Origin of the sequence: Variovorax sp. UMC13, from assembly GCF_014170375.1 — a bacterium.
Taxonomy (GTDB): domain Bacteria; phylum Pseudomonadota; class Gammaproteobacteria; order Burkholderiales; family Burkholderiaceae_C; genus Variovorax.
In genome coordinates this window covers 1-54905 of record NZ_LZZW01000018.1, presented here as the reverse complement: position 1 = coordinate 54905, position 54905 = coordinate 1, and the positions used below count along the sequence as shown (strand labels likewise).

At 67.8% G+C, this 54905-nt stretch carries 58 protein-coding genes, 1 tRNA gene, 2 pseudogenes and 1 riboswitch (1 of these 62 running past the window's edge); of the genes and pseudogenes, 34 read left to right on the top strand and 27 right to left on the bottom strand.

Going from position 1 to position 54905, the window contains the following annotated elements; genetic code table 11:
* The 11 genes from A9977_RS15025 to A9977_RS14975 form a co-directional block, all read right to left on the bottom strand.
* Window positions 1-206, bottom strand: partial view of a ClpP-like prohead protease/major capsid protein fusion protein gene (locus A9977_RS15025; RefSeq protein WP_183025665.1) — the 5' end (the start) only. It extends 1885 nt beyond the left edge of the window; the window shows 206 of its 2091 coding nt (coding positions 1-206); the start codon lies at window positions 204-206; its stop codon lies off the left edge, out of view.
* 71 nt (window positions 207-277) lie between these two features.
* On the bottom strand, window positions 278-1801 hold the full coding sequence (locus tag A9977_RS15020) for a phage portal protein (protein ID WP_183025664.1): 1524 nt from the start codon (window positions 1799-1801) through the stop codon (window positions 278-280).
* A gap of 2 nt (window positions 1802-1803) precedes the next feature.
* Window positions 1804-2031 carry a hypothetical protein gene (locus A9977_RS15015; RefSeq protein WP_183025663.1) on the bottom strand — a complete coding sequence of 76 codons (228 nt, stop codon included), beginning with the start codon at window positions 2029-2031 and terminating at the stop codon, window positions 1804-1806.
* A gap of 30 nt (window positions 2032-2061) precedes the next feature.
* Window positions 2062-2430 (bottom strand): Mor transcription activator family protein, encoded by a 369-nt coding sequence (locus A9977_RS15010; protein WP_286549299.1) that lies wholly within the window; start codon window positions 2428-2430, stop codon window positions 2062-2064.
* A complete protein-coding gene (locus A9977_RS15005) occupies window positions 2427-4517 on the bottom strand; it encodes a phage terminase large subunit family protein (protein WP_183025662.1) in 2091 nt (696 codons plus the stop codon). The genes A9977_RS15010 and A9977_RS15005 overlap by 4 nt, the downstream gene beginning before the upstream one ends.
* 59 nt (window positions 4518-4576) lie before the next feature.
* Window positions 4577-5083 (bottom strand): terminase small subunit, encoded by a 507-nt coding sequence (locus A9977_RS15000; RefSeq protein ID WP_183025661.1) that lies wholly within the window; start codon window positions 5081-5083, stop codon window positions 4577-4579.
* A gap of 403 nt (window positions 5084-5486) precedes the next feature.
* Window positions 5487-6281, bottom strand: coding sequence for a hypothetical protein (locus A9977_RS14995; RefSeq protein WP_183025660.1), 795 nt, complete (start codon window positions 6279-6281; stop codon window positions 5487-5489).
* Window positions 6271-6582 carry a hypothetical protein gene (locus A9977_RS14990; RefSeq protein ID WP_183025659.1) on the bottom strand — a complete coding sequence of 104 codons (312 nt, stop codon included), beginning with the start codon at window positions 6580-6582 and terminating at the stop codon, window positions 6271-6273. The genes A9977_RS14995 and A9977_RS14990 overlap by 11 nt, the downstream gene beginning before the upstream one ends.
* A 361-nt stretch (window positions 6583-6943) precedes the next feature.
* Entirely contained in the window at window positions 6944-9331 is a 2388-nt protein-coding gene (locus A9977_RS14985; protein WP_183025658.1) for a VapE domain-containing protein, read from the bottom strand.
* 70 nt (window positions 9332-9401) lie between these two features.
* Window positions 9402-9881, bottom strand: a complete 480-nt coding sequence (locus A9977_RS14980) for a phage regulatory CII family protein (RefSeq protein ID WP_183025657.1) — start codon at window positions 9879-9881, stop codon at window positions 9402-9404.
* Window positions 9882-9956: 75 nt separating this feature from the next.
* Window positions 9957-10172: a helix-turn-helix transcriptional regulator gene (locus A9977_RS14975; protein ID WP_183025656.1), complete on the bottom strand. Its 216-nt coding sequence runs from the start codon at window positions 10170-10172 to the stop codon at window positions 9957-9959.
* Between the two features lie 83 nt (window positions 10173-10255).
* Between A9977_RS14975 and A9977_RS14970 the strand changes: the two genes are divergently transcribed.
* The 16 genes from A9977_RS14970 (at window position 10256) to A9977_RS14895 (ending at window position 19653) form a co-directional block, all read left to right on the top strand.
* The gene (locus A9977_RS14970) at window positions 10256-10798 is read left to right on the top strand and encodes a hypothetical protein (protein ID WP_183025655.1); all 543 of its coding nucleotides are present in this window, start codon (window positions 10256-10258) and stop codon (window positions 10796-10798) included.
* 276 nt (window positions 10799-11074) lie between these two features.
* Window positions 11075-11548, top strand: a complete 474-nt coding sequence (locus A9977_RS14965; protein ID WP_183025654.1) for a hypothetical protein — start codon at window positions 11075-11077, stop codon at window positions 11546-11548.
* 162 nt (window positions 11549-11710) lie between these two features.
* On the top strand, window positions 11711-11905 hold the full coding sequence (locus A9977_RS14960) for a hypothetical protein (protein ID WP_183025653.1): 195 nt from the start codon (window positions 11711-11713) through the stop codon (window positions 11903-11905).
* A complete protein-coding gene (locus tag A9977_RS14955; RefSeq protein WP_183025652.1) occupies window positions 11902-12117 on the top strand; it encodes a hypothetical protein in 216 nt (71 codons plus the stop codon). Before A9977_RS14960 ends, A9977_RS14955 begins: the two co-directional genes overlap by 4 nt.
* Entirely contained in the window at window positions 12114-12362 is a 249-nt protein-coding gene (locus tag A9977_RS14950) for a hypothetical protein (RefSeq protein WP_183025651.1), read from the top strand. Before A9977_RS14955 ends, A9977_RS14950 begins: the two co-directional genes overlap by 4 nt.
* 41 nt (window positions 12363-12403) lie before the next feature.
* Complete coding sequence (locus tag A9977_RS14945) at window positions 12404-12751, top strand: hypothetical protein (protein ID WP_183025650.1); 348 nt, start codon at window positions 12404-12406, stop codon at window positions 12749-12751.
* An 8-nt stretch (window positions 12752-12759) separates the two neighbouring features.
* Entirely contained in the window at window positions 12760-13227 is a 468-nt protein-coding gene (locus A9977_RS14940; RefSeq protein ID WP_183025649.1) for a hypothetical protein, read from the top strand.
* Complete coding sequence (locus A9977_RS14935; protein WP_183025648.1) at window positions 13224-13607, top strand: hypothetical protein; 384 nt, start codon at window positions 13224-13226, stop codon at window positions 13605-13607. Before A9977_RS14940 ends, A9977_RS14935 begins: the two co-directional genes overlap by 4 nt.
* Window positions 13604-14362, top strand: coding sequence for a hypothetical protein (locus A9977_RS14930; protein WP_183025647.1), 759 nt, complete (start codon window positions 13604-13606; stop codon window positions 14360-14362). Before A9977_RS14935 ends, A9977_RS14930 begins: the two co-directional genes overlap by 4 nt.
* 15 nt (window positions 14363-14377) lie before the next feature.
* Window positions 14378-16483: a ParB/RepB/Spo0J family partition protein gene (locus A9977_RS14925; protein ID WP_183025646.1), complete on the top strand. Its 2106-nt coding sequence runs from the start codon at window positions 14378-14380 to the stop codon at window positions 16481-16483.
* Window positions 16480-16989 (top strand): hypothetical protein, encoded by a 510-nt coding sequence (locus A9977_RS14920; protein WP_183025645.1) that lies wholly within the window; start codon window positions 16480-16482, stop codon window positions 16987-16989. Before A9977_RS14925 ends, A9977_RS14920 begins: the two co-directional genes overlap by 4 nt.
* Complete coding sequence (locus tag A9977_RS14915) at window positions 16986-17582, top strand: hypothetical protein (protein WP_183025644.1); 597 nt, start codon at window positions 16986-16988, stop codon at window positions 17580-17582. Before A9977_RS14920 ends, A9977_RS14915 begins: the two co-directional genes overlap by 4 nt.
* Window positions 17579-18343 carry a hypothetical protein gene (locus A9977_RS14910; RefSeq protein WP_183025643.1) on the top strand — a complete coding sequence of 255 codons (765 nt, stop codon included), beginning with the start codon at window positions 17579-17581 and terminating at the stop codon, window positions 18341-18343. Before A9977_RS14915 ends, A9977_RS14910 begins: the two co-directional genes overlap by 4 nt.
* Window positions 18336-18866 (top strand): class I SAM-dependent methyltransferase, encoded by a 531-nt coding sequence (locus A9977_RS14905; RefSeq protein ID WP_183025642.1) that lies wholly within the window; start codon window positions 18336-18338, stop codon window positions 18864-18866. Before A9977_RS14910 ends, A9977_RS14905 begins: the two co-directional genes overlap by 8 nt.
* On the top strand, window positions 18863-19156 hold the full coding sequence (locus A9977_RS14900; protein WP_183025641.1) for a hypothetical protein: 294 nt from the start codon (window positions 18863-18865) through the stop codon (window positions 19154-19156). Before A9977_RS14905 ends, A9977_RS14900 begins: the two co-directional genes overlap by 4 nt.
* Window positions 19157-19203: 47 nt before the next feature.
* On the top strand, window positions 19204-19653 hold the full coding sequence (locus A9977_RS14895) for a hypothetical protein (RefSeq protein WP_183025640.1): 450 nt from the start codon (window positions 19204-19206) through the stop codon (window positions 19651-19653).
* Window positions 19654-19800: 147 nt separating this feature from the next.
* Here A9977_RS14895 and A9977_RS14890 read toward each other — a convergent pair whose 3' ends face one another.
* The 7 genes from A9977_RS14890 to cysS form a co-directional block, all read right to left on the bottom strand.
* Entirely contained in the window at window positions 19801-20967 is a 1167-nt protein-coding gene (locus A9977_RS14890) for an integrase arm-type DNA-binding domain-containing protein (RefSeq protein WP_183025639.1), read from the bottom strand.
* A 163-nt stretch (window positions 20968-21130) separates the two neighbouring features.
* Window positions 21131-21223 (bottom strand) — tRNA-Ser (locus tag A9977_RS14885).
* A 37-nt stretch (window positions 21224-21260) separates the two neighbouring features.
* Complete coding sequence (locus tag A9977_RS14880) at window positions 21261-22529, bottom strand: aspartate kinase (protein WP_183025638.1); 1269 nt, start codon at window positions 22527-22529, stop codon at window positions 21261-21263.
* Window positions 22530-22605: 76 nt separating this feature from the next.
* Complete coding sequence (gene tilS, locus A9977_RS14875; RefSeq protein ID WP_183025637.1) at window positions 22606-23577, bottom strand: tRNA lysidine(34) synthetase TilS; 972 nt, start codon at window positions 23575-23577, stop codon at window positions 22606-22608.
* A 35-nt stretch (window positions 23578-23612) separates the two neighbouring features.
* Window positions 23613-24593, bottom strand: a complete 981-nt coding sequence (locus A9977_RS14870; RefSeq protein ID WP_183025636.1) for an acetyl-CoA carboxylase carboxyltransferase subunit alpha — start codon at window positions 24591-24593, stop codon at window positions 23613-23615.
* Between the two features lie 137 nt (window positions 24594-24730).
* Window positions 24731-25381, bottom strand: a complete 651-nt coding sequence (locus A9977_RS14865; protein ID WP_183025635.1) for a DNA-3-methyladenine glycosylase — start codon at window positions 25379-25381, stop codon at window positions 24731-24733.
* A 14-nt stretch (window positions 25382-25395) separates the two neighbouring features.
* Entirely contained in the window at window positions 25396-26772 is a 1377-nt protein-coding gene (cysS, locus tag A9977_RS14860) for a cysteine--tRNA ligase (RefSeq protein ID WP_183025634.1), read from the bottom strand.
* A 209-nt stretch (window positions 26773-26981) separates the two neighbouring features.
* On the opposite strand from cysS, the gene A9977_RS14855 reads away from it, so the two are divergent.
* From A9977_RS14855 to A9977_RS14835, 5 genes are all read left to right on the top strand, one after another.
* Window positions 26982-27593 (top strand): tetratricopeptide repeat protein, encoded by a 612-nt coding sequence (locus tag A9977_RS14855; protein ID WP_183025633.1) that lies wholly within the window; start codon window positions 26982-26984, stop codon window positions 27591-27593.
* Window positions 27594-27680: 87 nt separating this feature from the next.
* Complete coding sequence (locus A9977_RS14850; protein WP_183025632.1) at window positions 27681-28241, top strand: peptidylprolyl isomerase; 561 nt, start codon at window positions 27681-27683, stop codon at window positions 28239-28241.
* Window positions 28242-28261: 20 nt separating this feature from the next.
* Window positions 28262-28774 carry a peptidylprolyl isomerase gene (locus A9977_RS14845; protein ID WP_183025631.1) on the top strand — a complete coding sequence of 171 codons (513 nt, stop codon included), beginning with the start codon at window positions 28262-28264 and terminating at the stop codon, window positions 28772-28774.
* A 19-nt stretch (window positions 28775-28793) separates the two neighbouring features.
* Entirely contained in the window at window positions 28794-29564 is a 771-nt protein-coding gene (locus A9977_RS14840; RefSeq protein WP_183025630.1) for a UDP-2,3-diacylglucosamine diphosphatase, read from the top strand.
* Between the two features lie 9 nt (window positions 29565-29573).
* Window positions 29574-30365 (top strand): zinc-dependent peptidase, encoded by a 792-nt coding sequence (locus A9977_RS14835; protein WP_183025629.1) that lies wholly within the window; start codon window positions 29574-29576, stop codon window positions 30363-30365.
* A gap of 69 nt (window positions 30366-30434) precedes the next feature.
* Here the strand turns inward: A9977_RS14835 and A9977_RS14830 are convergent, their stop codons facing one another.
* Window positions 30435-33293: a DUF349 domain-containing protein gene (locus A9977_RS14830; RefSeq protein WP_183025628.1), complete on the bottom strand. Its 2859-nt coding sequence runs from the start codon at window positions 33291-33293 to the stop codon at window positions 30435-30437.
* Between the two features lie 94 nt (window positions 33294-33387).
* Complete coding sequence (locus A9977_RS14825) at window positions 33388-37116, bottom strand: DUF748 domain-containing protein (protein ID WP_220811806.1); 3729 nt, start codon at window positions 37114-37116, stop codon at window positions 33388-33390.
* 670 nt (window positions 37117-37786) lie between these two features.
* Here A9977_RS14825 and A9977_RS14820 point away from each other — a divergent pair.
* From A9977_RS14820 to nrdR, 3 genes are all read left to right on the top strand, one after another.
* Entirely contained in the window at window positions 37787-38626 is an 840-nt protein-coding gene (locus A9977_RS14820) for a lytic transglycosylase domain-containing protein (RefSeq protein ID WP_183025627.1), read from the top strand.
* Between the two features lie 42 nt (window positions 38627-38668).
* Window positions 38669-38794, top strand: a riboswitch (ZMP/ZTP riboswitch).
* Between the two features lie 52 nt (window positions 38795-38846).
* Window positions 38847-40091 (top strand): serine hydroxymethyltransferase, encoded by a 1245-nt coding sequence (glyA, locus tag A9977_RS14815; protein ID WP_183025626.1) that lies wholly within the window; start codon window positions 38847-38849, stop codon window positions 40089-40091.
* A 26-nt stretch (window positions 40092-40117) separates the two neighbouring features.
* Window positions 40118-40561, top strand: a complete 444-nt coding sequence (gene nrdR, locus A9977_RS14810) for a transcriptional regulator NrdR (RefSeq protein ID WP_183025625.1) — start codon at window positions 40118-40120, stop codon at window positions 40559-40561.
* Between the two features lie 10 nt (window positions 40562-40571).
* Here nrdR and A9977_RS14805 read toward each other — a convergent pair whose 3' ends face one another.
* Genes A9977_RS14805 through pilV form a run of 6 tightly spaced genes read right to left on the bottom strand, consistent with a single transcriptional unit; the run spans window position 40572 to window position 47609 of the window.
* Window positions 40572-41105, bottom strand: coding sequence for a GspH/FimT family protein (locus tag A9977_RS14805; protein WP_183025624.1), 534 nt, complete (start codon window positions 41103-41105; stop codon window positions 40572-40574).
* Entirely contained in the window at window positions 41102-41530 is a 429-nt protein-coding gene (locus A9977_RS14800; RefSeq protein WP_183025623.1) for a type IV pilin protein, read from the bottom strand. Before A9977_RS14800 ends, A9977_RS14805 begins: the two co-directional genes overlap by 4 nt.
* Window positions 41527-45471: a pilus assembly protein gene (locus A9977_RS14795; RefSeq protein ID WP_183025622.1), complete on the bottom strand. Its 3945-nt coding sequence runs from the start codon at window positions 45469-45471 to the stop codon at window positions 41527-41529. Before A9977_RS14795 ends, A9977_RS14800 begins: the two co-directional genes overlap by 4 nt.
* A gap of 14 nt (window positions 45472-45485) precedes the next feature.
* Window positions 45486-46118 (bottom strand): pilus assembly protein, encoded by a 633-nt coding sequence (locus tag A9977_RS14790; protein ID WP_183025621.1) that lies wholly within the window; start codon window positions 46116-46118, stop codon window positions 45486-45488.
* Window positions 46115-47044, bottom strand: coding sequence for a PilW family protein (locus A9977_RS14785; protein ID WP_183025620.1), 930 nt, complete (start codon window positions 47042-47044; stop codon window positions 46115-46117). The genes A9977_RS14790 and A9977_RS14785 overlap by 4 nt, the downstream gene beginning before the upstream one ends.
* Window positions 47025-47609 (bottom strand): type IV pilus modification protein PilV, encoded by a 585-nt coding sequence (gene pilV, locus A9977_RS14780; RefSeq protein WP_183025619.1) that lies wholly within the window; start codon window positions 47607-47609, stop codon window positions 47025-47027. The genes A9977_RS14785 and pilV overlap by 20 nt, the downstream gene beginning before the upstream one ends.
* A 171-nt stretch (window positions 47610-47780) precedes the next feature.
* On the opposite strand from pilV, the gene ribD reads away from it, so the two are divergent.
* The 10 genes and pseudogenes from ribD to A9977_RS14730 form a co-directional block, all read left to right on the top strand.
* Window positions 47781-48911 carry a bifunctional diaminohydroxyphosphoribosylaminopyrimidine deaminase/5-amino-6-(5-phosphoribosylamino)uracil reductase RibD gene (gene ribD / locus A9977_RS14775; protein WP_183025618.1) on the top strand — a complete coding sequence of 377 codons (1131 nt, stop codon included), beginning with the start codon at window positions 47781-47783 and terminating at the stop codon, window positions 48909-48911.
* A gap of 64 nt (window positions 48912-48975) precedes the next feature.
* Complete coding sequence (locus A9977_RS14770) at window positions 48976-49617, top strand: riboflavin synthase (RefSeq protein WP_183025617.1); 642 nt, start codon at window positions 48976-48978, stop codon at window positions 49615-49617.
* 12 nt (window positions 49618-49629) lie between these two features.
* Window positions 49630-50784 carry a bifunctional 3,4-dihydroxy-2-butanone-4-phosphate synthase/GTP cyclohydrolase II gene (gene ribBA, locus A9977_RS14765; RefSeq protein ID WP_183025616.1) on the top strand — a complete coding sequence of 385 codons (1155 nt, stop codon included), beginning with the start codon at window positions 49630-49632 and terminating at the stop codon, window positions 50782-50784.
* Window positions 50785-50787: 3 nt separating this feature from the next.
* Window positions 50788-51255 (top strand): 6,7-dimethyl-8-ribityllumazine synthase, encoded by a 468-nt coding sequence (ribH, locus tag A9977_RS14760; protein WP_183025615.1) that lies wholly within the window; start codon window positions 50788-50790, stop codon window positions 51253-51255.
* Entirely contained in the window at window positions 51252-51788 is a 537-nt protein-coding gene (gene nusB, locus A9977_RS14755; RefSeq protein ID WP_183025614.1) for a transcription antitermination factor NusB, read from the top strand. Before ribH ends, nusB begins: the two co-directional genes overlap by 4 nt.
* Entirely contained in the window at window positions 51785-52969 is a 1185-nt protein-coding gene (locus tag A9977_RS14750) for a pyridoxal phosphate-dependent aminotransferase (RefSeq protein WP_183025613.1), read from the top strand. The genes nusB and A9977_RS14750 overlap by 4 nt, the downstream gene beginning before the upstream one ends.
* On the top strand, window positions 52966-53403 hold the full coding sequence (gene ybgC / locus A9977_RS14745; RefSeq protein WP_183025612.1) for a tol-pal system-associated acyl-CoA thioesterase: 438 nt from the start codon (window positions 52966-52968) through the stop codon (window positions 53401-53403). The genes A9977_RS14750 and ybgC overlap by 4 nt, the downstream gene beginning before the upstream one ends.
* Window positions 53400-54101: a protein TolQ gene (tolQ, locus tag A9977_RS14740; RefSeq protein ID WP_183025611.1), complete on the top strand. Its 702-nt coding sequence runs from the start codon at window positions 53400-53402 to the stop codon at window positions 54099-54101. Before ybgC ends, tolQ begins: the two co-directional genes overlap by 4 nt.
* A 27-nt stretch (window positions 54102-54128) precedes the next feature.
* Entirely contained in the window at window positions 54129-54566 is a 438-nt protein-coding gene (locus A9977_RS14735) for a biopolymer transporter ExbD (RefSeq protein WP_183025610.1), read from the top strand.
* A 3-nt stretch (window positions 54567-54569) separates the two neighbouring features.
* A pseudogene (locus tag A9977_RS14730) lies at window positions 54570-54755 on the top strand (protein TolA); the annotation flags it as partial.
* Window positions 54756-54803: 48 nt separating this feature from the next.
* Here the strand turns inward: A9977_RS14730 and A9977_RS34280 are convergent.
* Window positions 54804-54905, bottom strand: a pseudogene (locus A9977_RS34280) (protein TolR); the annotation flags it as partial.

Here is a 54905-nt window from a genome sequence, read left to right as displayed (position 1 = left end):
CCGCCCATGCTGTTCACCCGGATCGTGATCGCCTCGACGTCGAGTTCCTGCAGCTCGCGAACGAAGGTGGCGGCCGAGGTCGTCTCTTCGTACCAGCTCTCGCCGATGTCACCGTAGATGTAGATCTCGGCTGCAGCGAGCGCGCCCACCACGGCGGCCGCCATTGCTGTCTTGCGGCGGATGGCGTACCAGGTTGATTGCTTCATGAACTGAGGTCCTCGATTGAGAGGCCTCAGTGTCTGGAAAAGGTTGTCCCGTTTCTAGGGAAGAAATGGGACTATTTCGAAGCGTCCTCGTCAACGTCAGCGGGGATTGGCGCCCCTGCGATCGGTGCGCCGGGCACGTTCGCTGCGTTGCTGGAAAACACCAGGCCGCGCTTCGCCGCATCGTCGCGGAAAGTCTCGACCTGGTCGAGCACGTCGCGCGGGTTCCCGCCGCGTTTGCGGATCACCTCGGTCTCGCTTGCAAAGCCGGCCTTAACAAGGGACTCCCACGCATTGGCCTCCTTCACCGGGTCAATCCACGGCATGCTCTGGCCGATGTAGAGCGCGTCGTCGGCCGTGCCGGGCATCACGTCGCTGGGTGTCGGCACCACGCCGCTCAGGTGCGCAACTTGAACGAACGTTTCATAGTCGGGCTGCACGAACATGCCGACGAACTCGTCAGCCAGCACCGCGTAGTGCACCCACTGCTCGACCAGCTCTTGCCGCTGCGCGCTGTACGTCCCGTCGTAGTCGCGGCTGACGCTCGAGTAGCTCGCTCCGATGCCGGCAGCGAACGCCTTGAGCTGGCCCTGGCGCCAGGTGACGAGATTCGGATTCGGGCGGTTGCTGTCGATCATCCCGATCTCCTCATTCACCTCGAGCGAGTCGATGATCATTCCCGGCTGCATCCGAAGGTCTCGCGGGATTGGCCGGCCTGTCGCATCGACGTTTGGCGAGTAGCCGGCCTCCTTGTCAACACGCTTCACGTAGGCCGTGAGCGATGCGGCGATCTTGGCGGCGATGCGCTCGCTCTCTTCGTAGTCTTTGAGATCCTCGAGGCGCGTGAGAACGCTCGCGAATTCCGACACGCCACGACGCTGATGCAGGCGATCGAGCGTGGCCATGTGGAGCATGCGATTCGCCGGGATCATCTTGAGGTTCGACGAGTCAGCGAAGTTGAGCATCTCGCGCGGATCGGTCTTGTGCACCCAGTAGCCTGTCGCCTTCCCCCATGAGTTGGCCTGAATGCCCTGCCGGATCCCCTTCGAAAGGTCGTCATAGTCCATCGGTACGAAGTCGGGCTCGAAGATCTCCAGCGAATAGGGCACCGCCGAGCCATGCTCCAAGAATGGCACCGGGCCGATCAGCTGCTGGGCAAAGCACTCGCCATCGCGTAGCCAGGTGTATGCCATCAGCCGCTGGGCAAGCGGTCCGCGGTACCGGCCGGTGACCTCGGGCGCCTTCTGCCTGGCCTTATAGGCCGCACGAAGCGCGGTTGCGTACTCGGTATGGATGGTGCCGTCGAGCCGACGCGGTATCGGCTCGACGCCGATGCCGGCAGCGCCGACGATGTTGTTGACCATGACACGAAGCGCGCCACGGGAGATGTCGTGGTTCCGTTCCAGGAAACGCGCATGAGCGCGCAACTGCGCCGCGCTCGCACCGACGAGAGTGTTCGCGCTGCTGTTGTCAGTGCGACGCATTCGCTGCTTCGTCGGCTTCGCGCCTTCGTAGAAGGCCAGTGCCTGGCGGTGCTGTGCGCGCTTCAAGCCGCGCACTGGATCGAGCTGGGCTACGAGTCGGTCGATGATGTTCATGTTCAGCCCCGCTCGCCGTCGAATCGGGCCACCGAGTAAGACAGACCGCCGATGCCACAGCCCACGCCGCTTTCGCTGGCTACACGGCTCTCCCATTCCTTTCGACCCTTGCGGATCTCACTGAGGTCCTCGTTTGTGAGCGTCCGCCCGTTGAAAGAGATGGACCTACCGCTGAGAACGGCTACCTCGGCTTCGAGGTATTTGGTGAGCATGATTTGGGCGTTGGTCATGGCTGGAAGCTACGCACGGTCGCGTCCCATTCAAAGGGGTGAAATGGGACTTTTTGCAGACCCCATACCGATGCGCACCGACTGCGGGTCGCGCCGGCCGGTGACGCGATAGACCGTGCTGCGGCTGACGTTATGCGTTCGCATCACATCGGCGAGGTTGCTGCCATCGAACAGCCGACGGATCGCGGCGTCGCGCTCGGAGCGGTCAGGCGCTGGCACGTAGATGTCCTGGCCACCGAGCTTGCGGCGCAGACCGCGCACCAGGGCTTGCGCGAACATCGCGGCCATGCCCTCGTGCATCCCGATCTCCTCCCGGACGATGCTCGTGAACTCGTTCTCAAGCTGCACTGCAGCGTCCTCGGTCTGCCCGAGGGTCATGTTGTTTTGGGGCTTGTTCACAGGCGGTCACTCCAATCGTCGGAGGCAAAAGAACTAGGAGCGCGCGGCACAGCGTGCGGGCGCGCGAGAGGGGTTGGCCGCACTGGCACTTGCGACGCCGGAGGCTGGGATGGCGGGGAAGGCTGCTGAGAAGGGGCTGCGGCCGGCTGGTCTGCTGATGTGCCGGACGTCGTGCTCGGAGGGCTGTAGACCCCATCATCGCCCTCTTCCAACAGCGGCGCCTGGCGGACCTGGCTCTCTGCCATGTCCCACTGGGCAGGCTTGCGTAGATGAAGCCGAAGAGCCCGAGAGAGCCACACGGCGTAGACGGTGCAATCGAGCGCCTCGTTGCGGCGATCGGTGCGCGGCTTCCATTCGCGCACGTTCTTGTTCACGCGGCCAGGGATCTTGATTTCGCTGAGGAGCTGCTCGTAGAAGTCGTCCCGCACACCTTCATACCAATGCATGCGCGCCGGGCCCTCGCCCTCGAGGCGGACCCGACCTGCCTGTTCAGACCAGCCCAGGATCAGGTCCTTCGCCTTGGCTGTACCGATGATGCTGATGCTGATACCGGCGCGGGCCGCTTTCGTCGAGCGGACGTTCGGATCGATCTTCTTCGGCGGCGACCAGATCTCGACGCGGCCGACCGCGTCAGGGGCGCCCTTGATCGCGTAGACGTGGCGGTTGCTGCGGTCATGCTTGCGCACGAACGCGTACACAGCATCGCTCGTCTGACCATCCGAGCTGTCGATCGCTACGGCAGTCATCGGCAGACCCGCGCCCGTCGAGTGCCGCACACGCCTGGCCATGTACTGCTCGAGCTCAATCCACGCGCCATCGTGCGCCACCACCGTTTTGCCGAAGAGCTCGCCCCAGTAGGCAAGCCACATCTCTTCGCCGCGGCCGACAACCCAGACGGTGACGGCCAGGCGGTCATGCTGCACGTCGACCGTCATCAATGGCACCAGGCCGCCGACGGGGCACGACCATTCGGCGTATTTCATGGCGCGCGCGCGCAGGGTCTCTTCCTCGGGCAGCTCGCCCCGGTACTCCCAAGTCAATCCCAGCGTGCTGTTGGTGAAGGCGATCATGTCGCCCGCATCGCCCTTGTCGAGGTTCGCTTTCGCCTCGAGATACTTGCGGGCCAGGACCGGCACGCGCGAGCCGTCGAAAGTGCTGAGCAGCTCGTTCAGGTAGTAGCCCGGCGTCTCGCTCGCCTGCGTTGCGACCCACCCGCCACCATCGCGCTCGGCTCTCCGGATGTTGGCGATCCGCTGTTCCTCTGACCAGAGCTCCCCGCAATGCGGGCATGCGTAGAAGGCTCGGGCGTGCTGATGGCGACCATAGACTTCGTGCAATGGAGCGTCGAGGTCCTCGGGAATGGTGACGTTCTCCCAGGCGGGCACATGGCTATCGCCGCACCCGTGGCAGGGGACATGGAAGTACCGCTTGTCGGTCTTCCGCATCTCGTCCTCGACTACGCTCGCGTCTTTCGCGGTGGGCGTTCCGCCGATCAGGATCAGGTGATCGGGATAGGTCTTGGCGCGCTCCTCGAGCAGCTTGACCGAGCTGCCCTGCCCGCGCACATCAGACGCCGCGTCGTCAGGCTCCTCGACGATGACCAGGCGCGCGCTGGTGGACTTCACGTCGCTCGGGCTGTTGGTGCCGACCAGCTTGATCAGGCCGCCCGCGAACCGCTTGCGCAGCGTGCTGTTGCCTTGGGACCGGCTCTTGATCATGATCCGTCGGCTCAGCACCTTGGTGCTCAGAATCATGGGGTCGAGCTTCTCGGCGGCGAAGTCCTTGGCCGCCATGGTGCGCGGGAACGCGGCAACGATGACGCTCGGCCGATAGTGGATGTGGTAGCCGATGATGTTGCAGACGATGCCTGCGGTGTAGCCGACCTGCGCGCTCTTCTGCACAACGATCTTTCGCACCGATGGCTGGGTGGCCATCGCAGCGATCTCGCGAAGCGCGGGCGAAACGGCCCAACTGAAGCGGCCTTTGAGCGCCGACTCTTCGTTGCTCAGCACGCGGTACTTGGTCGACCACTGCGCGCCATCGATGCGGGGCGGCGGCTTGAGCCTGCGCCACACGCGCGCGAACATCGCGCGCAGCGCCTGCCCTGCCCAAGCGTCGGGGTTGTGGGGCAACGATGGGCCGTATCTCACGAGCCTTCATCCTCTTCGTCGCCGCGATCTGCTTCGGGGTCGTCATCGTCGTCATCGCCTGGTGCGCGCCAGTCAGACAGCCGCTTCAGGCAATCATCAAAGGTTGCGCGCAGCAGCTGTTCGACCGCAGGCTTGTCGAGTCCTATCGACAGGGACGCCAGCCGCGGCGGCTCGCCGCGGAGGAACTCGCGAGCGGCCAGCACCGCGCTCGCCCACAGCGGTTCGATCTGATCCGCAGGGATGAGCAAGCCACGCTCGCGCAGCATCTCTTGTTCGATTTTGTCGCCCTGTAGCCGCAACACCCGGTCCTTCGGCGATTCCGCGCGCACCTTGCGCACTTCGCGATCCACGAGCCAGGCGATGCACGACGGCGCGTCGTACTCGCTCGCGACGCCGGGCCCGCCCTGGACCGCCACGGGAAAGCCGATCACTTGCCACTCCGTGATGGTCTTGGGCGACACGCCGAAGAGCGCCGCGATCTGTTCCTGACCCTTGATCGACATGCTTACTTACCCTATGCAAAGTGGGTGAACTAGAAAATGAACGCGCCCCGAATTACCCGTATCGAGGCCTTGCCGGGAGGACCCTTGACAGGGGGGTCGAAATCGCACCAAAACGGTGCAAGGCGGCAGAAACGTCGCTTTGACGCAACAAAACAGGCGTTTTGCCGCCGATGCCACCCCCCAGGAGCGTCCGACAGGGCGACGAAGGGACGGGCGCGTCATCGAGCGGTCCCTGACCGCTGCATCAGGCGGGCTTTGAGCGCGATACCGTAGGGCGCGTCGAGGGTATGCCCGCACTTGGCGCAGACGCACCGCACACTGCCCGGCGAGACCCTTCTGATGTCCTCGATGTAGCAGTGATGGGCGCATGCCCAGCGCTTGAGCTGTGTCCACAAGCGAGCCATCAAGCGGCCCCCCTGACCGGCTTGGCCGTGGCCAAAGCCTTCGCCATCTCTCGATCGAAGTGCCCCGGGAACACGCGCGCGATGGTGCGTTGGGAGATTTCCTCAAAGGGCAGACGCTTGCTGTAGGCCGCCCGGTCGACGAACAGCAGCACCGGCAGCACTGCAGACGACATCGCACCGAACGAGATGCGCGACCAAATGCCGCGCGCCAGGTGCTGCTTCATGCGCCCTCGCTTCCAAGAGCGGCGGCCGTAGGGATGGGTGCCAGGCCCGGTGCTGAAGAAGAAGGCCTCGCGCTTCCGCTTGGAAACGCTGCGCTTGCTGTTCGTCGCGTTGGCGTCGAAGCCAGCCATGTTGAAGGCCTGCAGCTGGCTGAGGATCTTGGTGATCTGGCTGCGTGCCATGTTGCCGTGGCTGTCGATGATGGCGCCCGCACCAGGCACAGCGCGCTCACCCGCGCGCATCACGCCACGCTGCACGAGCAGCTGCTCGAAGCGCTTTTGCTGTCGGGCACCGCCCATGATCTGAGGCAGCAGATAGTGACTGGGCCGCTCGCTGTCCTTCACCCAGACGCGCGCCGTCAGGTCCTCCCTCGTCGCCGGCTTGAGGAACAGGGAGTTCAGCGTGAACGCCGTCGGCCGATCGAAGCGGGTCTGCATGCCAACCTTCACTTCTGCACGCACGTCAGAGCCGGTGCGCGTGAGGGCTACCGCCGTGGCGAAGCGTGCCTGTTTGCCATTCGCGCGCATTGCGGCCTGCGCTGCGGGAAAGTTGTCGCGCACGTCAATTCGCATGGCCGCCCCCTTGTGCAGACGTCTGCACTGGCACCGGCTCCCGCATGAATGCGGCGAAGGTGCACGCATGCAGCACGGCATAGCGCTGCAGCTCTGCGACCTCGTGGTCGGCTGCGAACGGCGTGCCGGCGACGTGGCCACGCTCGATGGCATAGAAATGCCCGGGCTCTTTGTCAACGGTAGCCCGGCGCAGGCAGTCGTCCACGTGGGCCTTGCCCCACTCGAGGCGACGCGCATCGATCCACTGCGCCGTATCAGGCATGCGCTCACGCATGCCGGGCTGCTTTGCTGGCTGATTCATCGGATCGGTCCTTTCGATTGGGCCTGCTGGACGGAGGGTGGACGGCTGAAACCCGCATGGCTGTTGAGTTGGTCCAGCCGTCCAACCCGACCAACAGGTGTGGGTGAGCTGCGCCCGCGAGCGCGCGCGGACACGCGCCCGCCTGTCTGCGCACGCACCTACGTGTGAAGGAAATCGAGGCGGAGGGTGGACGGCTGGACCGATTGCAAATAACGCAATGGAATCAACGGCTTGCGCCGTCCACCCCCCCATGGACGGAGGGTGGACGAGGGTGGACGGCGGTGGCGTCAGGACCGTGCGCGCAGACGCATGCACGGGGCGAGACCGATCCGCGTGGCATCCAGCCAGGCGCGCGTTGATGTCAGAACGGGAGGTCATCGCCCTCCTCGTGGTTGTCGGGCGGCACACCGGCTTGCGCGGGCGCCTGGACGGGTGTTGCGGGCGGCAGGCGCAGGTAGCCCCGCCGGCGCTTGCCAGTGGTCTCGCGGTGCCGCTTAAAGCCCAGCTGCCGCATGCAGTTGACGATCCGGGTATCCATCTGGCCGTTGCCGTCGATACGGTCCGCCTTGATGTTGAGCGCCTTGTCGTAGAGCTCGGTGCTGGGGAAGAATTCACGGTCGCGACGAGGCACGTCGGCCGGCAGCGTGCCGTGGTCGGCATTGACATACTCGTCGAGGTTGTCCTCCCACGGATCCGAGCGCTTGAAGGGCTCTTGCTCTGGGAACACCAGGTCCTTCTCTTCCTGCCTGGTGGGCCAGTACTGCTCGCCCTCGTTGAGCCGATGCAGCGCCTCGGCCAGTAGCTGCGCGCGCTGCTGCGTCAGGATGTCGAGATGCACCACCTTGACCTCGAGCGGCCAGAAGCGTCGGTCACCCGTGGCGTCCTTGAGGAAGGTGTCGGCGTTGGTCGTGCCGACGTTGACGCTGTGCCGCGGCTGCTTGACCATCTGCGAGCCATAAGGCGGCCGGTACCAGTCCTCCTGGGCTGAGAGGAACTGCTTGATCAGCGTCGTCTCCGACTTGTTCAGCGACTCCAGCTCGGCCGACTCGACGATCCAGGCGAGCTGCATGGCCATCTGGCTGTCCTTGTCGCCGATGCGGATCGCGTTGTCGGTGAAGTACGGGTAGGCCAACGCGCGGAAGGCGCCGGACTTCGACAAGCCCTGCTCACCCTTCAGGATCAGCATGTAGTCGAACTTGCAGCCTGGCTGGATCGCGCGCTTGACCAGGCCCATCATGAAGCAGCGGCCGATCAGCCGCGTGTACGGTCGGTCCTCGACCTCGAAGACGTCAGCAAGCCAGTGGTCGATGCGGGGGACGCCGTCCCATTTCTCGGCATGGATCCAGTCGACGATCGGGTTGTACTTGCTGAGGCGCGCGGCCATCAGCACGCCATCACGCAGGGTGCCCTTGCCCTTGATGCCGAGGCCGAATCGCCGGAGCAGGTACTCGCCCAGCATCAGGTCGTCTTCGTCGTCCCACTCGCCTGCAGGGCGCCCCCAGGGCGCGTCCTTGCTACGCTCGAGGAGCTGGCTGAAGTCGTTCTTCTTGATCAGGCCGCGCAGGGCCGGATCGTTGAGCATGCAGTACAGCACGTTCTCGCGACAGTCGTCTGGCCGGCCCCCTCGGCCCTTCACCAGCTTCGACATGACGTTGTCGTAGGCCTCGCCATCGTCGTCGTCCAACGGCGGCACAGCGCCGCCTGGAGGAGGCCCCTCACGCCCGCCCCCCTGCCCGCCAGCGCGAGCCTCAAGGTCGCGATTTTTGCTTGCCCGCTTGGGCTTGGTGAGCTCGACGCCGACAAGCGGGGCGAGCCACTTCAATGCATCGGCTGGCTTCTCTGCCGGGAGCCACTCCATCACCAGGTCGATCGGTGTGCGCGCGCCCTGTTTAGGGTCGCCCATGTCGGCCACGCCGAAGTCGCAAATGCCTTCAGGCGCGATCGACAGATCTTCCTGCAGATCTCGACCGAGCGACTTGGAGGTGATGCGGTACTTCGACCCGACAGCGACCGCACTCGGGAACAGCACCGGCACCCACGCGCCGAAGTTCGCCATCGCGGCTTCCTTGACTCGCTGAAAGTCGTCCACGCCATCACCAGCTGGCTGCGCGGCAGGTAGAGTTCGCGAAGGCTTTGGAGGTGCTTGTTTGGCAGCCTTCGCCGCGGCCTTGGCGTCGTCGATCGTCTTGTGCAGACGTCTCAACGCGATCTCGTCGATCGCCTGCACCTCAGCGGGAGTGTTGGGGAAACGATTGGCGGTGATCGTGAAGTACTGGCTGCCGCAGAAGACCTCGACGCCGATGCCGTTGTCCTTGTTCGTCTTCGTCGATCCTTCGACGATGATGTGCACGCCCTTCCCGCTCGGCGAGATCTCGGTGAAGCTGTCGCAGGCGCCGACGATGTTCTTGCATCGGTCTGACCAACTACCGTCGGGCTCTTGCTGACCATCCAGGTCAATGCCGATCAAGCCATCGTCGGGGAGGAAAGCGAGACCGACGCCGGTCCAACCGCCAGCCTCAAAGCGCTTTCGTACGACGGGCAGGGTTGCTAGCCGCTGGCGATCGCGATCGCTGCCCTGCTCTCCAGCGCGCTTGCCGCCCCCCACGTAATAGGGCATCTTCTGCGGCTTCTTCGCCCCCTCTTTGTGTTCGAACTTCCACAGCACCCATTGCTGCCTGGCGGCCAGCGATTGAGGGATCGCTGCCCACAAGGGCGCAGCCACCACGGGGAACTCAGGCGCCTCGCTCATTCGATGCGCGACGCAGAGTTAGACGCCAGGGCCGCGACCTGCGGCTCCTGGCGCAGAGGAGCCTCGAGGCTCATTCGAGCACCGGTGGCTTGCTGGCTTTATTGCGCTCTGCCATGACGCGCCGCATTGCCTGCATTGCCGCCACCAGCTCCCCGCTCGCCCGATCTACACGTGCCAGCTCGTTGTCGCTGACATTGCCATCCGCCAATGAGCCCAGCACCTCAGCGATCAGCTCGGCCGCTTCGCGGGACGTTTCGGCCGCAGCGCGCATGCACTCATCGGCATTCACATCGATGCCAATCGGCAGTGGTACGAGCATGCAGCCGGTGCGGACAGCAATCGCGGTCGCGTAGGCCATCGCGTTCTCGGTTTGAACATCCATGCACATGGCAGAAACGTCGGCCGCGTCCTCGGCGCCGAGCTTGAAGCCTGGAGCTCCTCGCAATTCCTTTTCGAATGTCGACGCGGATTTCCCCAACCGAAGTGCGACGGCGTCGGTCCCGCCGGGATAACCACGCGCCATTCGGCGCACTGTGTCAAGAATGTTCATATCTATGGGAGACAAAGAGCGCCATAGCCCGCAATCACCAAACGCGTTGAAACTGCTGCCATGACAAAAAAACACCTAGACCGCCTTAGCTTCCGCTTGGCAGTACACGTCGTCGAAGGTCAGTTCGATGCCGCGTTCTTTCGCAAAAGCCACGAGTTTTTGAGCGAGCTCTGGGCGAAGCGCTTGGCCCGCCTCAAGGTTCGCTACGTTCCCCTGCGTACAGCCGATGCCGCCGGCCAGGACCTGCTGGGTTACTCCGAGACGATCACGAATGGATTTCAGGTTGTGCATGCCGCTGATTATCAGCGGCGCTTTTCGTTACGTCAACAGTCCCGCTGATCCACTTGATTAAAAGCGCGCCTGATAATCCGCAGATGCCCAACTCTCGCAAGGCGACGATCACAGATGAGCACCGCGCCGAAGCCGCGGCGCTCTCTGCCATCTGGGACAAGAAGAAGACGATGTCTCAAGCGGCGTTCGCGCTGAAGTACGGCATCGGAAGCCAAGGCGCAGTCGGCAATTTCTTGGCGGGCACCTCAGCGCTGAGCCTCAAGGCCGCCAAGGGCTTCGCGACTGGCCTGCAGTGCGACATCAGCGACTTCAGCCCGCGCTTAGCAAAAGAGCTGCTGCCCCCTTTACTCGAACCCATCGCAGCCCTGAGGGTTCTTGCAGATCTAGTTCGCCCACTGCCTGACATAAAACGCGAGCAGGTGGAACCACTGTTCCGAAGACTTGCGCTTCATCCGGAACAAATCAACGATATTGCCCAAGCTTTCGCCGAACTTTTGAAAATCAACCCATCTCCTATTCACATTCCGTCACATTCAGTAACCGGCTTGACCGGCCAATTTGACAACGAAGGAATGCGAAACGATGGGACGAATTTTCAACTTCCCGACGCGGGAAAGAAGCGATAGCTTTGCGGACTTGGTGGCGAATCTGAGCCAAGCCGAGCGTTCGGGCAATATGAAGGGCCTAATTTACTTCTGGGAGGGCCCGGACGGCAAGACAAACTATGGCATTCATGGCAGCTTCGCTGACCGCCTCCAGTTTGCGGCTTACACCCTTCTGCAGGGCTTGAATACGGTGACAGATCGCCTCGTGGATGCAGGCGATGTAGGCTACACCCGATCAGCCCCCCTCAAGAACGTTACCGCACGGCGCCCCCTGCCCCGCGGATTGAAAGGCTCGTAGTGAAATTCCTGCTAACTTTGAGTGCGTGCCTAGTAATTTCTGCATGCGGCACCGCTCCGACAACTGCCGCCAAGCCGGGCTCGTTTGAAACAATTCAAGCGGGCACCTTTCGTCAAGGCGAGCAGGCGCAGTTCGTAGACTGCGTATTCGACGGGTTTCTAGGCTCCCAAAGCATGGCCATGGCGACGCACGTTCGGCAAGTAAAGCGAGCAACGGGCTATCGAATTGATGTGATAGCCGGTGCGTTTCAGTACATCGTTGCTGACATCGAAGACAACGGGCAATTCAAAGTGACACGCTCCACGTATGCGAAATTGCTCAACTTCGATACAGAACAGATCTCTTCCAAGGTTTGCATTGAACGTTTCGGGATGCTGACATTTGACGCACCCCTTTCCACCAAACCCAGCCAGGGGCAGGCGGGCTACGGGCAGAGCGGTTACAACGCCCCACTCCTCCGTCGGGCCGAGTAGAACACCGCCAACCTGGCACAAAGCCCGCTCCGGCGGGCTTTTTTGCGCCTCCGCGTCAAACCTATCAGCGCGAAAACCACTAAAAATCAGCGACGCTGTTGACACAATGAAAAGCGCCGCTGATACTCACTCCGCAGCAATCCCGCTGCCAGGAGTGAAGAGATGGCAACCACCCCCAAGAAAGATCCGCCTCCAACTGCGCGCCAAGAACTGACGCAGCGCATCGCCGTGGCAATGATCAGCTCGATCGGATACGAGCTCCTTGACGAAAAAAACGGCGAAGTCGCTGCCGCGCTGGCCACTCGTGCTGTTCAGCTAGCCGACGCCGTCATAGCTTCCACTGGTGGTGCGTCGTGATCAACGCGCTCATCACCCGCTGGTTGGTCGGCGTGATCGCGGCTTTCGTTATCGCAGCCCTTGGCGCGGCGACGAACCCTGAGGCGCCCACGGCCGCCGAGGCGCGTGCGGCGGCCCTCGCCCGCGACGAGGCACTCGCATTCAAGGCCGAAGACAGGCTAGACCAGGCGCTGTGGGACGAACGCATGGAAGCGCGGAGGGCTCGCCGATGAAGCCCGACCTTGACCCATGGGTCGCAGAAAGCCTGGCCCGCGCCTATGACGAGGCGGTGCGCGCCGAGCAAGTGCTGCGCGGGCAGCAGGACTATGTGGATCAGCCCGAGGACAACTCGGACCGCCTCGCATGCATGGCGGGGGTCTGGCGCGCCTTCCTCGCCATGTTCGTCGTCAGCGTGTTCGCCCTGACCGGCATCGCCCTCGGCCTCTCCGGCATGAAGATCCCGGGGGTCGGTTCGTGAGCGCGGCAGTACAGACGTCTGCACTGACGGTGCCGGCTGACATGCTCGACGCGCCCGACGATGCGCCGAACTCGCTGCAGGCCAGCGATGACCTAGTCATCGAGATCCACGGCCGCATGGCAAGTCACGCGGTGATCCGCAACCAACTCGATGCCGACGGGACGCACACCCGCCCCGTGCTCTGTCTCGACCTGACGCCGATCGGCTCGAACCTTCTGCACCGGCGCATTCACGTCGAGCAGGCGTTTCCCGAGAACAAGCGCAAAGAAGCGGAGGCCTCCGCCGCTGCCCTGAAGCGCGGCACGCACGTCTCCTTCCGCACCACCTTGATCGACATGCTGACGGTGTTTCCGCATGTGCTGTCGGTGGCGATCACCCCCTCCCACTGAAAGACCAGATGGCCTCCATCACCATCACCATCGTCGACCTGCCGCATGGCCACGTCAGCGTGCGCACGGACGCCGACCGCCCCATCGTAGGGGTAGGCATCACCTTAGCCCAAGGGCTGGCCATGGAGCTCCTCGGCACCGCGTTCAAGCGGGGCGCCGAAGTTATCTACGACCCGGCCGAGGTGCCGCTGGTCGCCTTGGCACTCGATCTTCTGCATGTCGAGCAATTCGGCCTCGCCGTGACTCAAGAGATCCGGGACCGTGCGAAGCGCGCCCTTGGGCGAGAGGTCCTGATTCGCTCCGCCATGGACGGCGTGAACATCGACCGCGTGCACATCGGCCGCGGCGCGCCGACCATCAACGTGGTCACGGCAATCGATCCAGCCGATGCTTCCGCCATCAAGAAGCACCTTGCCTCACGCGACGATGCGTACCGCCCGCCCTACGTCTCGGCCGGCCAGGAGAGGCAATCTTGAGCGCCGTCTATCTCCTGGCCAGCACGTTCGGCCTCGTGTTTGCGCTGGGCCTGCAGAGCCAGTTGGTGAACAACGGCCATCACGTCGGAGCATTCTTCAACAGCCTCGCGATCGGCGCCTGCAACTTGGTTCTCTTCAAGCTTGCCCCTGACGCGAGCGGCCTCGAGGTCGCAGCCTACCTCGCAGGCGGACCCTTCGGGATCGTCGCCAGCATGGCGTTCTATCGCCGGATACAGCGCCGCAAGTCGCCTGCCAGGCGCGGGCCCAACGCCGACGAGCTCGCCTACTGCGCGGGGTGCCGACTGTGCGCGGTGGGGGCGTGGGCGCCGCACCAGCCGGACTGCCCATGGGCGGACGCAATTCCGAGGAGCAAGGCATGACGAAGCCGACTGTCGCAGGCCCGCGCATGTCGCCATCGCGCGAGGTCTACACCGGCGCCGAGTTGGCGACGCGCTCGCCCCGGCCGGGCGCCTACGACGCCCTCGCTCTGCCGAGCCGGATGGGCGACACGCAGGTCCCACCTGGTGGAGCGCGGGTATCTCTGCCCAGCATGCGCGAAAGGCAGCCCGTGGCCTTGATGCACCGAGTTGCGCCGGCACCGCCACCAGCGCCCCCGCAAGCCGCCGCCAAGCGCCCGCCTGCTGCCCAGCTCACGCCGGCCGGCCGTGTCGCGGCGGAATGGCAGCCGCGGGCGAACAGCGTTCCCTCGCGCGTATTGACAGCTCTCCGCGCACCAGGCGCGCCGAAGTACTTCACGCACCGCGAGATCTCCGATCAGTTTGGCCTGCCGCTGAAGCAGGTCCTCGCGAGCTTTAGCACACCGATCGAAAAGGAGGTGCTTCAGCGCGTGCACGTGAATGGCCAGCATGCGATCTCCCTGCCCGGGTTCGTGCCGCCAGCTGTGGCGCCAGCACCCGCCAAGGTGGCCGCAGCGCCGGATCCGTCCGCCAGCAAAACAGCTGCCGAGCTGCAGCGCATCTCCGCCCATGCCCGAGCGCTCGCAGCGGCTCTAGACGAACTCAAGTGCCAGGCGCTGGACCTCGGCCACGAGATCGAGAAGGCCGCCCAGGCGCTAAGCCGTGCCCTCCATTCCATCCCAGCCCCCTTCAACCCACTCGGCCGCGCGCGGCCCTGACCCTCGGAGTACCCCATGTCTCTCAAAGAATTCTCCGCCGGCGACGGCGCCGCGATTGCAGAACAGCCCGAAGCCGATACGGCAGTCGAGCTGTTCGCGATGCTCGATCTCGCTCTGGTCGCGCCTAGCCTCACCAACCCGCGCAAGACCTTCAACGAAGCCAAGATGCAGGACCTGGTCGAGAGCATCAAGGCCAGCGGCGTGCACCAACCCATCCTCGTGCGACCGCTGCCGCCTTCGCGCCTGGATGACACGTTCCGCAACCGTGGCGATGGCAACCCACTGCCCACGCACGAGATCGTGTCGGGAGAGCGTCGGTACCGAGCCAGCAAGCTCGCACAGCAGAAGACGATCCCCGCGATGATCCGGCAGCTGAGCGACGCAGCCGTGCTCGAGATCCAGATCGTCGAGAACCTGCAACGCGACGACCTCACCGAGCTCGAGGAGGCCGAGGGCTATCAGCGGCTGTGCGACGAGACCGGCCTGCTCAAGGAAGCCGTCGGCGATCGCATCGGCAAGAGCCGCGCCTACGTCTACAGCCGGCTCAAGCTCCTCGAGCTCACGGCCGGCCCGCGCGAGGCACTGCGCCGCGGCGACATCGATGGCAGCAAGGCACTGCTCATCGCGCGCATCCCCGACGAGAAGCTGCAGATCAAGGCGCTCGAGGCCGCGAACGAGAAGGACCACCAGGGCTCGCCGCGGCTGAGCTACCGGGCCCTGCAATCTTGGGTGCAGCAGAACGTCATGCTGAAGCTGTCGGCCGCGAAATTCTCCATCGTCGACGCCGGCCTGCTGCCGGCCGCCGGCGACTGCAACACCTGCACGAAGCGCACCGGCGCGAACCCGGATCTCTTCGCCGACGTCGACGGCCCTGATCTCTGTATCGATCCCCCATGCTTCCACGGCAAGGAAACGGCTCACACCGAAGCCTTGATCGCGGTCGCGCGAGCGAAGGGCATGGAGGTTATCGAAGGCAAGGAAGCGATGGAGCTGCAGCCGCATAAGTGGTACGGCACCATCACGGGCTACAGCGAACTGACCCAGGAGATGCGCGATGCCCTGCCCGAGCGCGAACTCAAGGGCAAAGTGAAGCTGTTCGTCAGCCCGCACTCGAATGAGGTGAAGGAGATCGTTGCCGACGCACTGGCAGAGAAGGCCCGCGGAAAGGCCCAGGCCAAAGGCGGCAAGGTCGACGCTGCAATGGCCAAGCAGGCGCAGAAGCAGAAGGAACGGGAAGCGGCGGTGGCAGCGCGCGACCTGGCAGAGGCATACCAAACGCGGTGGCGTGCCGCAGCCATCGCAGCCATCGAGCCTCGCATCCGTGCGGGCGAGATCCGCACGCTAAGCGCCAACCTGCTGCGCCGCGTGCTGCTCGAGATCTCGATGGCCGACCAGCGATGCGGCGAGAGCACGTTCGCAGATGTGATCGGCCTGCCCGAGCGATATCCCAGCGAGGAGATCGTGTTGTCGTCTGTCCGCTCGCTTGATGACAACGAGGTCGGCTACACCCTACTCCTCGTGCTGCTGCAGGGCGATGCCACAGCGTCCTGGGACTACGAGGACGACGTCTACGTCTTCAATGACTCGGCGCCGACGATCGACGATCTGGCGCTGCAATTGGACATCAGCATCGACGAGATCAAGGCGAAGGTGCAAGCCGAGATCAGAGCCGAGCGAGGCGCGGAAGCTACCGCCAGCGACGAACCGGCTGCGCAAGCGGAGGGAAGTGCGAAGGGAGTGGAAAAAAAATCGAAGCCTGCGGCGCGGGCGCCTCGGGCAAAGACGTCGCCCGAGGAGGCAAGCGCGAGCATCGCTGCCGCGCTGCAAGCACTCGATGCTGAGCCAGCAGGGGCGTCTGAGCCGGCTGGAGAGGTTGCCGCGAGGATCATGCAAGTCGCGGACCGAATTCGCGTAGTTGACGAAAAGGAGCCGACGCACGGGCTGGAAGGAGCGGTCACGCGAATTTTCTCCAATGGCCAGTTGCGGATCGTGTTTGATGACCGCTCCACGGCGACCCTGCCCCCCGCTGCCGTGGAGTGCCTCGCGGCCGCATTGTGGCCAGAGCCAGCCGGACTCGATCCGCGCGCGGCATGGCCGTTCCCGAAGGAGGCACGGCCATGAACCTCATCCACACCTCAGGGCATGTTGACGCCCTCAAGTCAGAGCATTCGGATCGACGGTTCTGGCCCGTCTACCACCCCACCCGCCTCTGGATCGACACCGAGTTCAATGGCATGGGCGGTGAACTGATCTCGATCGCATTGGTCGACGAGCAGGGCCTCACCTTCTACGAGTCGCTCGGCTGCGAGAACCCTGTGCCATGGGTCGCGGTGAACGTCATGCCGATCATCGGCAAACCAGCGCTGCCGCGAGCAACGGTGCAGGAGAAGCTGGCCGCCTGGCTTGCGCGCTACCCCGCCATTCACATCGTCGCGGACTGGCCGGACGACATCACGCACTTCTGCCAGCTGCTGATCACCGGGCCAGGCGAGCGCCTCGAGACGCCTCCACTCACGCTCGAGATCCGCCGCGACCTAGACGGCGAGTCGAAGTGCCCCCATAACGCCCTGGCCGACGCGGTCGCGATCCGTGCCGCTCACATCCACCGCGACAGGACCTCACCATGATCCAGAAGTTAATCGCTCGCTTTCACGCCTGGCGCGAGGCGCGTCAATGGGAAGCCCAGCACATCGAATGGCTGCGCACCATGGTGCACGGCGATGCGCGCTGGCTGGCCAGCAATCCGATCGCCGCAGCAATCACAGCGCGCTACGAGGCCGCTGTCGCCGAGGACTGGTACGCACGGCCACACGAGGACGTCTCGCAGTTGCGCACCCGGCTCGGCATCGATCCCGGAGCGCGTCGCTCCCCAGCTGCAGCGGCCTTTACGCCGCGCGCTGTCCAGGACGTCGCAGCGGAACGCGTTCGGCAGATGCTCGCTAAGGGGTGGACCTACGAGCACGACGACGAGCACGTCCAGGGCGAGATTGCAGCTTTGGCCGCGTACTACGCGATGCCCCCAGCTGCTCGCGACTGGCCGGCGGCAGAGACAGGCTACGGCGACACGTTCGGTCAGGCCATCGTGCCATCTGGCTGGGAAGCGAAGGCCAACGATGACCGCCGCCGCGAGCTGGTTAAGGCAGGCGCTCTGGTCTGCGCAGAAATCGAGCGACTTGACCGCGCAGAAGCGCCAACGGCACGCAAGGGAGGACGCGAATGACCGCACCCCACGTACCCATCGCCGGGGCTCCGCTTCCACTGGCGCCCAGCGAGGCGCTGATGACGCTCTCGCAGTTCGCGCACACTGCCGCGCACATGAGCGAGGACCACATGCGCAACAACCTCCTCACCATCGCCGACAAGCTGATCGCACTGGCCGCCACCCCGCAGCAGGCGCTGCCACTGGCGCCCAGCGAGACGTCGGCGCTGCCTTTCGCCATCCTCGACGATGAAATGGCGGCGCTTCGGCGCTTTTACGAAACCACAGAGGATGGGCAGGACTACGACGTTCCGGTTTCCAAGATGAAAAAGCTCGCCACCATCGGGCTGGTGCGCCGTGTCACGGGGAATCGCTACGAGTTCACCGACTTTGGGCTCAGTGTCATCAACGGTGACTTCGCCACCCCACCCCAGGCCACTCTCCCCGCCAGTGAGGCGGTGACGGACTCGCAGATCAAGGCCCTGCTGGAGCATGCGGACTACGGCGTCTATGACGGACAGTATCGATTCGACGACGATGACTTGATGGCGCTGCTGCGATCCGTGGCAGCTCTCTACACCCGCACCCAGCCCCAGGCAGATACGGACAAGGCGGACGCGGCGCGCTGGAGCAAATGCAAGACGATGCGGAAGGAGTGGTGGATCGCGGCGATGGACAACGCATCGCGGCCCCATCAGTACGGCGGGCAATCGTTGGATGCAGCCATTGACGCCGTCATCGCAGCACAGGCACCGGGTGCGCGGGGAGGCTCGAATGACTGAGGCGATCGTGCTCGACCCCTGCAGCGGCACCCGAATGATGTGGCTCGACAAGGCCGACCCGCGCGCCATCTTCGGTGACCAGCGCCGCGAGACGATCACCGTGACCGACCGCACGCATCGCGAAGACGGCACGCGCACGCTGACCATCGACCCGGATGTCCTGATGGACTTCCGCGCTCTGCCGTACCCCGACGGCCGCTTTAAGCTGATCGCCTTCGATCCGCCGCACCTTGTGCGCGCTGGCCCTCGCAGCTGGCTGGCCGCGAAGTATGGAAAGCTGGGCCAGGACTGGCGCGAAGACCTGCGGCAGGGGTTTGCCGAGTGCTGGCGCGTCCTGGCCGCCGAGGGCGTGTTGGTGTTCAAGTGGAACGAAACCCAGGTCAAGCTGGCCGAGGTGCTTCCCCTGGCACCGGCCGCTCCACTGTTCGGGCAGATCAGTGGCCGCAGCGGCATGACCCACTGGCTCGTCTTCATGAAACCCGCCGCCCCTCAGGCACCCAGCGCAGCGAAGGAGCCCGCATGAAGGAAGCCGAACTCCGCGCGGTGTCGACGTGCTCGCGCTGCGGGAAGAAGATCGGAGACAGCGGGCTGCCCCTGTTCTGGCGCGTCAAGGTCGAGCGCTTCGGCGTCGATATGCGCGCAGTCGAGCGACAGACCGGCTTGGCGATGGTGCTTGGCCACGCCGGCATCGCTGCGATCATGGGTCCCGACGAAGACATGGCCAAACCGATCATGGACCCAGTGATCGTCACGATCTGCGAGCCCTGCGGCACGCAAGACACGTGCGTCGCAATGCTGGCGGGCTTCGAATGAGCCGCGGCCGTCCTCCCCGCCGCGTGCGCTTCCAGCCGGCCACCAACATGATCAGCGTCGTCATCAATCGAGCCACCACGCTCACCCCAGGCGAGCTGGAAAGGATGATGGCGCCGGTTCACCGATCGCTGAAGGCGCTACGCGAGGGCGTGGCCAGCGAGCTTCAATGGTCGACGCTGGCCAGCTCGGTGGAGATCGCGTTGTCGATCGAGGCACAGGGCGTTGTGCGCGGCCTGGCCGAGCACCTTCAGAGCGCCGAGCTCGCCCTCGCCGAGATCCGCAAGCGCGCCATGGCCACGGGCGCTTGGCACGCGACGGCCCTCTACTACCAAGAGCTCGACGACATAGTCGAAGCGGTCAGGTTGCACGAATACCAGCTCGAGCAGCTGAGCACGCGTGAAGTGACGCGCGCCGTCGACCTGGCCAAGATGCGCGTGCGCCAAGCTGGCGGCCAGATCATCGACGTTCGATTTTTGAAAGAAGGAGTGGCCGCATGACCGAGCCCGATCGCATCATCTGGCGCAAGGATCTCTGCGCGGCCCTCGGCGGCGTCACCAGCGAGACGCTGCGGCGCTGGATGAAGGACGACAAGCTACCGAAGCCCGACGTCGACCTCAGCGCACGCACGCGCGGCTGGAAGCTCTCTACGCTTCGGAAGGCGGGGCTGAGCCTGGTAGCAACCAGTCTGCCCAGTCCTGCAGCATCTTCCGGCGCTCAGGCAGGTAGATAGCTCTGTTGTAGACCGCCCGCACCTCGTCGTCAGGTGCGTGGGCGAGCTGCCGCTCGATGGCATCGCCGTTGAAGCCCTGCTCGTTCGCCCAGGTCGACCCCACGGTGCGCCAACCGTGGCCGGTCATCTTTCCCTCGTAGCCCATCCGGTGCAGCAGATACAGCACCGAGTTCTCACTGAGCGGCCGGTCGTTGCGATGGTCAGCCGGGAACACATAGTCGCCGTTCTGGCGCGCCCTCATCTTGGCCAGGACCTCGAGCGCCTGCGTCGACAGCGGCACCAGGTGGTCGCGGCGCTTTTTCATCGTGCCGTGCGGCACGCGCCACAGGTCACCGTCGAACTGGTCCCACTTCGCGAACCGCATCTCTTTGGTCCGCACCCACGTGAGCGCAAGGAACTTGCAGGCCAGCACCGAGATCAGCTCGCGCTCGAGCGACAGGCGCGTGATCAACTCCGGCACCTGGTTGAGCTCGAGGGCCGCGTGCGACTCGACCTCTTCACGTCCGAATGCTTTTTCGGGACGGATGGCCGCGGCCGGGTTGACCGAGCTGTGCCCATGTTCCACCGCCCAATCGAACACCTGGCCAGCCCACATGCGGACCTTGCGCACGTACACGAACGCTCCGGCCGCATTCATCTTCATCAGCTCGGTCAACAGCAGCTCACGCGTGATGCTACCGACCGGTAGCTCTCCCAGCTTCGGACCAAGGTGCATCTCGAGTGCGCGCAGGGCGTTGGTGCGGTATCCAGTGGAGACGTCTTGACGGCCCTCCCAATAGGCCTCCCAGGCCTTCTGGAACGTCACGCCGGCCACCTTCTTGACCTTCTTCGGACTCTCGCCGTTCTTCAGCTTGCGGCGGATCTCGTCGCGCTTTTCGCGCGCGTCGGCCAGGCTAACCAGGGGGTAGGCACCGAAGGTTGCAGTCTGCGGTTTCTTCTCGAGGCGGTACGACATTCGCCATGTTTTAGTGCCCGCCGGAGTGACCAAAAGGTGCAGTCCGTGGCCATCGAAAAACTTGCGCGGACCGTCTGGTGCGGCAGCGCGTTTGCATTGGGCGTCGGTGAGAGTATTTGTAGGCATCAGCGGATCTGTTTTCGCCGTACCTACTCGCTTACCTACGCGCTACCCGTGGACTTGGGTGTGAGCGTGTGCGATTCGGGAGGGTTCAGCGCGTCTAAGTCCGCATTCTGCATGGGTTAAGATGCGAAAAAGCCCGCTTAGGTGCGGGCTTCTTGGCGCTAATTGGCGGAACCGGAGGGATTCGAACCCTCGATGAGGCTCTACACCCCATACTCCCTTAGCAGGGGAGCACCTTCGGCCACTCGGTCACAGTTCCTTTGGAAGCCTAGATTATGCCAGCGTTTGAGGCGTTTTCAGGCCGCGGGCTGATCAAGATCGAAAGCTTTGTGCAAGGCGCGCACGGCCAGTTCCATGTACTTCTCGTCGATCACGACGGAGGTCTTGATTTCGCTGGTCGAGATCATCTGGATGTTGATGCCCTCTTCGCTCAGCACGCGGAACATCTTGCTCGCGACGCCCACGTGGCTGCGCATGCCGATGCCCACGATGCTGACCTTGCAGATCTTGGTGTCGCCGACGATCTCGGCGGCGCCCAGCGTCGGCAGCACCTTGGCCTTGAGCAGGTCGGTGGCCTTGGCGTAGTCGTTGCGATTCACCGTGAAGCTGAAGTCGGTCTTGCCGTCCTTGCTCAGGTTCTGGATGATCACGTCGACTTCGATGTTCGCATCGGCCACCGCGCCGAGGATGTGGTACGCGATGCCCGGCTTGTCGGGCACGCCCAGCACCGAGATCTTCGCCTCGTCGCGGTTGAACGCGATGCCGGATACGACGGCTTGTTCCATGTTCAGGTCTTCCTCGAAAGTGATCAGCGTGCCGGATTTGGCTTCTTCAATGATGTCGATGTCCCAGGGCGTGAAGCTCGACAGCACGCGCAGCGGGACCTTGTACTTGCCGGCGAATTCCACCGAGCGGATCTGCAGCACCTTGGAGCCCAGGCTGGCCATCTCGAGCATCTCTTCGAAGCTCACGGTCAGCAGGCGGCGCGCATCGGGTTCGACGCGCGGGTCGGTGGTGTAGACACCGTCGACGTCGGTGTAGATCAGGCATTCGGCCGCCTTCATCGCCGCGGCGATGGCCACGGCCGAGGTGTCGCTGCCGCCGCGGCCCAGCGTCGTGATGTTGCCGTTGTCGTCCACGCCCTGGAAGCCGGTGATGACCACCACCTTGCCGGCCTCGAGGTCGGCACGCACGCGGGCGTCGTCGATGCTCTCGATGCGGGCCTTGGTGTAGGAGTTGTCGGTGCGCACCGCGACCTGCCAGCCGGCGTAGCTGACCGACTGCACGCCCTCGGCCTGCAGCGCGATCGCCAGCAGCGCCGACGAGGCCTGCTCGCCGGTCGAGGCCAGCATGTCGAGCTCGCGCTCGTACTGCGAATCGGCCTTGCCGGAGGCCAGCTCTTTGGCCAGGCCGAGCAGGCGGTTGGTCTCGCCGCTCATGGCGCTGGGGACCACCACCATCTGGTGGCCGGCGCGCGCCCACTTGGCGACGCGCTTGGCGACGTTCTTGATGCGCTCGGTCGAGCCCATCGACGTACCGCCGTATTTGTGAACGATCAATGCCATGGGTGAAATCAAGGAGAAGTAAAACGGGCACCGCGAAGTCGTCGGTGGCCGGAGACTGCAGTCGCCGCCAGTCCACTCAGAGCGAGCAGGCATCAAGCGCCGGCGAAGGCGGGGCATTGTACCAATGCAACACCGCACCCTCGCGTTCGACGAAGCCGCCGGCCACCTTGAGGTGGATGCGATGGCCCCGCGTGCGGCAGGCCTCGACCTGGTCGAGCAGCTGCTGCAGCTGCGCCTCGCTGGGCACGGCCTGGTGATCGCGCCGCAGCCAGCGCCGCAGCGCGTTGGCGCGGCGCTCGCGCGGCAAGGCCTGCAGCGCGGCGATGCGCGGCGGCGCGCCGGTCGCGGCCAGGTCGATGTCGGCCAGTTCGACCAGCAGCGACGAGGCCCGGGCCGCATTGCGCGCCGAGCGCGCGAAGGTCTCGCGGAACTGCGGCAGCGCCTGGGCCAGCGCAGGCATCAGTTGGTGACGGATGCGGTTGCGCGTGTAGCGCGCGTCGGCGTTGCTGGGGTCGTCGACGAAGCCCACCCGCGCGGTCGCCAGCCATGCGCGCAACGCGTCCGCGCGCACCTCGAGCAGCGGCCGATGAAACTGCACGCCATGGCGCGTCATCTCGCGCGGCATCGCGGCCAGGCCGTCGAGGCCGGCGCCGCGGCCGAGCGCGATCAGCAGGGTCTCGACCTGGTCGTCGGCATGCTGGGCCAGCGCGACGTGCTGCAGCCCGTGGTCCCGTGCGAGCTGTGCCAGCGTCGCGTAACGCGCGCGGCGCGCGGCGTCCTCGGGGCTGTCGCCCGAGGCATGGCGCGCATCGACGCGTGCGACGTGCAAGGGCACGCCCAGGGCATGGCAGGCCATCTCGCAATGGCGCTCGAAACCATCCGCGGCCGCCTGCAGCCCGTGGTGCACGTGCAAGGCATGCACCTGACCGGGCCAACGCGCGGCGGCGGCATGCAGCAGCGCGGTCGAGTCGGCGCCGCCGCTGTAGGCCACGCCCAGCGGCAAGGGCGCCGCCCACGAGGCGAGCGCGTGTGCGGCGGGGTTGTCCATCGGAAGGAGGCAGGCCGGCAGCGGCCCGCGGCGCGTCAGCGCGTGCTCTCGGCCTTGGTGTCCGAGAAGCGGCCGTAGCTCTGCAGGCGCTCGTAGCGGCGCTCGAGCAGTTCCTTGACCTTGAGGTCGCCGACCTGGCGGAAGGCGTCGTTGAGCGCGCGCTTGAGGAAGGCCGCCATCTGCTTGTGGTCGCGGTGCGCGCCGCCCACGGGCTCGTTCACGATCTTGTCGACCAGGCCCAGGGCCTTGAGGCGGTGCGCCGTGATGCCCAGCGCGTCGGCCGCTTCCTGGGCCTTCTCGCTGGTCTTCCACAGGATCGATGCGCAGCCCTCGGGGCTGATCACCGAATAGATCGAGTACTGCAGCATCACCAGCTGGTCGCCCACCGAGATCGCCAGGGCGCCGCCGGAGCCGCCCTCGCCGATGATGGTGACGATGATCGGCACCTCGAGCTGCGCCATCTCGAAGATGTTGCGGCCGATGGCCTCGGACTGGCCGCGCTCCTCGGCATCGATGCCGGGGTAGGCGCCGGGCGTGTCGACGAAGGTGAACACCGGCAGCTTGAACTTCTCGGCGGTCTTCATCAGCCGCAGGGCCTTGCGGTAGCCCTCGGGCTTGCTCATGCCGAAGTTGCGCGCGGTGCGCTCCTTGGTGTCGCGGCCCTTCTGGTGGCCGATCACCATGCAGGGCGTGCCGTTGAAGCGCGCCAGGCCGCCCACGATCGACAGGTCGTCCGAGAAATGGCGGTCGCCGTGCAGCTCGACGAAGTCGGTGAAGATCTCGTTGACGTAGTCCAGCGTGTAGGGGCGCTCGGGGTGCCGGGCGATCTTGGTGATCTTCCAGGGCGAGAGCTCGCTGTAGATGTCCTTGGTGAGTTGCTGGCTCTTCTTGCTCAGCTGGTCGATCTCTTCGGAGATATCGACCGCGGATTCGGTCTGCACATAGCGCAGTTCTTCGATCTTGCCTTCGAGTTCAGCGATGGGCTGCTCGAAGTCGAGGAAGGTTCGTTTCGCCAACGTCTTCTCCTGTGGGGGTCAATGGGGTCGGGGCCGGACCACGGTGCTGGCGGAAGACCGCGCAGCCCGCATGGCCGGGCCTCCGAGGGGCCGGGCGTGTCGACGCGTCGTGCGCGAGGCCAGGGAGTGTGTCATGTTCAGTACGCGACCGGTACCGGGTCGAGCGATCGCCAAATATACCAAGTCGCGACGCTGCAGTAAGGGGCCCAGGCCACGCCCACCTCGCGCAGGTCGCTGCGGCTCACCGGCTCGCCCGAGAAGTAGTTCTGACTCACGCCGCTGATCAGGCCGGCGTCGTCCAGCGGCATCACGTTGGGGCGCATCAGGTGGAAGATCAGGAACATCTCGGCGGTCCAGCGGCCGATGCCGCGGATCGCGACCAGCTCCGAGATGATCATCTCGTCGGTCATGTCCTTCCAGGCGTCGATGTGGACCGCGCCCGAATCGAAATGGATCGCGAGGTCGACCAGGTACTCGATCTTGCGCGCCGACAGGCCCGCGGCGCGCATGTCGTCGACCTTGAGCTTGAGCACATTGGCCGGCGTCATCTTGCGCGGCAGGGTCTCGAAGCGGTCCCAGACCTGCTGCGCGGCCTTCACCGAGATCTGCTGGCCGACGATGCTGCGCGCCAGCGTGACGAAGGCATCGCCGCGCGACTCGAGGCAGGCGTCGCCGAACTGCGGGATCAGCCGCTTCATCACGCGGTCCTTCTTGGCCAGGTGCCTGCAGGCTTCCTCCCAGTAGTCGGGCGTGATGATCTTGACCGGCGCGGAAATGACGGGAGACATCGCAGTCGAGTCCTTCACTGGGCCGCGGCCCAGGTGGTGCCGGTGGGCGAATCCTTGAGCACGATGCCCTGGCCGAGCAGCGCGTCGCGGATGCGATCGGCCTCGGCGAAATCCCTGGCGGCCTTGGCCGCGGCGCGCTGCGCGATCAGCGCCTGGATCGCCTGGTCGTCGAGCGTGCTGCCGGCCTGCAGGAAGGCTTGCGGATCGCCCTGCAGCAGCCCCAGCGTGCCGGCCAGCGCCTTGAGCAGCCCGGCCGTCTCCGCCGAGCGCGTGCTGTTCACGGCCGTGGCCAGCTCGAACAGCACCGCGATGGCGCCGGGCGTGCCGAAGTCCTCGTCCATCGCGGCCTGGAAGGCGGCGGCCTGCGGATGCGTCCAGTCGATCGCCACCGGCGCGGGCGCGACCAGGTCCAGCGCGGTGTACAGGCGCTTGAGCGCGTTGCGCGCATCGTCCAGATGGGCGTCGCTGTAGTTGAGCGGGCTGCGGTAGTGGGTGCGCACGAGGAAGAAGCGCAGCGTCTCGCGGTCGTACTTCTGCAGCACCTCGCGGATGGTGAAGAAGTTGCCCAGGCTCTTCGACATCTTCTCGTTGTCCACGCGCACGAAGCCGTTGTGCATCCAGAGCTTCGCCAGCGGCTGCCCGCTCGCACCTTCGCTCTGCGCGATCTCGTTCTCGTGGTGCGGGAACTGCAGGTCGGCGCCGCCGCCGTGGATGTCGAAGGTCTCGCCCAGCGTCGCGCAGCTCATGGCCGAGCACTCGATGTGCCAGCCGGGCCGGCCCTTGCCGAAGGCGCTGTCCCATTGCACCTCGGTCGGCTCGGTGGGCTTCGAGGCCTTCCAGAGCACGAAGTCGAGTGGGTCCTGCTTGCCGTCGAGCACCGCTACGCGCTCGCCCGCATGCAGCTCGTCGAGCGACTTGCCCGACAGCTTGCCGTAGCCCGGGAACTTGCGCACCGCGTAGTTCACGTCGCCGGTCGGCGAGCGGTAGGCCAGGCCCTTGCGCTCCAGCGTCTCGATCAGGCCCAGCATCTGCGGCACGTAGTCGGTGGCGCGCGGCTCGACGGCCGGCGGCTCGATGCCCAGCGCCGCGATGTCCTCGTGCATCAGCGCGATCATCTCGTCGGTCAGCGCACGGATCGTGATGCCGCGCTTGACCGCCCGGTCGATGATCTTGTCGTCGATGTCGGTGATGTTGCGCACATAGGTGACCTGCAGGTCGCTCGCGCGCAGCCAGCGTTGCACCACGTCGAAGGCCATCATCATCCGCGCATGGCCGATGTGGCACAGGTCGTAGACCGTCATGCCGCACACGTACATGCGTACGTGGCCGGGTTGCAACGGGGAAAACTCCTCCAGTTCACGCGAGAGCGTGTTGTAGATGCGCAGACTCATGGAATTCGGAAAGCGTCGATGTGCGACCCACCCGCGCAGGCTGACGACGGGTGCGGGCGAACAACGTTTTTAATCAGGGATGGGGGGACTGTGGCACGAGGGGTTGGACGCGGCCCCTCGGCTACAATCGTGCCCAGTATAAACGGCCCCTGCCGGGCATCTTCCGGGTCGATTCTCGAAGCCCGCGCCAGACCTTCTTCCCGAGCCTCATGAAGCACGCCGTACCCCTCCTCTCTCCCGCCCTGTCCTTCCGCCCCGCGTTGCGCCTGCTGGGCGCGCTGCTGATCGCCGCCGCGTCGACCGCCGCGCTGGCCGACGACTACTCGGACGTGAACCAGCTGCTGCGCCAGGGCAAGGCGCCCGAAGCGCTGGCCAAGGCCGACACCTACATCGCCGGCAAGCCGCGCGATCCGCAGATGCGCTTCCTGCGCGGCGTGATCCTCACCGAGCAGGGCAAGACCGCCGAGGCCGTCACTGCGTTCACGCAGCTCACGCAGGACTTCCCGGAACTGCCCGAGCCCTACAACAACCTTGCCGCGCTCTACGCGCAGCAGAGCCAGTTCGACAAGGCGCGCGACGCGCTCGAAACCGCGCTGCGGCTCAACCCGAACTACGCCACCGCGCACGAGAACCTGGGCGACGTCTATGCGCGCCTCGCGGCCCAGTCGTACGGACGCGCGCAGCAGCTGGCATCGACCAACGCCAGCGCGGCGCCCAAGCTGGCGCTGATCCGCCAGATCTTCCTCAACGCACCGGCCGCCGCGGCCCTGCCGCCCGCGCCGGCTCCGCTGCCCGCGCACAAGCCGGCGCGCAGCAAGTAAGCCGCCGGCGGGCGGCATGGCCACCCCGCCCCTTTCCTTTTCAGAAAGCGAGATCTTTTCTTGAAATTCCCATCTTCCTCGCGCCGCATGGCGCTGACCCTCGCGGCCACGCTGCTCGTGACCGGTGCCGCCTGGGCCCAGACGGCCGCCGCGCCGCGCGTCAAGCTGGCCACCTCGGCCGGTGACATCGTGGTCGAACTCGCGCCCGAGAAGGCCCCCAAGACGGTGGCCAACTTCCTGCAGTACGTGAAGGACAAGCACTACGACGGCACGGTGTTCCACCGCGTCATCGACGGCTTCATGATCCAGGGCGGCGGCTTCACCGCCGACATGCGGCAGAAGCCCACGCGCGCGCCCGTGCCGCTCGAAGCCTCCAACGGCCTGAAGAACGCCAAGTACACCATCGCCATGGCCCGCACCGGCGACCCGAACTCCGCCACCGCGCAGTTCTTCATCAACGTGAAGGACAACGCCATGCTCGACGCGCCCAACCCCGACGGCCACGGCTACACCGTGTTCGGCAAGGTCGTCTCGGGCACGGAAACGGTCGACAAGATCCGCGTGGCGCAGACGGGCAACAAGGGCGGCATGCAGAACGTGCCGGTCGAACCCATCACCATCCAGTCCGCCACCGTCGTGGCGAAGTAAAGCGAAAAAGGAGCTTTCCAATGAGCAATCCCCAGGTCGAACTCAGCATCAAGGGCCAAGGCACCATCACCCTCGAACTCGATCGCGCCAAGGCGCCGAAGTCGGTCGAGAACTTCCTCACCTACGTGAAGAAGGGCCACTACGACAACACGGTGTTCCACCGCGTGATCCCGGGCTTCATGGTCCAGGGCGGCGGCTTCGAGCCCGGCATGACGCAGAAGCCCACCGCGGCCGAGATCGAGAACGAGGCCAACAACGGCCTGAAGAACGACAAGTACACGGTCGCCATGGCCCGCACCAGCGCGCCCCACTCGGCCACCGCGCAGTTCTTCATCAACATCGCCGACAACGCCTTCCTGAACCACACCGCACCCTCGGCCCAAGGCTGGGGCTATGCCGTGTTCGGCAAGGTGATCGCGGGCACCGACGTGGTCGACAAGATCAAGGCCGTGAAGACCGGCCGCAAGGGCTTCCACGACGACGTGCCGCTCGAAGACGTGGTCATCGAGAAGGCCACCGTCACGGTCGAATGACGGCCCGGCGCCGCGCGGCATGAGCGACCAGGCGGCCTTCGCCGAACTCGTCGCGCCCGCCGCGTGGCGCACCGTCGACCTGCTGTCCGACCTGCACCTGCAGGCGGACGAGCCCGCCACCTTCGATGCGTGGCGCGGCTACCTCCAGACCACGCCGGCCGACGCGCTGTTCATCCTCGGCGACCTGTTCGAGGTCTGGATCGGCGACGACGCCACCGCCCTGCCCGGCTTCGAGGCGCGATGCGCCGAACTGCTGCGCGAGGCGGCCGCGCGCCGCCCGGTCTTCTTCATGCACGGCAACCGCGACTTCCTGGTCGGCCCGGCCTTTGCCGCGCAGTGCGGCCTGACGCTGCTCGACGATCCGACGGTGCTGGTGCTGCACGGCCAGCGCTGGCTGCTGAGCCATGGCGACCTGCTGTGCCTGGAAGACACCGACTACCTGAAGTTCCGCGCTCAAGTGCGCGATGCGGCCTGGCAGCGATCCTTCCTGGCCCGCCCGATCGAGGAGCGGCGCGCGCTGGCGCGTTCGATGCGCACGCAGAGCGAGGCGCGCAAGGCCACGCCCGGCATGGTCTGGGCCGATGTCGACACCGACGCGGCCCGCGAGTGGCTGCAGCGTGCCGGCGCCCGCACGCTGGTTCACGGCCACACGCACAAACCGGCCGAGCACGCGCTGGGCGATGGGCTGCGGCGCATCGTGCTCAGCGACTGGGATGCGGCCGCCCACCCGCCGCGCGCCCAGGTGCTGTGTCTGTCCACCACCGGCGCCCGGCGCGTCGACGTCCGCTGACGCCGTTCGATGTTCAAGTGGCTCCGCGGCCTGCGTGCCGCCCCCGCCATCCCCGATGCCGCCTGGCAGGCCACGCTGGCGCGCTACCCTTTCCTGGTCCAGCCCGCCGCCGCGGACGCCGCGCGGCTGCGCGCGATGGCCGCCGAGCTCCTGCGCGACAAGGAATTCCACGGCGCGCACGGCTTCGTGATCACCGACGAGGTGGCGCTGGCCGTCGCCGCGCAGGCCGTGCTGCCGGTGCTGCACCTGCGCGGCGGCCTCGACTGGTACGAGGACTTCGTCGGCATCGTGATCCACCCCTCGGAAGTGGTCGCGCAGCGCAAGACCATGGACGAGGCCGGCGTGGTGCACGAGTACGAGGAAGTCGTGGCCGGAGAGGCCATGGAGCGCGGACCGGTGATGCTCAGCTGGCAGGACGTGCTGGCCAGCAGCGTGACGGCCGACCAGGGCTACAACGTGGTGATCCACGAATTCGCCCACAAGATCGACATGCGCGACGGCGGGGCCGACGGCTGCCCCACCCTGCCCGCGGGTTTTGCGGGCACCTCGAGCGCGCGCGAGGCCCATGCGGTTTGGATGAACGCGGTCCAGCCCGCCTACGACAATTTTCGGGAGCAGGTCATCGTGGCCGAACGCTTCGGTGGCGAGCCGACCTGGCTCGACCCCTACGGCGCCACATCGCTCAGCGAATTCTTCGCCGTGGCTTGCGAAGCCTACTTCGTCAACCGCGCCCATTTCGGCCGCGATTTTCCCGAAGTGCTGCAGCTCTTCGATGCGTTCTTTCTGCCTGCACGGCCCTGACCGCACCCCCCAAACAAAAGGCGCCCCGCGGGGCGCCTTTTTCGCAGCGGCCGGCCTCCGGCCAGGGCCTTACTTGCGCAGCAGCGCCTTGAGCGCGTTCTGCAGCCGGCGTGCCGTCGCGGCATCGTGGGCCGAAGCCAGCACCTTGCCGGCGTCCTCGCCCCAGGTCTGCGCCGGGGTCGGATCACCTCGCTTGGTCAGCAGCTTCAGCTGCAGCGCACGGCGCGCGTCGAGCTGATCGGCGGGCGTCGGCACTTCGGCGGCCATTTCGAGGCGCAGCAGCGCTTCGCCGGCGTCGCCCGCGGCGGGCTTGGCGACGGCTTGCGTCCAGGCCGTGCGCACCGTCGGCGTCACCGCGCGACCGAGTTCCTGCACGCTGGGCAGTTCGGCCGCGTCACGCTTTTCCCAGGCACCCAGCAGGTGCGTGAGCGCCTCGCCATGGGCCTGCGCCGCCAGCTTGCGCAGCGCGAGGTCGGCGCGCTCCAGCGCTTCGCGCTGGGCCCGGAAGGCCGCATCGCCCAGGCGCGGGCCGCGGTCTTCGAAGCGCGGGGGACGGTCGCCGAAACGGCCGCCGCCCGGGGCGCCACGGTCACCGCGATCGCCACCCGGCGCACCGGGACGCGGTCCGCGGTCGTTGGGACGGCCACCAGGGCCGCTGCGGCTGTCGCGGCGGTCGCCGAAGCGGCCGGCCGGTGCCGCGGGCTCGGCCTTGCGGCTGCCCGGACGGTCATCGCCGCGGCGCGCAGCCACGACCGGTTTGGGCGCGGGCTTCGGTGCTGCCGCGGGCACGGCGGCGGCGGCGTTGTCGCCTTCGTCGGCCAGCGCGCTGGCATCGGCGCTGCCCACGGGGGCGATCAGGTCGCCGGCCGCGGCGGGGCTGGCCGCCACCTCGGCGGACTCGTCGGCCTCGGTCGATGCGGCAGGCGCGTCGTTCTCGCCCGGCACCGGCTGGATCTGCGCACCTTCGCTGAACTCGGCCGCAGCCTGGCCCGGGGCCACGACTTCGGTCGCACCCACGGCCGGGCCGTCGGCACTGTTCTTCGCCGGCGCCGGCGCGGGCGGCCGTGCCTCGCCGCGGATCGCGGCCTCGAGCTGCGCCACGGCGGCACGGATCTTTTGCACGTCGCCGGTGGCGTTGGCGGCGTCCAGCGCCTTGGACGCGTCGAGCACGTAGCGGTCGTGTTCGCTCATCGCCGCCGACGCCTTTTCGCGCTCGCTGGTCTTGCGGTTGAAGGCTTCGTCGATGGGTGCGCGAAAAGCGTCCCACAGCTTCTGTTCATGGCGGCGGTCGAGCGGCACGCTCTGCGCTTCGGCCTGCCAGCGCTGCTGCAGCGCCTTCACGGCATCGATGCGCAGCATCGGCTGGGCGCCCAGCTCGGCGGCTTCGGCGATCATGGCCTGGCGGCGTTCGACGCTCGCGGCCTGGGCGCTCTCCAGCGGCACGCGGGCGGCGCCGAAGGCTTCGTTCCACAGCGGCTGCAGTTCGGCGAACACCTTCTCGCCCACATGGCCGGCATCGCGCCAGCGGTCGGCGAACTGGTGCAGCGCGCGGCTGTGCGCCTTGAGGTCCTTGCCGGCGGCGTGTTCGACCGCCCAGGCCTTGACCTCCTCGATCAGCGCCACGCGGTGGGCACGGTGTTCGGCCGCATCGGCACGCACCTTCTCGAGCCAGGCCTCGACCACCTTGTGGGCCTCGTTGCAGGCTTCGTCGAAACGCTTCCAGAGCGCGTGGTTCGGCACGCCGCCCTGGTCGGCCTGCTTCCACTGCTCGCGCAGCGTGCGCAGCGATTCCTGCATCTTGCGGCCGCCCAGCGCCTGGCCTTCGGGCCGCTTGAGCAGGCCTTCGGCCTTGGCCACCAGTTCTTCGCGCACCTTGTCGGCGCTCCAGCGCTGCCAGCCTTCGAGCTCGCCGGCGGCCACCAGCGCGGCATGCACGCGGGCTTCGAGCGGTGCCTCGACCAGCTTGCCGTGCTCCTTGAGCACCGCGCGCAGCGCGGCGGCGGCACCGGCGCTGGCCTTGCCATGGCCTTCGGCGGTTTCCTGCTCCAGCTTGACCAGGGCGGCTTCGACCGTGGCCTGGGCCGCGGCGCGCTTCTCGGGATCGACCTTGGGGCCGGCGGGCTTGGCCGGCGCGGCGGCCGCGGCCACCACCGAGGCTTCGGTCGGCAGGCCGCGCGCGGCGCGCAGTTCGTCGGCCCAGACCGGCACCGGCGGCAGCGGCGCGGCCGCATCCGCGGCGGCCGCGGCGGCCTGTGCCAGCGCACCATGGAAGGAGTCGGAGACGACCATCAACTGGGCCTTCGAGGCCTCGAGCTGGGGCGCGAACTTGGCGTCCAGGCTGCTCCAGTTGGCGTCGGCGGTCAGTTCGCTGGCCTGTTGTTGCCAATGCGTGACGTCGGCCTTGAGCGCTTCCTCGGCGGCCTGCGCATCGCGCCAGCCTTTGGTCGAGAGCACTTCGAAGCGCTGCGCGAGCAGCACGGCGGCCTCGCGCTGGACCTGGGCACGGTGCTGCAGGTCCTCGATGCCCTTGACGCGTTCGGCCAGTTGCACCTTGAAGCCGGCCAGCGGCTCGCGCGACAGCGGTGCGCCCGCCTTGGCGGCATCGCGCTGCCAGGCGAGCGCGTCGGCGATGTTGAGCTTGGACTGGGCCAGCAGCGCCTCGGCCTTCTGGGCCCATTCGGCGGCGATCGCTTCCTGGCCCTTGGCGCGCTTGATCTCGTCGAGCTTTTCACGCAGCAGGCGCGCGGCACCCTTGTCGCGGCCGCTCAATTCCTTGAACACCTCCTGCATCTGCTCGGGCGAAGGGCTCGTCGCCAGCCACTCGCGGATGCGCTGCGCGCGCTCTCCGGAGGTGGGCGCGGTGAAGGCGCCGCCGGTGAGCGTATCGAGGGACTGGAGGTCTTGGTGCTTGGAGGAGGTAGAGGTCACTGCGCGCTGATCGTTTTATCGGATAGGAGGAAAGCCAAGGCGCCGGCAAAAGCCGGCGCACCCCGCCATTTTCACAGACCGGCGCTCGATCCGGTCAACGGCTCGCCAGATTCAGTTCGGCGCCGGGTTTCCAGCCGGCATCGGAGGGGTTCGTGCGCACCGCGCCGAGGAACAGGCGTTCACTCGGCAACTGCTTGGCCAGCAGGTAATCGCGGACCACGGCGCCGCGTTCGACGGCGAGCTGACGAATGGTCTCTTCGTTCACGGTGATGCCGGCGAGCAACAGGTCTTCCATTTGCGGCACCGGCAGGTCTTTGGCAAGCCCGATCATATTCCGAGGCTTGGTGATGTCGGCGCGCTTGTAGACCGCGGCGAGCAAAACCGGGTACTCGGCATCGGTCAAGGGCGGCACGTCGGCGGCGTCCTCGCCCGCCCGGGCGGCCGCGCGGCGCTTCTCGGCCTGCAGCATCTGGCGCAGGCGCTGGCGTTTGGCCGCATCGCGCTCCTGCGCGAGGCCGGCGGTGCCGACCACGGTGAGCTGCAGCGCCGGCCGGTCGGTCAGCGCCTTGGCGACCTTGTCCAGGTTTTCCTTGGCCGCGGGCGACAGCGCCGCGCTGCCGGCATCGAAGGCGATGGAGCTGGCTTCGCCGGACCCGCCACCGCCGAAGCCGCCGGTCAGCAGGCCGAAGGGCGCGGTCACGGCCTTGACGATCAGGTTGCCGATGGCCTTGAAGATCAGCGAACCGATGCTGAACTGCGGATCGTTGAGCGAGCCGCTGATCGGCAGGTCGACGTCGATCACGCCGTTGCGGTCGGACAGCAGCGCCACGGCCAGCCGCACCGGCAGGCTGTTGGGCGCGCCCTTCACTTCCTCGCCGAACTGCAGCTGGTTGAGCACCAGCTTGTTGGCGGCCGTGAGGCGGCCCTCGGGCGTGATCTTGTAGTTGACGTCCATGCTCAGCTTGCCGCGCTCGATGCCGTGGCCGGCGTAGCGCACCGAGTACGGGGTCAGCGGCGCCAGGTCGAGGTCGCGCATCTTGGCCGTGATGTCGAGCTCCAGCGGCTTGACAAGCGGGTTGATCTTGCCGGCGATCTCCAGCGCCGCGGTCTGCTGCGCCTTACCGCGCAATTCGAGATCGGCCAGCCCGGCCTTGTCGGAGGCGAAGGCGCTGAGCTTGCCGGTCAGCTCGCTGAGGTCGGCCGAGTAGTTGGGCTTGACGAACAGGTCGGTGAAGTCGATCTTGCCGTTGACCAGGCTCATCGGGCCGAAGCGGATCAGCGGCGCCGGGCCGCCCGCGTCTCCCTCGGCTGTGGGAACGGCCGCCGTCGTGACGGTGACGCCACCGGTCTTGCGCTGCGTCGCGGCCACGGCTTCGGGCGCGGCCGCCACCTTGGCAGCGGCGGCGTCGGCGTCCTGCTGCGACTTCTTCGTCAGGTTCTGCAGGTTCAGCCGGCCCGTGGGATCGACGATCACGCGGGCGAAGAAATCGGTCAGCGTGGTCTCGCGCACGTCGACCGACAGCGGCGCCTTAGGCACCATCGCCACCTGCAGGCCGCGCAGGCTCAGCGCCTTCCAGCTCAGCAGTTGGTTGTTGCTGCGTTCCAGGCCGGGCGAATCGGACTGGGTCAGCGAGGCGCTGTTGGCGCGGAAATCCTCGACCGCGGTGTCGCCCGCCAGCTGCAGGTTCATGCCCGCCGGCTGCGTGGCGTAGCGCACCGTGCCGCGGTAGCTGGCGAAGGCGCGGCGGATGTCGATGTTGAGCGCGTCGGCGTAGTAGGCCTTGAAGGCATGGGCCGGGAAGGCGCTGACCTCGAGCCGGCCTTCGGCCGACAGCGGCTGCAGCACCACGTTGCCTTTGTAGTCGAAGCGACCCGGATCGGCCCGGCCGGCGCCGATGCGGCCCGACAGCTGCACCGGCGAGACGGTCGCGGTGTTGGGCTGGACCTTCTGCACATTGAGCTTCAAGGCCGTGATCTCGACCGCGACCGGCGCCGAGCCGGCCTTGTCGGCGTAAGAGACCGCACCGCCGTCGACGGCCAGCGTGCCGATGCTCAGGCGCCAGGGCTGGGTGTTGGCGCCCGGCTGCGGCGTCGATGCCGCTTCCGGCTTGGGCGCGGCCACGCGGGCGCTGGCCTCCTTCGACCCTGCCGCCGGCGGCGTCTTGAGCCAGCGCTCGAACATCCAGCGCTTCTCGTTGTCGCGTTCGATGCGCAGCTTCGGATTGGTGGCGGTGAAGGAGGCGATGGCCAGCGTGTGCTGGGTCATGTCGGCCTCGGCATCGACCAGCTCGAAGCGGCCCACGCTCACCAGCGCCGTCTTGGCCTGGGTCAGGGCCAGGCCGTCGGCCGCGAGACGCCGGGCCTTGAACTTGAGCGCGGCGGGCGCGGCCCAAGCCACGTCGATCTGGCCGCTGAGCTTGCCGTCGAGCGTCGGTTCCAGGCTCTGCGCCAGGTAGGGTGCGGCCAGCGACAGGGGCAGCGCCGTGACTTCGGTTTGCACGGTCGCGACCTTGTCGGTGGCCTCGCCCGAGAACTTGAGCGCCGCGCCGGCCACCAGCGTCGAGCCGCTGAAACGGGTGGGCTTGTCCATCGGCCAGGCGATGCCGGTGGCCTCGATCGCGAGCTGGCTCACATCGACCGCGGCGGCCGGTTGGGTGGTCTCGTCGCGCCAGCCGATCTGGCCGCCGGTCAGCAGCACCTTGTCGACCTGCACGCGCAAGGGGTTCTTCTCGGCCGCCGGCGCGGCCGCGGCACCGCTGGCCGCGGCCTTGGGCGGCGCCACCTTCTGGGTCGCACCGGTCGCGGGATCGGTCGCCAGCAAATTCAATTGGCCGGCCGCATCGCGCGCCACCACCAGTTGCGGGCCGCTCAGCGCCACCTCGTCCAGGTGGATCACGCCGTCGAGCGGCCGCACGTCGGCCAGCCCCAGCTTGAGCGCATCGAAGCCCAGCAGCTCACGCCCCTTGGCGTCGGCCAGACGCGTCTTGTGGGCCTCGACCGTGCCCGTGATCTTGAGGCCCGTGGCAGCCGCGCGTTCGAAGTCGATCTTCAGGTCGGCGTCGAGGGTGCCGGCCTTGAGCTGCACCGGCAGGCCGGCCGGGATGTAGCCGAGGTACGGCGCAAGGTCCAGGTCCTTGAAGCGCAGCTGCGCATCGGTCTTGCGGCTCTCGGCAAATGGCGTGGAGAAGGCGGCCGAATCGAAGGCGCTGCCGTTGAGCGTGAAGGCCAGCTTGGGCTCGGTCTTGATGTCGCGCTTCGAGTCCAGGTTGCTCAGGAAGGGCACCTTGAGCTCCAGGTCGCGCAGTTCGTGCTTGCGGCCGACGGTGCGGTCGTCGAAGTCCACGCTGCCGCCGGACACGCTGATGTTGTAGACCGCGAAACGCGCCGGATCGCTGGCGGGCTTGGCCGGTTCGCTCGCCAGCTTGGCGAGGATGTCGTCGATGTCGTACTTGCCGTCGGCCAGGTGCGTGAGATGCACTTCCGGCGCTTCGACGCTGACCGCATCGATCACCGGCGCCAGCCGCAGCAGTGACTGCAGTTCGGCATCCGCATAGATGCGGCGGATCGCCAACTGCGGCTGGCTGCCGTCAGCCGAGGCGATGCGCAAATCGTTCAGCGCCAGCTCGAGCGTCCACGGCTTGAAATCGATCTTGCCGACCGTTACCTGGCGTCCCAGTTTCTCGCTCGCGATCTTCTGCAACTGGCTCTTGGCGAGGGGCGGCACCGCCAGCCAGGCCACGGCCCAGAGCACCAACACCGCCAACACCGCGACGCCGAACCGTCGCACCCATTTGTTCTGTTTCAACGAAGCGGCATTGATCATCGCGCGAGTGTGCCGCAATTGATTGGCGGCCGTGACGCACGCACATCCTGAAACAGCGTGTACGAAGCGCCGGCGCGCAGCATGTCGCACTTCGCGCGCCGAATGCGGCGCTCCAAAGAGAAAGCCCGGTGCATGACCGAGTCACGCACCGGGCTCGATGGCGGGCACAAGACCCATGCCATCTGGGCGCTCGGGCGGAAGTTGAATGGTTCCGCCGTCGCTGGCAGCAAGAGATTGCCGCCGTTGTTGCCTTCGTCGCCGGACCGTTGGGCTTGCACCGGATGTCCGGGATGTCGGCGATGCCCGATCACCGATCGGACCGCGTCAGATTAGGCCTTCCCGGCGCGTCAGGCAACACCGTTTGTCCATCGCCTACCACGCGAAATAAGCCGAAAGTCAGCGTTCCTTTCAATCATGAAAGAATAACGATCGATATCTTTATGCTTGACCCGGTATTTGGCCACTCCTAGAATCCGCCGTCGCCCCGCGCCCCCTACCGCCGCGCCGGGCCTTCTCTCTTTCCGCCGCCGAACCTGCTTCGGCTCATCAGGCTGTAGCGCACTTCCCTCCTCGCGCTCACCTGGTACGTACCAATCCAAGCGCTGTCGTTTGAATTCTCCGCCGCCCCCCAGGGCCCAGAGCTTTCAGGCGCCGCACAGAAAGGAAAACGATGAACAAGGCGTTGGAGGCCACAGCCCGCGGGCTACGGACATTCGGGTCCGACGTGGTCGACGGCTTTTTCGAGATCACGCACAACGGCTTCGCCCTGCTGGGCCTGGCCACGGTGTTCGTGGTGCTCGCATTGATGGCCCGGCCGGACTTGCGCGAAAGCGGCGAAGTCCACCTCATGAGCTGGCTGGAGTCGCGCAAGCCGGCACCGGAAGCCACGGCGCTCGAGCCGAACGCGATCGACCGCACGACCGCGGCCAGCCCCAAGGACCTGCCCAAGCAGCAGGCCGCGGTGGCCTTCTGGCTGAGCAAGAAGTACCGCGTCGCGGCCGAGCCGCTGAGCGTGCTGGTGGCCGAGGCCTACCAGCTGGGCCAGCGCACCAAGCTCGATCCCACGCTGATCCTCGCGATCATGGCGGTCGAGTCCAGCTTCAACCCCTTCGCGCAGAGCCAGGTCGGCGCGCAGGGCCTGATGCAGGTCATGACCCGGGTGCACGTCGACAAGTACGAAAGCGCGGGCGGCACGCTCACCGCCTTCGACCCGATCACCAACATGCGCGTCGGCGTCAAGGTGCTGCAGGAATGCATCGCCCGCGCCGGCTCGCTGGAAGCCGGCCTGCGCTACTACGTGGGCGCGGCCAACCTCGACGACGACGGCGGCTACACCGGCAAGGTGATGGCCGAACACGAACGGCTGCGCCTGGTGGCCGACGGCCGCTCGCTGCCGGTGACGCCGCCCGCGGCCACCCGCACCCAGCCGATCCCGATCGTGGCGCCGGCCCCGGCCGCCAAGCCCGAGGTCGCGCCGCCGCAGAAGGTGGCGCTGCTCGCGGCCTCCTGATCGGCCCTGCGCCGACGCGGCCCGGCGACGCTGGGCTACACTCGCGAGGTACGCGACTGGCGATAGGTGCCATCCCTCTTCTTGCTGCGGATGGCGCTGACGTGGAATACCACTGGGAAGCGTGCCGCCCGGCCTCCGGGCGATCAGCCGTTCGCCTGGGCAGCCCTTGTTGTTTCATCTCAGAAGAACAGACAAGGACCACCGTCTTCAAAGGACTGCCATGTACCACCGCGACATCCTGGTCGAACAGACCGACCCCGAAATCTGGGCTGCGATCCAAGCCGAGAACGCACGCCAGGAACACCACATCGAACTGATCGCCAGCGAGAACTACGCCTCGCCGGCCGTGATGCAGGCCCAGGGCTCGCAGCTCACCAACAAATACGCCGAAGGCTACCCGGGCAAGCGCTACTACGGCGGTTGCGAGCATGTGGACGTGGCCGAGCAGCTGGCCATCGACCGCGTCAAGCAGATCTTCGGCGCCGACGCCGCCAACGTGCAGCCCCATTGCGGCGCCTCGGCCAACGAAGCCGTGATGCTGGCCTTCCTCAAGCCCGGCGACACCATCATGGGCATGAGCCTGGCCGAAGGCGGCCACCTGACCCACGGCATGCCGCTGAACATGAGCGGCAAGTGGTTCAACGTGGTGAGCTACGGCCTGGACGCCAACGAAGCCATCGACTACGACGCGATGGAGCGCAAGGCGCACGAGCACAAGCCCAAGCTGATCATCGCGGGCGCCTCGGCCTACTCGCTGCACATCGACTTCGAACGCTTCGCCAAGGTGGCCAAGGACGTCGGCGCGATCTTCATGGTCGACATCGCCCACTACGCCGGCCTGGTGGCCGCGGGCGTGTACCCCAACCCGGTGCCGCATGCCGACATAGTGACCTCGACCACGCACAAGAGCCTGCGCGGCCCGCGCGGCGGCATCATCCTGATGAAGTCGCAGCACGAGAAGGCGATCAACAGCGCGATCTTCCCCGGCCTGCAGGGCGGCCCCCTGATGCACGTGATCGCCGCCAAGGCGGTCGCGTTCAAGGAAGCCATGACGCCCGAGTTCAAGGCCTACCAGCAACAGGTGGTGAAGAACGCCAAGATCGTGGCCGACACGCTGACCGAGCGCGGCCTGCGCATCGTGAGCGGACGCACCGAAAGCCACGTGATGCTGGTCGACCTGCGCGCCAAGGGCATCACCGGCAAGGAAGCCGAAGCGGTGCTGGGCGCGGCCCACATGACGATCAACAAGAACGCGATCCCCAACGATCCCGAGAAGCCGATGGTGACCAGCGGCGTGCGCATCGGCACGCCGGCCATGACCACGCGCGGCTTCAAGGACGAGGAAGCGCGCCTGACGGCCAACCTGGTGGCGGACGTGCTCGAGAACCCGCGCGATGCGGCGAACATCGATGCCGTGCGCGCCAAGGTGCATGCGCTGACGAGCCGGTTCCCGGTCTACCGTTGAGCTGTTCCGCCTAGGCCGCCCGCAGCATGAAGTGTCCGTTCTGCGGCCATGCCGAGACCCAGGTCGTCGAGACCCGGGTCTCGGAAGACGGCGACTTCGTGCGCCGCCGTCGCCAGTGCGGCGACTGCGACAAGCGCTTCACCACCTACGAGCGGCCGGACGTCAACTTCCCGGTCGTGGTCAAGAAGGACGGCAGCCGCGCCGACTTCGACTCCAAGAAGGTGCGCGCCTCGATGATGCTGGCGCTGCGCAAGCGGCCGGTGAGCATCGAGCAGATCGACGGCGCGCTGCTGCGCATCGACCAGCGCCTGCTGTCCAGCGGCCTGCGCGAGATCGACTCGACCAAGGTCGGCGAACTGGTGATGCGCGAACTCAAGAAGCTCGACAAGGTGGCCTACGTGCGCTTCGCCTCGGTCTACCGCAGCTTCGAGGACGTGGACGAGTTCCGGCAACTGCTGCGGGACATCTGAGTCCTCGTTCTCAGCGCTGGCTGCCGCAGCGCCCCAGGCCGCAATCGCCGGCCTTGTCGGGGTCGCACAGCTTGGGCCGGCCCGACGCCGGGATCACGATCGAACGGCGCCGCCCGGTGTCGGCTCGGAGGGTCAGGCAGCCCAGCGCGTTGATGCCCTTGCTGCCGCCGGCGAAGCCGTTGGCGTCGTAGCGGACCGCGCGATCGAAGCCGTTGCCCAGCGTGTCGACCGTCACGCCTTCGCGCAGGGGCTCGAAGCGCCGCAGGCTTGTGGTCTCGCCGCCCTGCAGGACCTGCACCTGCCAGCCGCTGCCCCAGTCGCGCTCCAGCGGCACCACGCTGACGCTCTGCGAGCGCCGGAGCGCTTCGACGCGCGCCAGGCTCAAGGCGGCGAGGAAGTCGCCGGTGCCGGCCGCCAGCCGCTGGTTGAGCAGCAGGCCGCGAAAACCGGGGACGGCCAGCATCGCCAGCACGGCGAGCAGCGCCAGCACCACCAGCAGTTCCACCAGCGTGAAGCCCCCGCCGCCGCGCGCGGACCTCGTCATGGCCAGCACGCCCGTGGCGCTGCCGTGCCGTTGCAGCCCTTCTCGCCCCGGCTGTCCAGCCAGAGCGAGCGGACCTGCGGATCGGAAAAGCCGCTCCGCAGCGAAGCCTGCAGCCGGATGCAGCGTCGTGCATCGGACGCTCCCTCGCAGGCATCGAGCGTCAGCGTGTACCGGCCGGTGCCCGTGCCCAGGCCCGAGTCGCTGGCGAAGACCGTGTCGCGGTAGCGCGCGCGCTGGGTGTAGAAACGTTCCTGCTGCTGCATCTCCTGCATCAGCGCGGCGCGCGCCTCGGCGCGCCAGCCCTTGCGCAACGCGTCGAGGTAGGAGGGATAGGCGATCGCCGCCAAGATGGCGAGGACGACCAGGGCGATCATCAGTTCCATCAGCGTGAAGCCCCGGCTCGGGGCCGAGCTGCAGCGCCTCATGGCTTCAGCTCCTTGAAGTCGAGCACCCGGCGCCAGTTCAGGCGCCCTGCCACGCGGCTGACCTTGTCGCCGGCGAGCGGCCGGTCGATGGACACGCCCGGGCCGTTGCCCGTCCCGGTGCCGATGCTGACGACCTCGAGCTTGCGCGTGTCGGTGCGGCGCCCGAAGGCGTCGGTCCGGCTGAAGGCGCCATCGCCCGCCTGCAGCACCAGCGGCGCGCCGGGCATGCCGACCGTCGAGGGGATGCAGGTCGGGCCCTCCGACAGGCCGGTCATCGCATTCACCGCGCAGCTGTGGCCGCCACCGCCCGTGCCGCAGGCATCGGGGTGCGGGATCAGCGTGTTGAAGAACAGGTAGCCGTCGCTCAGCACCATGCGGGACACCTGGCGCTCGCCGCGCGCCTCGGCGTCCGGCAGGTCGAAGTACCAGCCGCGCCGCGAGCCGCCGCCCGCTGCGTAGGGACCGAAGGCGAAGGCATCGCCCGTGACCGTGAAGCGCGTGCCTTCGGCCGCCACGCGGCGGCCCTGCAGCTGCGTGCGGGCGCCGTCGTCCGGCAGCGGCGACCCGCTGTCGTGCACCGCATAGATGGACTGCACGGCGCGGCTGCCCAGGTCCTCGGGCGCCACGAACTGGCCGGTGCCGAACAGCAGGATCGCCCCGCCGTCGGGCCCTCGGCCGACCTCCGGCGCGACGGTGATGGGCTGGCGCCGGCCCGCCGCGTCCCGCGTGACCATCAGCGGCGCGCCGGCGAAGGCCAGCGCGTTGGCGGCCGTCCAGGGCGCGTCCCGTGTGAAGTCGAACTTCCATACGTTGCCCTGGATGTCGCCGGCGTAGAGCGTCCGGGTGGCGCCGTCCGCGCCCACCTGGTCGCCGACCGGGCCGAGGGCATTGGGCAGCGTGCGCTCGGCCGGCGGCGGCAGCACGATCTTGTGGTAGTTGCGCCCCAGGGCCCAGGACTCGCCGGGCGCCTTGTCGAGCGCCAGCAGGAACAGCGCGCCGGCCCCGCGCGGATGGCCGTTGTTGAAGCCCGAAGGCACCACCGCGAACCATCGGTAGGCGGCCGGGCGGCCCTGCTGCGCCGCCGCTGTGCGCAGGCGCAGCAAGCGCGGCGCCTGGGTCACGTGGCCGATGTCGGCATCGTCCGCGTCGGTGAATTCCCAGCGCACCTGCGACGCGGAGAACTGCTCGGGCCTGCTCACGTCGAGCGCGAACACGCCGCGCGCGCCGCCGCCCAGGCCCGACACCAGCATCGTCCGCCAGGTGCCATCGGCACCCTGGACCTCGCCTGCGGCCGGACTGCCATCGACGAAAGGCTGGTGCACATAGGCGGGCGAGGTGTAGGCCGCGAGCCTGGCCGACACCGCGCGCGGCACATAGGCGAAGAGCTCGCTGCCGTCGTCGGCCGCGAAGGCGTGCAGCATGCCGTCGTTGGCGCCGACGTACACCACGGCCCGGCGCGCCCGGTGCGCGGCCAGGAAGTCCGCATAGCCCGGCCCCTGCAGCGCGGCACTGGGCGGGCCGACCCACAGCGGTGTGGCGTTGACGACGTCGCCCATCACCGAGCCGCGCGTGCGGAAGACGCCGCCAGCGCCCTCGGCCTCGCGGCTGCGCTCGCCGCGCAGGTAGGCGACCCGGGCCTCGCCCAGGCCGTCGGCCTCGCCGTCGGGCGCGAACGGCGCCCGGTCCAGGGCCGCGGCCAGCACGGCGTCGCTGCGCAGTTCGCGCCACAGGAACTCGACGCCCTGCCCGCTGCCGCGCTGGGTGAAGATGCGCCGGCTCGCGGGATCGCGGGGTGCCAGCGGCGGCACCGCGGCCGGATTGCCGCTGAGGCGCTCGCCCGCGTCCCAGAGGGGCGTCGCGCCCCGGCTCACCCCGCCCTGGTCCGCGTCGTAGCGCAAGGGATAGGCCAGCAGCGAGCCCGACCACTGGCTGCTGTCGAGCTGCGGCACGTAGAGCTGCGTGCCGCCGCGCGTCACGCGCTCGCTGGCCGCGGCACCGCCCGCGGTGCTGCCGCTCGCGGCGGCGGCGTCGCGGAAGATCCCGCGGATCGCCGCGATCAAAGCCTGCGGCTGGCTCGCGAGGAAGTAGCTCGCCGGCTTCGGGAAACCGTCGTCGTCCACGCCCGCGGCCCACTCCGCGTTCGACACCACCTCGTCGCCGCCCGCGCCGCGGACCGTGACGAAGGGGTTGCCGTCGTCGTTGCGGTCGTCGAAGCCGCCGTACTTGGCCGCCAGGTAGGCGGCGCTGCCCCGCTGGGCCTGGCGCAGCGTGCCGTCGCCGCGCTCGTCGACGTCGATGGTGTAGGTTTTCACGCGCAGCGCCGGATGGTCGTCGCGGATGCGCTGGGTGCGCGCCCAGTAGGCCAGCCCCGCCCAGGCCAGCGAACCGGCGTCGGCGCCCGTGGCGAGCGTGGCCATGTTGCGCGCGCCGATGGGCGTGCCGCTGCGGAAGGCGAAGGCGCGCGGGCCGCCCGCGTTGCCGCGCGTGCGCAGGCCGGCCTTGCCCGAGGGGTGGGTGTAGGCCAGCGACTCGTCGTTCTCGAAGGCGCCGACGATGCGGCTCCACTGGGCGGCGTCGGGCTCCAGGTGGGCGGGATCGGGGGCGCGGAAGCCGCCCGGCCAACCGTCGAGCCCGTCGTTGCGCAGGCCCGGCAGCGACTGGTCGTGGTGTGTGTAGAGGTCGCCGATGGCCAGCACGTGGTTGCGCTGGCAGCCCTCGACCACCGGATCCCAGCGCGCGCGTTCGCCCAGGCCCCAGTGGCGGGTCTGGTTGTAGACCGGGAAGCCGTCCTTCATGGCCGGCGTCAGGCCCGCCGTGGCCTGGGGCGACGGCGGCCGTCCCTGCAGGTAGCGCAGCGACTCGTAGTACAGCTCGCCGACCGGGTCCAGCCCCTTGTAGCTGCCGGCCACCGGCCCGGTGCGCCCGAACTGGTTGAGGTAGTTCAGCACGCCGCTCAGGCCCTCCTCCGCGGCCAGCGGGTTGCGCACGAGCACGCCGGTCCGGGCATCCCATTCGGCCGCCTCGTTGGCGATATTCTCGAAGCGGGCCCCCTGCCCGCTCGGGCCGGCGAACTTCATCGGCACGCGCAGCACGCCGCCGTAGCGCGCATTGCGGTTGTCCATCAGGTAGCCGAAGGCGGCGAAGCGCATCCGGTCGGCGTACGTCTGGATGGCGCCGACGGGTTTGGCATGGCCGCTGGGATAGGCGAAGCAGAGATCGCTGCGCCTCGCGCCCTCGGCCCCGCCGCAGACCTGCACCCGCGCCAGGTATGGCGCCGGGCCGCCCGGCCCGTAGGCCTGGTTGGCGCCGGGCGCGCCGCACTGGCCGGTGCTCGCGCTGCCGACGAACAGCAGGTTGCGGCAACTGGCGATGCGCAGGCTGCCGCCGGCCTTCACCTGGCCGCGCGCCACCAGCGGCGTGAGCCGGTCGAGCTGCCCGCTGAGCGTGCGGGCCGGGAAGTAGCGGGCCGAGTTGTAAAAATCGTCGCGCAGCACGGCCCGCTGCAGCACGGTCGAACTGGCGGTGTCGACCACCCGGTCACCGCCGGTCATCGCATAGCGCAGCATGTCGATGGCCGAGGAGGCGGCCCAGTTGAGCATGTTGCCGCTCCACTGGTCGGCGCAGGCGATGCCTTCGCCGTCCTGGCGTGCGTCGGCGCTGCGCCGGAAATAGCCGTCGGCCACGGCGTAGTCGTAGCAGCCCAGCGGGTCCCAGTAGCCGACGTAGGTGGTGCGGATGTCGAAGGCGCCGCGGTAGGCCGCGCCGGTGGTCGGGAATTCGACCGACAGGTCCAGCACCATGTTCGGCTTCACGCGCGCGGCGCGGGCGAACAAGGGCTCGGCGGCCAGCGCCACCTCGGGCGGGCGCAGCGGCGCCTCGGCCTGCGCGGCGCAGGCCAGGCCCACCCAGCAGGCCGGAAGAAGGTGTCGAAGAAGGCGCATCGGAAGCTCCCTGCTCATGGACAGCCGGGGCTGACCGTGGGTTTGTAGAGGGTGGTCTGCAGCATCACCTGCGTGCGCGGGTCGACGCCGTGGCCCACCGCGGTCACGCGGAACACATGGCCGAGGCTGCCGGCGTCCGCGCCCTGCAGCCGCCGGGGCTCCCAGCCGCCGTTGTGGCGCACCGCCTCGACGATGTAGCGCGGCAGGTGGGCCGGCACCGCGCCCCGGTCGTCGCCTGCCGCATAGGTCTGGCCGGTGAAATGCCCGTAGGGCACGGCGACGGCGCTGGCCGGCGACAGGTCGGCCGCGATCCAGGCGGGCGTCTCGCCCGGCGCGGCCGCGGCGCACAGGCCCAGCGCCCGGCCGCTGCCGCAGCCCGCGGCGAAGGCGGCGACGTCCTGAGGCTGGAACAGGCACAGGCGCGCGGCGGCGTCGGTGTTGGGCCCGAGCACGTCGCGCTCGGCATCGGCCAGCGCGGCCTCGGCGGCCTGCAGCGCGATCTCGGTGTCGCGGTCGCTGCGGACCATCGCCTCCTGGACCAGCGTCAGCCGCGCGGCCGCCACGCCCAGCAGGCTGACCACCCCCAGCAGGAGCAGCACCACGATCAGCGAGAAGCCGTGCGGCAGGCGACGCCGGGGCCGGTTCACGCCGGCGCCCGGATCACGTTGCGCAGCATCAGCGTGAAGGTGGTGCTCGCGCGGATGCGGCCGTCGGCGGGCGAGGCGAAGGACGCCTCGCCCGCGAACGCGGCGCCCAGCGGCATCAGGGCGTCGCGCGCGCCGGCCGTGTTCGCGATGTCGGCATGGACCCGTGCACCGCGCACCACCAGGCCCACGCGCACGGCGACGACCTTGCGCCATTCGACCGTCGACGCCACGCCGGCCGCCCGCGCGAGCTCGTCGATGGCCTGCGCATCGATCCAGCGCTCGGGTACGCTGTCGCCGTCGGCGTCGTGGCCGAACACCACCTTGAAGCGCTCCACGCCGCGCGCGATCGGCTGGGCGTGGAAGCGCTCCGAGGCGCCCGCGTCGACGGCGCGCCGCTTGCAGTACAGCTCGGGCTCGCCGTCGGCCGCGCGTGCCACGTAGAAGAAGCTCCAGGCACGTGCGTTCCCGCTCAGCGGCTGGCCGAGGCAGTCGATGGTGGTGGTGTCGACCGCCTCGCCGCCCGGCAGGTTGCGGCCGAAGAAACGCAGGCGCAGCGAATCGTTGGCGGCCGCGAGGTCGCTGCCATGGACGCCGGCGCTGTCGCCCGTGGCCGGGACGCTCGTGCGGGTGGCGCCGAACACCGGCAGGTCCGCGAGCCCCGCCGACGCCGCGGCCAGGGCCCCATCGCCGACGTCGATGGTGTAGTCGACGTAGCCGGCCTGCCGGACCACGTTCTGCAGCACGTAGCGCGCGTAACGCATCGTGTCTTGCACCTGCTGGACGTCGGCCTGGGTGTCCAACAGCTTGCGGGCCGCGAGAAAGGCCGTGCTCGCGGCGAGCACCAGCACCCCAGCGATGGCCAGCGCGACCATCAGCTCCACCAGCGTGACGCCACGCTGGCGGAAATCAGAAGCCGGCCGGCACATGGCCATCCTCCCCGCGACCGGGAACCACTTGCAGCACCAGCTGCGGCGCCCGCGCGCGGCCCTCGGCCTCTCCGCCGCGGCCGGTGCGCGGCGCCCAGCCCAGCTTCAGCGCGAGGGTGCGGCCGCTGCCGCTGCAGGCCCAGGCGTCTTCATCGCCCGACGCGAAGGCGTCGTCGAAGCAGACCACGAGCCGCGCCTCGGGCAGCGTGGCGCGCACGCGGCCGGCCCATTCGTGAATGTCCCAGGCGGCCAGCTGCGCGGCGGTGCAGGCACTGTCGCCCACGCAGGCCGGCTCGGCGTCGGGAACGGCATCGTCGGCGCCGAGCGCGAGGAGGTAGGGATTCGCCGCATGGTTGCGCGCCGCCAACTGCGGCTGGTTGCGCAGCTTTTCCGACAGGTCGCGCGCCAGGTCGACCGCCGTGCCGAAGGCGGCCGATTCGTTGGCGCTGCGCAGCGAGCCCAGCAACAGGCCCGCCGTGCCCAGCAGCCCCACGCCGAGCACGATCACCGAGACCAGCACCTCGAGCAGGGAAAAGCCCGCGGCCGGACGCCTGGAACACGCCATGTCTTGATGCCTCCCTGAAGGCCTGCGATCGGCGCCGGATGTGCCCCGTGCGTCCGTCGAAGTGCGAGCAGTCTAGGTTTGGCGTCCCGCGCATGGGCCGCCGTCCATCCCTCATGCGCGACCACTCGTATGATTCGCCGGCGCGCCGCGCGCCCTCGCCACACCCTGCCCATGCCCTCCTCCTCCCTCGACGCGCAACACATCGCGCATGCCCAGCGGCTGGCCTCCGACGCCCGCCTGCTGACCGATCCGAATCCGCGCGTCGGCTGCGTGCTGGTCGCGCCTTCCGGCGAAGTGATCGGCAGCGGCCACACCCAGCGCGCCGGCGGCCCGCACGCCGAGGTGATGGCGCTGCGCGACGCCGCGGCACGCGGGCTGTCGGTGGTCGGCGCCACGGCCTATGTGACGCTCGAACCCTGCGCCCACCATGGCCGCACCGGGCCCTGCTGCGATGCGCTGGTCGCGGCCGGCATCGGCCGTGTCGTGGCCTCGATCGCCGACCCGAACCCGCTGGTCGCGGGCCAGGGCTTCGCGCGGCTGCGCGCGGCCGGCGTGGCGGTCGAGGTCGGGCCCGAGGCCGAGGCGACGCGCGAGCTCAACATCGGCTTCTTCAGCCGAATGGTCCGAAAGACGCCCTGGGTCCGGCTCAAGACCGCGGCCTCGCTCGACGGCAAGACCGCCCTGTCGAACGGCGTGAGCCAATGGATCACCTCGGCCGAGGCCCGCGCCGACGGCCATGCCTGGCGGGCCCGCGCCAGCGCCGTGCTGACCGGTGTGGGCACGGTGATCGACGACGACCCGCGCCTCGACGTGCGGCTGGTCGAGACGCCGCGCCAGCCGCATCTGGTGATCGTCGACAGCCGCCTGCAGACCCCGCCCGGCGCCAGGCTGTTCGACGTACCCGAGCGCCAGGTCTGGATCTACGCCGCACAGCCCGATGCCGACCGGGCCGCGGCCTTGACGGCGCGCGGCGCGACCATCGTCTCCTTGCCCAATGCCGACGGCAAGGTCGACCTGGGCGCGATGCTGCACGACCTGGCGCGGCGCGAAGTCAACGAACTGCACGTCGAGGCCGGCCACAAGCTCAACGGCTCGCTGCTGCGCGAAGGCTGGGTCGACGAGCTGCTGGTCTACCTGGCGCCCAAGCTGATCGGCGAGGGCCTCGAGATGGCCAGCCAGCCCTTCGCGGGCGGGCCGCTGACCGCCCTGACCGGCGCCCTGCCGCTCGAATTTCGCTCTGTGGAACGCTTCGGGCCCGACCTGCGCATCCTGGCCCGCGTCGCCGGCCGGGACGCTTTCTGAGGCCGAATCGCCCCGTTGGAGGCGCCCGCCGCCGAAGCCCCGCGTTCTCTGCGAAAATGCGGGGATGTTCACCGGCATCATCACCGGCGTGGGGCGCATCGCCGCCGTACGCAACCTCGGAAGCTCCTCCTCGCACGGCAAGCGCCTCAGCATTGCCACGCCGCCCGGCTACCTCGATGACGTCGGCCTCGGCGACAGCATCGCGCTCAATGGCGCCTGCATGACCGTGACCTCGCTCGATTCGGCCCAGCAACAGTTCACCATCGACATCTCCGTCGAATCGCTGGACAAGACGGCCGGCCTGGCCGAAGAGAACGCGCAGCTTAACCTCGAGAAGGCGCTGCGCGCCAACGACCGCCTGGGCGGCCACATCGTGTCGGGCCATGTCGACGGCATCGGCACGGTGCGCCGCTTCGCGCCGGTCGGCGAGAGCTGGGAGCTGCGCGTGCTCGCGCCGCCGGCGCTGGCCCGCTTCCTGGCCTACAAGGGCTCGATCACCGTGAACGGCGTGAGCCTCACGGTCAACAGCGTGAGCGACGTGGCCGACGGCAGCGAGATCAGCATCAACCTGATCCCGCACACGGTGGAAAACACCTCGCTCGGAACCCTGCGCGAAGGCAGCCGCGTGAACCTCGAAATCGATACCGTCGCTCGCTATGTCGAGCGCATGCTCCAGGCCGGGATGCTTCCGGCCGCAACCTCCTGAACCGCACACGCCATGAACGCATCCGTCACCCCCATCGCGGCCCCTCGCACCGCGCGGGCGCCCGCCCCCATCTCCTCGGTCGAGGAGATCGTCGCCGACATAGCCGCCGGCCGCATGGTCATCCTGGTCGACGAGGAAGACCGTGAGAACGAGGGCGACATCGTGCTCGCGGCCGACCACGTGACGCCCGAAGCCATCAACTTCATGGCGCGCTACGCCCGCGGCCTGATCTGCCTCACGCTGTCGCGCGAGATGTGCGAGCGCCTCAACCTGCCGCCCATGGTGGCGCGCAATGGCGCACAGCACTCGACCGCGTTCACGGTCTCGATCGAAGCCGCCGAAGGCGTGACCACCGGCATCTCGGCGGCCGACCGCTCGCGCACCGTGCAGGCCGCGGTCGCGCGCAACGCCGTGGCGGCCGACCTGGTGCAGCCCGGCCACATCTTCCCGCTGCAGGCGGTCGACGGCGGCGTGCTGATGCGCGCCGGCCACACCGAAGCCGGCTGCGACTTCGCCACCATGGCCGGCTGCTCGCCCGCCTCGGTGATCTGCGAAGTGATGAACGAAGACGGCACGATGGCGCGCCTGCCCGACCTGCAGCTGTTCGCGGCCGAGCACGGCCTGAAGATCGGCACCATCGCCGCGCTGATCGAGCACCGCAGCCGCACCGAGACGCTGGTCCACAAGGTCGGCTGCCGCGAGATCGAGACCACCTGGGGCCGCTTCACCGCCCATGCATTCCAGGACAAGCCGAGCAACGGCGTGCACCTGGCACTGGTGCGCGGCAGTTGGGCCGCCGACGAGACCGTGGCCGTGCGCGTGCACGAGCCGCTGTCGGTGCTCGACGCGCTCGAGATCAACCGCTCGCTGCATTCCTGGAGCCTCGACGCCAGCCTGGCCTACATCGCGAAGCAGGACAAGGGCGTCGCGATCCTGCTGAACTGCGGTGAATCCGCGGCCGAGCTGCTGGCCCAGTTCGACGGCACCGCGCGTCCGGCGCAGGCGCCCGAGCGCGGCCGCATGGACCTGCGCAGCTACGGCGTGGGCGCGCAGATCCTGCGCGAATGCGGCGTGCACAAGATGCAACTGCTGGGCACGCCGCGCCGCATGCCCAGCATGGCCGCCGGCTACGGCATCGAAATCACCGGCTACATCCACAAGGACTGACACGTGCTTCACGCAAACAAGGGCGAGCCCATCGCGCTCGACGGAAAAGGCCTGCGCATCGGCATCGTGCAGGCGCGCTTCAACGAAGACATCACCGACGCACTGGCCGAAGCCTGCCTGGCCGAACTCGCCGCGCTCGGCGTGGCCGATGCCGACATCGACCACGTGCGCGTGCCCGGCGCGCTCGAGGTGCCGGTGGCGCTGCAGGCCATGGCCCGGCGCGGCGGCTACCACGCGCTGGTCGCGCTGGGCTGCATCATCCGCGGCGAGACTTACCACTTCGAACTCGTGGCGAACGAATCCGGCGCGAGCGTGAGCCGCATCGCACTCGACCACCACCTGCCTATCGCCAACGCGATCCTCACCACCGAAAACCTGGAACAAGCCGTGGCCCGCCAGACCGACAAGGGCCGCGATGCGGCACGCGTCGCCGTCGAAATGGCGCAGCTGCTGGCCAGCACCCTCTCATGACCGCAGACCTTCCTCCCGAACAAGACGCCAAGCCGCGCCAGGTGCGCACCGGCCTCACCAGCACGGGCGCACGCAAGGCCTCGGCCAAGTCCAACCGCAGCCGCTCGCGCGAATTCGCGCTGCAGGCGCTCTACCAGCACCTGGTGGGCCGCAACGACGCGACCGAGATCGACCACTTCACGCGCGACCTGGCGGGCTTCCACAAGGCCGACGCCGCGCACTACGACGCGCTGCTGCACGGCACGATCCGCGAGGAAGCCGAACTCGACGCCATGATCCAGCCGCTGCTGGACCGCAAGTTCGGCGAGATCTCGCCGATCGAACATGCGGTGATGTGGATCGGCGTCTACGAATTCCGCCACTGCCTCGACGTGCCATGGCGCGTGGTGCTCAACGAGTGCATCGAGCTGGCCAAGGAATTCGGCGGCACCGACGGCCACAAGTACGTGAACGCGGTGCTCAACGGCCTGGCGCCGACGCTGCGCAGCGTCGAGGTCGAAGCCGACCGCGCATCGGGGAAAGCGCGCGCATGAGGATCTCGAGCCGCGCGGAAAAGATCGAGCCTTTCTATGTGATGGAGGTGGCCAAGGCTGCCAGCGCGCTGGCGCGCGAGGTGGCCCACACCGACCGGCCGATGATCTTCCTGAACATCGGCGAGCCCGACTTCACCGCGCCGCCGCTGGTGCAGGAAGCCGCGGTGCGCGCGGTGCGCGCGGGCGCCACGCAGTACACGCAGGCCACCGGCCTGGAGCTGCTGCGCGAGCGCATCAGCGGCTGGTACCGCCAGCGCTTCGGCGTCGACGTGCCGGCCCGCCGCATCGTGATCACCGCCGGCGCCTCGGCCGCGCTGCAGCTGGCCTGCCTGGCGCTGATCGAGGCCGGCGACGAGATCCTGCTGCCCGACCCCAGCTACCCCTGCAACCGCCATTTCGTCACCGCCGCCGAGGGGCGTGCGGTGCTGGTGCCGACCACCGCGGCCGAGCGCTTCCAGCTCAGCGCGGCCAAGGTCGAGGCCGCCTGGACCGACAGGACGCGCGGCGTGCTGCTGGCCTCGCCCTCGAACCCGACCGGTACATCGATCGCGCCCGACGAGCTGCGCCGCATCCACGAGGTGGTGTCGCGCCGCGGCGGCATCACGCTGATCGACGAGATCTACCTGGGCCTGTCGCACGACGATGCCTTCGGCCAGACCGCACTGGCCATCGACGACCAGGTCATCAGCATCAACAGCTTCAGCAAGTACTTCAACATGACCGGCTGGCGGCTGGGCTGGCTGGTGGTGCCCGATGCGATCGTGCCCGCGGTCGAACGGCTGGCGCAGAACCTGTTCATCTGCGCGAGCACCGTGGCCCAGCACGCGGCCCTGGCCTGCTTCGAGCCCGAGAGCATCGCCGAATACGAACGCCGCCGCGCCGAGTTCAAGGCCCGGCGCGACTGGTTCATCCCGCAGCTCAACGCGCTCGGCCTCACGGTGCCGGTCGAACCCGACGGCGCCTTCTACGCCTGGGCCGACTGCACCGAGTTCGCGCGCAAGCTGGGCATCGAGGGCAGCTGGGACTTCGCCTTCGAGGTGATGAAGCGCGCCCACGTGGCGATCACGCCGGGCCGCGACTTCGGCACCGCCGAGACCGCGCGCTTCGTGCGCTTCTCGACCGCCAGCTCGATGGCGCACCTCGAAGAAGCGATCGCGCGGCTCAAGACGCTGGCCGGATGAGCTTCCAGTTCCCGATCCGAATCTACTGGGAGGACACCGATGCCGGCGGCATCGTGTTCTATGCCAACTACCTGAAGTTCATGGAACGCGCGCGCACCGAGTGGCTGCGCGACCTGGGCATCGAACAGCGCGCGCTGCGCGAACAGAGCGGCGGGATGTTCGTGGTGAGCGAGACCCAGCTCAAGTACCACCGGCCGGCGCGCCTCGACGACGAACTGCTTGTTACGGTCGAACTCCGGCAGACCGGCTCGGCGTCGGCCATAATCGCCCAGCGCGTGCTATCAAAAGAAGAGCAACCCTCTTTGCTGTGCGAAGGCACGATCCGCATCGGCTGGGTCGATGGCCTCACATTGCGCCCGGCACGCATTCCGGCCCATGTTGCGGGAACCCTCGAGCGCCATCGCGGCTCCATGTCTCAACCTCTCACGCCATGAACCAAGACCTCTCGATCCTCACCCTCCTGATCCATGCCAGCCTGCCCGTGCAACTCGTGGTGCTGTTGCTGGCCGGCATCTCGATCGCCAGCTGGGCGGCGATCTTCCGCAAGTTCTTCGCGCTCAAGCGCATGCGCGCCCTCAACGACGAGTTCGAGCGCGACTTCTGGTCGGGCACCAGCCTCAACGAACTCTTCGCCTCCGCGGCCCAGAACGCCAAGCTCGCGGGCCCGATGGAGCGCATCTTCGCCTCCGGCATGCGCGAGTACCAGAAGCTGCGCGAGCGCCATGTGGCCGACGCCGGCACGCTGCTCGACGGCGCGCGCCGCGCGATGCGGGCCAGCTTCCAGCGCGAGCTCGACGTGGCCGAGTCCAACCTGTCCTTCCTGGCCACGGTCGGCTCGGTATCGCCCTATGTGGGCCTGTTCGGCACGGTATGGGGGATCATGCATGCCTTCACCGGCCTGGCCGCGCTGACGCAGGTCACGCTGGCCACCGTCGCGCCCGGCATCGCCGAGGCGCTGGTCGCCACCGCCATCGGCCTGTTCGCCGCCATTCCCGCGGTGGTCGGCTACAACCGCTTCGCCCGCGAGATCGACAAGACCGCGATCGCGCTCGAGACCTTCATCGAAGAGTTCTCGAACATCCTGCAGCGCAACCTGTCGACCCAGCCGGCGCCCGCGAGCGCCGGCCGCTGAGCCCGCCGCCGAAAGGAAGCCGAGCCCATGCCCGCCACCTCCTCCCGCGGCCGCGGCCGCCGCACGATCAACGAGATCAACATGGTCCCGTTCATCGACGTCATGCTGGTGCTGCTGATCATCTTCATGGTGACCGCGCCGCTGATCACGCCGAGCGTGATCAACCTGCCCAGCGTCGATCGCGCCAACAAGCAGCCCGACAAGCCGATCGAGATCGTCATCAAGACCGATGACGAGATCCAGATCAAGAAGGACCCGTCCAGCGGCTCGGGCGGCAGCGCCATCCCGTTCACTCAGATCGGCAACGCCGTGAAGACCGCGCAGGGCGGCGACGCCGAGCGCCCGGTGGTCATCAGCGCCGACAAGTCGGTCAAGTACGAGACCGTGGTCAAGGCCATGAACCTGCTCAAGCGCGCGGGCGTCGAGCGGGTCGGCCTGTCGGTCACGACCACGGGCGCGAAGTAAGGCATGTCGCTCGCCGCTGACCGCCCCGAGTTCGCCCCCCCGCCGCAGCGCGGCACGCCGCGCGCCATCGCCTTCGCGCTGGCCGCGCACGCCGTGCTGATCGCCGCGCTGACCTGGGGCGTGCATTGGAAGCGCGATGCCGAGAGCGATGCCGTCGAGGCCGAGATCTGGTCGACCACGGTGCAGCAGCTGCGGCGGGGGGGCGAACTCGGGGCGGTCAGCGGCGAGCGACATGCCTTACTTCGCGCCCGTGGTCGTGACCGACAGGCCGACCCGCTCGACGCCCGCGCGCTTGAGCAGGTTCATGGCCTTGACCACGGTCTCGTACTTGACCGACTT

Bases quoted from the DNA above. Each gene is read 5' to 3' on its own strand.
- A9977_RS15020 (WP_183025664.1), bottom strand. From the start codon at position 1,801: ATGAACATCATCGACCGACTCGTAGCCCAGCTCGATCCAGTGCGCGGC.
- A9977_RS15015 (WP_183025663.1), bottom strand. From the start codon at position 2,031: ATGACCAACGCCCAAATCATGCTCACCAAATACCTCGAAGCCGAGGTA.
- A9977_RS15005 (WP_183025662.1), bottom strand. From the start codon at position 4,517: ATGTTCGCGCGCGTGTGGCGCAGGCTCAAGCCGCCGCCCCGCATCGAT.
- A9977_RS15000 (WP_183025661.1), bottom strand. From the start codon at position 5,083: ATGTCGATCAAGGGTCAGGAACAGATCGCGGCGCTCTTCGGCGTGTCG.
- A9977_RS14995 (WP_183025660.1), bottom strand. From the start codon at position 6,281: ATGCGAATTGACGTGCGCGACAACTTTCCCGCAGCGCAGGCCGCAATG.
- A9977_RS14990 (WP_183025659.1), bottom strand. From the start codon at position 6,582: ATGAATCAGCCAGCAAAGCAGCCCGGCATGCGTGAGCGCATGCCTGAT.
- A9977_RS14985 (WP_183025658.1), bottom strand. From the start codon at position 9,331: ATGAGCGAGGCGCCTGAGTTCCCCGTGGTGGCTGCGCCCTTGTGGGCA.
- A9977_RS14980 (WP_183025657.1), bottom strand. From the start codon at position 9,881: ATGAACATTCTTGACACAGTGCGCCGAATGGCGCGTGGTTATCCCGGC.
- A9977_RS14975 (WP_183025656.1), bottom strand. From the start codon at position 10,172: ATGCACAACCTGAAATCCATTCGTGATCGTCTCGGAGTAACCCAGCAG.
- A9977_RS14970 (WP_183025655.1), top strand. From the start codon at position 10,256: ATGCCCAACTCTCGCAAGGCGACGATCACAGATGAGCACCGCGCCGAA.
- A9977_RS14960 (WP_183025653.1), top strand. From the start codon at position 11,711: ATGGCAACCACCCCCAAGAAAGATCCGCCTCCAACTGCGCGCCAAGAA.
- A9977_RS14950 (WP_183025651.1), top strand. From the start codon at position 12,114: ATGAAGCCCGACCTTGACCCATGGGTCGCAGAAAGCCTGGCCCGCGCC.
- A9977_RS14945 (WP_183025650.1), top strand. From the start codon at position 12,404: ATGCTCGACGCGCCCGACGATGCGCCGAACTCGCTGCAGGCCAGCGAT.
- A9977_RS14940 (WP_183025649.1), top strand. From the start codon at position 12,760: ATGGCCTCCATCACCATCACCATCGTCGACCTGCCGCATGGCCACGTC.
- A9977_RS14930 (WP_183025647.1), top strand. From the start codon at position 13,604: ATGACGAAGCCGACTGTCGCAGGCCCGCGCATGTCGCCATCGCGCGAG.
- A9977_RS14925 (WP_183025646.1), top strand. From the start codon at position 14,378: ATGTCTCTCAAAGAATTCTCCGCCGGCGACGGCGCCGCGATTGCAGAA.
- A9977_RS14920 (WP_183025645.1), top strand. From the start codon at position 16,480: ATGAACCTCATCCACACCTCAGGGCATGTTGACGCCCTCAAGTCAGAG.
- A9977_RS14915 (WP_183025644.1), top strand. From the start codon at position 16,986: ATGATCCAGAAGTTAATCGCTCGCTTTCACGCCTGGCGCGAGGCGCGT.
- A9977_RS14910 (WP_183025643.1), top strand. From the start codon at position 17,579: ATGACCGCACCCCACGTACCCATCGCCGGGGCTCCGCTTCCACTGGCG.
- A9977_RS14905 (WP_183025642.1), top strand. From the start codon at position 18,336: ATGACTGAGGCGATCGTGCTCGACCCCTGCAGCGGCACCCGAATGATG.
- A9977_RS14900 (WP_183025641.1), top strand. From the start codon at position 18,863: ATGAAGGAAGCCGAACTCCGCGCGGTGTCGACGTGCTCGCGCTGCGGG.
- A9977_RS14895 (WP_183025640.1), top strand. From the start codon at position 19,204: ATGATCAGCGTCGTCATCAATCGAGCCACCACGCTCACCCCAGGCGAG.
- A9977_RS14890 (WP_183025639.1), bottom strand. From the start codon at position 20,967: ATGCCTACAAATACTCTCACCGACGCCCAATGCAAACGCGCTGCCGCA.
- A9977_RS14880 (WP_183025638.1), bottom strand. From the start codon at position 22,529: ATGGCATTGATCGTTCACAAATACGGCGGTACGTCGATGGGCTCGACC.
- tilS (WP_183025637.1), bottom strand. From the start codon at position 23,577: ATGGACAACCCCGCCGCACACGCGCTCGCCTCGTGGGCGGCGCCCTTG.
- A9977_RS14865 (WP_183025635.1), bottom strand. From the start codon at position 25,381: ATGTCTCCCGTCATTTCCGCGCCGGTCAAGATCATCACGCCCGACTAC.
- cysS (WP_183025634.1), bottom strand. From the start codon at position 26,772: ATGAGTCTGCGCATCTACAACACGCTCTCGCGTGAACTGGAGGAGTTT.
- A9977_RS14855 (WP_183025633.1), top strand. From the start codon at position 26,982: ATGAAGCACGCCGTACCCCTCCTCTCTCCCGCCCTGTCCTTCCGCCCC.
- A9977_RS14850 (WP_183025632.1), top strand. From the start codon at position 27,681: ATGGCGCTGACCCTCGCGGCCACGCTGCTCGTGACCGGTGCCGCCTGG.
- A9977_RS14845 (WP_183025631.1), top strand. From the start codon at position 28,262: ATGAGCAATCCCCAGGTCGAACTCAGCATCAAGGGCCAAGGCACCATC.
- A9977_RS14840 (WP_183025630.1), top strand. From the start codon at position 28,794: ATGAGCGACCAGGCGGCCTTCGCCGAACTCGTCGCGCCCGCCGCGTGG.
- A9977_RS14835 (WP_183025629.1), top strand. From the start codon at position 29,574: ATGTTCAAGTGGCTCCGCGGCCTGCGTGCCGCCCCCGCCATCCCCGAT.
- A9977_RS14825 (WP_220811806.1), bottom strand. From the start codon at position 37,116: ATGATCAATGCCGCTTCGTTGAAACAGAACAAATGGGTGCGACGGTTC.
- A9977_RS14820 (WP_183025627.1), top strand. From the start codon at position 37,787: ATGAACAAGGCGTTGGAGGCCACAGCCCGCGGGCTACGGACATTCGGG.
- glyA (WP_183025626.1), top strand. From the start codon at position 38,847: ATGTACCACCGCGACATCCTGGTCGAACAGACCGACCCCGAAATCTGG.
- nrdR (WP_183025625.1), top strand. From the start codon at position 40,118: ATGAAGTGTCCGTTCTGCGGCCATGCCGAGACCCAGGTCGTCGAGACC.
- A9977_RS14805 (WP_183025624.1), bottom strand. From the start codon at position 41,105: ATGACGAGGTCCGCGCGCGGCGGCGGGGGCTTCACGCTGGTGGAACTG.
- A9977_RS14800 (WP_183025623.1), bottom strand. From the start codon at position 41,530: ATGAGGCGCTGCAGCTCGGCCCCGAGCCGGGGCTTCACGCTGATGGAA.
- A9977_RS14795 (WP_183025622.1), bottom strand. From the start codon at position 45,471: ATGCGCCTTCTTCGACACCTTCTTCCGGCCTGCTGGGTGGGCCTGGCC.
- A9977_RS14785 (WP_183025620.1), bottom strand. From the start codon at position 47,044: ATGTGCCGGCCGGCTTCTGATTTCCGCCAGCGTGGCGTCACGCTGGTG.
- pilV (WP_183025619.1), bottom strand. From the start codon at position 47,609: ATGGCGTGTTCCAGGCGTCCGGCCGCGGGCTTTTCCCTGCTCGAGGTG.
- ribD (WP_183025618.1), top strand. From the start codon at position 47,781: ATGCCCTCCTCCTCCCTCGACGCGCAACACATCGCGCATGCCCAGCGG.
- A9977_RS14770 (WP_183025617.1), top strand. From the start codon at position 48,976: ATGTTCACCGGCATCATCACCGGCGTGGGGCGCATCGCCGCCGTACGC.
- ribBA (WP_183025616.1), top strand. From the start codon at position 49,630: ATGAACGCATCCGTCACCCCCATCGCGGCCCCTCGCACCGCGCGGGCG.
- nusB (WP_183025614.1), top strand. From the start codon at position 51,252: ATGACCGCAGACCTTCCTCCCGAACAAGACGCCAAGCCGCGCCAGGTG.
- A9977_RS14750 (WP_183025613.1), top strand. From the start codon at position 51,785: ATGAGGATCTCGAGCCGCGCGGAAAAGATCGAGCCTTTCTATGTGATG.
- ybgC (WP_183025612.1), top strand. From the start codon at position 52,966: ATGAGCTTCCAGTTCCCGATCCGAATCTACTGGGAGGACACCGATGCC.
- tolQ (WP_183025611.1), top strand. From the start codon at position 53,400: ATGAACCAAGACCTCTCGATCCTCACCCTCCTGATCCATGCCAGCCTG.
- A9977_RS14735 (WP_183025610.1), top strand. From the start codon at position 54,129: ATGCCCGCCACCTCCTCCCGCGGCCGCGGCCGCCGCACGATCAACGAG.